Source organism: Mucilaginibacter flavidus, assembly GCF_024055575.1.
Classification (GTDB): Bacteria; Bacteroidota; Bacteroidia; order Sphingobacteriales; family Sphingobacteriaceae; genus Mucilaginibacter; species Mucilaginibacter flavidus.
The window spans coordinates 57,672-98,970 of sequence record NZ_JAMXOE010000024.1 but is presented as its reverse complement, the minus strand read 5'-3'; the positions used below and the strand labels follow the sequence as shown (position 1 = coordinate 98,970).

General features: G+C 43.2%; 28 protein-coding genes (1 of these 28 running past the window's edge). 8 read left to right on the top strand and 20 right to left on the bottom strand.

What is annotated here, in order from left to right:
- Positions 1-558: 558 nt before the first annotated feature.
- From rbp to NAF19_RS25195, 3 genes are all read right to left on the bottom strand, one after another.
- Positions 559-963 (bottom strand): RNA-binding regulator, encoded by a 405-nt coding sequence (gene rbp, locus NAF19_RS25205; protein ID WP_252793134.1) that lies wholly within the window; start codon positions 961-963, stop codon positions 559-561.
- 129 nt (positions 964-1,092) lie between these two features.
- Complete coding sequence (locus NAF19_RS25200; protein ID WP_252793133.1) at positions 1,093-1,488, bottom strand: 3-oxoacyl-ACP synthase; 396 nt, start codon at positions 1,486-1,488, stop codon at positions 1,093-1,095.
- 512 nt (positions 1,489-2,000) lie between these two features.
- Positions 2,001-2,840, bottom strand: a complete 840-nt coding sequence (locus NAF19_RS25195; RefSeq protein WP_252793132.1) for an alpha/beta hydrolase — start codon at positions 2,838-2,840, stop codon at positions 2,001-2,003.
- A 343-nt stretch (positions 2,841-3,183) separates the two neighbouring features.
- Between NAF19_RS25195 and NAF19_RS25190 the strand changes: the two genes are divergently transcribed.
- Positions 3,184-4,755, top strand: a complete 1,572-nt coding sequence (locus NAF19_RS25190) for an alpha-amylase family glycosyl hydrolase (protein WP_252793131.1) — start codon at positions 3,184-3,186, stop codon at positions 4,753-4,755.
- A gap of 1,071 nt (positions 4,756-5,826) precedes the next feature.
- Here the strand turns inward: NAF19_RS25190 and NAF19_RS25185 are convergent.
- Positions 5,827-6,723, bottom strand: a complete 897-nt coding sequence (locus NAF19_RS25185) for an AraC family transcriptional regulator (RefSeq protein WP_252793130.1) — start codon at positions 6,721-6,723, stop codon at positions 5,827-5,829.
- Positions 6,724-6,848: 125 nt separating this feature from the next.
- Here NAF19_RS25185 and NAF19_RS25180 point away from each other — a divergent pair, with 125 nt between their 5' ends.
- The gene (locus NAF19_RS25180) at positions 6,849-7,664 is read left to right on the top strand and encodes a phytanoyl-CoA dioxygenase family protein (protein ID WP_252793129.1); all 816 of its coding nucleotides are present in this window, start codon (positions 6,849-6,851) and stop codon (positions 7,662-7,664) included.
- Positions 7,665-7,788: 124 nt separating this feature from the next.
- Here NAF19_RS25180 and NAF19_RS25175 read toward each other — a convergent pair whose 3' ends face one another.
- The 3 genes from NAF19_RS25175 to NAF19_RS25165 all read right to left on the bottom strand — a co-directional run bounded on the left by NAF19_RS25175 (position 7,789) and on the right by NAF19_RS25165 (position 12,670).
- Positions 7,789-9,357, bottom strand: coding sequence for a DUF3943 domain-containing protein (locus tag NAF19_RS25175; RefSeq protein ID WP_252793128.1), 1,569 nt, complete (start codon positions 9,355-9,357; stop codon positions 7,789-7,791).
- A gap of 111 nt (positions 9,358-9,468) precedes the next feature.
- Positions 9,469-10,245 (bottom strand): SDR family oxidoreductase, encoded by a 777-nt coding sequence (locus tag NAF19_RS25170; RefSeq protein WP_252793127.1) that lies wholly within the window; start codon positions 10,243-10,245, stop codon positions 9,469-9,471.
- 100 nt (positions 10,246-10,345) lie between these two features.
- Entirely contained in the window at positions 10,346-12,670 is a 2,325-nt protein-coding gene (locus NAF19_RS25165; protein ID WP_252793126.1) for an efflux RND transporter permease subunit, read from the bottom strand.
- 126 nt (positions 12,671-12,796) lie between these two features.
- On the opposite strand from NAF19_RS25165, the gene NAF19_RS25160 reads away from it, so the two are divergent.
- A complete protein-coding gene (locus tag NAF19_RS25160; RefSeq protein WP_252793125.1) occupies positions 12,797-13,165 on the top strand; it encodes a diacylglycerol kinase family protein in 369 nt (122 codons plus the stop codon).
- A complete protein-coding gene (gene recO, locus NAF19_RS25155; RefSeq protein WP_252793124.1) occupies positions 13,155-13,880 on the top strand; it encodes a DNA repair protein RecO in 726 nt (241 codons plus the stop codon). The genes NAF19_RS25160 and recO overlap by 11 nt, the downstream gene beginning before the upstream one ends.
- Before the next feature lie 86 nt (positions 13,881-13,966).
- On the opposite strand, the gene NAF19_RS25150 is transcribed toward recO, so the two are convergent.
- The 3 genes from NAF19_RS25150 to NAF19_RS25140 are packed head-to-tail and all read right to left on the bottom strand — an operon-like array spanning position 13,967 to position 19,745.
- The gene (locus NAF19_RS25150; protein ID WP_252793123.1) at positions 13,967-15,091 is read right to left on the bottom strand and encodes an efflux RND transporter periplasmic adaptor subunit; all 1,125 of its coding nucleotides are present in this window, start codon (positions 15,089-15,091) and stop codon (positions 13,967-13,969) included.
- Entirely contained in the window at positions 15,072-18,329 is a 3,258-nt protein-coding gene (locus NAF19_RS25145) for an efflux RND transporter permease subunit (RefSeq protein WP_252793122.1), read from the bottom strand. The genes NAF19_RS25150 and NAF19_RS25145 overlap by 20 nt, the downstream gene beginning before the upstream one ends.
- Positions 18,330-18,344: 15 nt before the next feature.
- Positions 18,345-19,745 (bottom strand): TolC family protein, encoded by a 1,401-nt coding sequence (locus tag NAF19_RS25140; protein ID WP_252793121.1) that lies wholly within the window; start codon positions 19,743-19,745, stop codon positions 18,345-18,347.
- 88 nt (positions 19,746-19,833) lie between these two features.
- On the opposite strand from NAF19_RS25140, the gene NAF19_RS25135 reads away from it, so the two are divergent.
- The 4 genes from NAF19_RS25135 to NAF19_RS25120 all read left to right on the top strand — a co-directional run bounded on the left by NAF19_RS25135 (position 19,834) and on the right by NAF19_RS25120 (position 23,086).
- On the top strand, positions 19,834-20,853 hold the full coding sequence (locus NAF19_RS25135; RefSeq protein ID WP_252793120.1) for a LysR family transcriptional regulator: 1,020 nt from the start codon (positions 19,834-19,836) through the stop codon (positions 20,851-20,853).
- Positions 20,854-21,085: 232 nt separating this feature from the next.
- On the top strand, positions 21,086-22,288 hold the full coding sequence (locus NAF19_RS25130) for a family 8 glycosyl hydrolase (RefSeq protein WP_252793119.1): 1,203 nt from the start codon (positions 21,086-21,088) through the stop codon (positions 22,286-22,288).
- A 104-nt stretch (positions 22,289-22,392) separates the two neighbouring features.
- Entirely contained in the window at positions 22,393-22,713 is a 321-nt protein-coding gene (locus NAF19_RS25125) for a type II toxin-antitoxin system HigB family toxin (protein WP_252793118.1), read from the top strand.
- 16 nt (positions 22,714-22,729) lie between these two features.
- Positions 22,730-23,086, top strand: coding sequence for a helix-turn-helix domain-containing protein (locus tag NAF19_RS25120; RefSeq protein ID WP_252793117.1), 357 nt, complete (start codon positions 22,730-22,732; stop codon positions 23,084-23,086).
- 6 nt (positions 23,087-23,092) lie between these two features.
- Here the strand turns inward: NAF19_RS25120 and NAF19_RS25115 are convergent, their stop codons facing one another.
- From NAF19_RS25115 to NAF19_RS25070, 10 genes are all read right to left on the bottom strand, one after another.
- Positions 23,093-24,397, bottom strand: a complete 1,305-nt coding sequence (locus tag NAF19_RS25115) for a flavin monoamine oxidase family protein (protein WP_252793116.1) — start codon at positions 24,395-24,397, stop codon at positions 23,093-23,095.
- A gap of 49 nt (positions 24,398-24,446) precedes the next feature.
- The gene (locus tag NAF19_RS25110) at positions 24,447-25,580 is read right to left on the bottom strand and encodes a helix-turn-helix domain-containing protein (protein ID WP_252793115.1); all 1,134 of its coding nucleotides are present in this window, start codon (positions 25,578-25,580) and stop codon (positions 24,447-24,449) included.
- Between the two features lie 153 nt (positions 25,581-25,733).
- Positions 25,734-27,566: a hypothetical protein gene (locus tag NAF19_RS25105; RefSeq protein ID WP_252793114.1), complete on the bottom strand. Its 1,833-nt coding sequence runs from the start codon at positions 27,564-27,566 to the stop codon at positions 25,734-25,736.
- Positions 27,567-27,587: 21 nt separating this feature from the next.
- Complete coding sequence (locus tag NAF19_RS25100; protein WP_252793113.1) at positions 27,588-28,286, bottom strand: hypothetical protein; 699 nt, start codon at positions 28,284-28,286, stop codon at positions 27,588-27,590.
- A gap of 141 nt (positions 28,287-28,427) precedes the next feature.
- Complete coding sequence (locus NAF19_RS25095; RefSeq protein ID WP_252793112.1) at positions 28,428-31,217, bottom strand: glycoside hydrolase family 2 protein; 2,790 nt, start codon at positions 31,215-31,217, stop codon at positions 28,428-28,430.
- Between the two features lie 147 nt (positions 31,218-31,364).
- Positions 31,365-32,945, bottom strand: coding sequence for an FG-GAP repeat domain-containing protein (locus tag NAF19_RS25090; RefSeq protein ID WP_252793111.1), 1,581 nt, complete (start codon positions 32,943-32,945; stop codon positions 31,365-31,367).
- A gap of 357 nt (positions 32,946-33,302) precedes the next feature.
- Positions 33,303-34,853: an FG-GAP repeat domain-containing protein gene (locus NAF19_RS25085; RefSeq protein WP_252793110.1), complete on the bottom strand. Its 1,551-nt coding sequence runs from the start codon at positions 34,851-34,853 to the stop codon at positions 33,303-33,305.
- A 21-nt stretch (positions 34,854-34,874) separates the two neighbouring features.
- Positions 34,875-36,194, bottom strand: coding sequence for a vanadium-dependent haloperoxidase (locus NAF19_RS25080; RefSeq protein WP_252793109.1), 1,320 nt, complete (start codon positions 36,192-36,194; stop codon positions 34,875-34,877).
- Between the two features lie 8 nt (positions 36,195-36,202).
- Positions 36,203-39,784, bottom strand: a complete 3,582-nt coding sequence (locus NAF19_RS25075) for a VCBS repeat-containing protein (RefSeq protein WP_252793108.1) — start codon at positions 39,782-39,784, stop codon at positions 36,203-36,205.
- A gap of 80 nt (positions 39,785-39,864) precedes the next feature.
- Positions 39,865-41,299 carry the 3' portion of a RagB/SusD family nutrient uptake outer membrane protein gene (locus tag NAF19_RS25070; protein ID WP_252793107.1) on the bottom strand. 428 nt of this gene lie beyond the right edge of the window, so only the last 1,435 of its 1,863 coding nucleotides appear in the window; the start codon falls outside the window, past its right edge — the gene reads right to left on this strand; it ends in the stop codon at positions 39,865-39,867.

The following is a 41,299-nucleotide window of genomic DNA, read 5'->3' as shown; positions in this document are numbered from 1 at the left end:
ATAATTACCGGGGTAACAAATCGATATTCGACATATTAATTAATAAATGTGCCTTACCAATTATTGCCCCTGTCTAATGATAGGCTATTACTCTTTGGAGAGGGCAGGGTGAGGCGAAGACCAGCTCTTGTGGTTTTACCCGCAGCTTAAAGGATCGTGTTCTTATATCGAACTCACATTAATTTACACACGGGCGCCTTAATTCGCAAGATTAAAACTACGAAAGCTTGATGGATTGGATACAAAACAGGCAAAGCAAGTGCGAATCCTCAATAATGAATATTGAATGATAAAAATTTCAAGAAAATAACCTCAACCCCGATCAATTTAAGATTGACCGGACCAGGTGTTTACCATCCGCACCAAAAAAGCGTAGGAAACACATCCCGGTAATTTAAACAATTACCAGCTTAACAAGGTTTAGTATACAAAAACCAAAGGCAAGCCACTGAAAGACCTAAAGGACTAAAAGCACTGCAAATTGTGAGTTTGCTTACACAGGTAGATAGAGAGTAAAAGGCGCACCCTGGCGGGCAGGCCCTTTACTTGTATTTTATATTACCAACGGCTACCACCGCCGCCACCGCCACGGTTGTTGTCCCTTGAGTAGCCGCCACCGCCGCCACTACCACCACGGTTGCCACCGCCGCCGCCATAGCCACCACCGCCACCGCGGTTGCCACCATAACCGCCGCCGCCGCCGCCTCTGCGATCGTCGCGTTTCTTTTCTTCAGCCTGGCTAACTGCAATTGACCTGCCTTTAACATCAGCGCCGTTTAAGCCGGTGATGGCTTTCTGAGCAGCCTCATCGTCTGGCATTTCAACAAAGCCGAAACCCTTGCTTCTGCCGGTTTCCCTGTCACTAATTAATTTAACGGTGCTAACTTCACCATAGGCTTCGAAAAGCTCTTTTAAATCGGCTTCCTCTAATGAGAAAGGAAGACTTCCTACGAATATGTTCATCAAAATTTAATTTATTACGGGCAAGTCTACTTTTTGCTCACCACCTTTTATTAACATCAAATATAGTAATAGATATTTTATACTTACTGCAACTATTTACAAATACACGCAACTTATTTTAAAAATACATTAAATAACCTGTTTTATTTGATAGGTTTTGTCGTTCAACTTAAACATTGCCCCTGCTTTTTGCCCTAAAAGCTTTGCTCCAATTGGTGATGCCGGCGAAACAGCAAAATATTTTCCGTCATCAACCATTAATATCCCTGCACTAACGGCAATGTAAAAATTGCCATTATCAGTCATCACAACGCTCCCGGTGTCGGCTTTATCTGCAACAGTGTTTGGGTTTATTTTGTTTAGGGCAACCTTTAATTTGTTTGCTTCATTTAGCTGCTTCATGTTGCGGTCGGTTTCCTGCTGCATCATTTCGCGCCCGGTTTCGTATTTATCGCCGGCACTGCTCTTTGTATCGTCGGTTGATGCCTTTTGGGCTTCATTAATTGCCAGCTGGGCAGCTTCCATGCTTTTTTGTACATAACTTAAGCATTGGTTGTATAGTTGTTGTTTGATTGTTTTTGAATTGTTGGAATGTTGCAAGGTTGTAAAGTTGGAATGTTTGATTGATTGTTCTATTGTTGACCTGGTAAATGTTGGCAAGGTATAAATTTTGTCGACGGTTTGCCGAACGCAGGGCAGAAACCTTTCAACATTGCAACCTTTCAACTTTTCAACAATAAATCACAAAATACGAAAACCCCCTTGCACTCGCTGCTTGGGGGCTTTCAACCTAAACCTTATCACAATTATAAATGCGAGAATGCATTTATATGATGTACTAACGTAATAACAGAGCATTCTGTTTTATCAAATTAAAAAAACTTACGTATTTATGATAATTCACCAAAAACGTGCCTGAACTGCTGTTAAGTCAAGAGTCTTTAGTTGGAAGTCATTAGTCGAATTCTTACCTTTTCTGACTTAGAACTCAAGACTTTCGATTTGAGACTAACCGTTAATTTATGATTGACACTAAACTACAGGTAACAGGCAAAAAACTTTAAGGTATGGATGATGTGGGTTGCCCAATAACTCCACTCGTGCCCGCCTGCATTTTCAACATATTGATGCAGCATCCCTTCATTATCCATTTTTTTGTGAAGGGCACGGTTATAATTAATCAGCAAATCGTTAACGCCGCAATCAAACCTAACCGGCGGCAACTGCTTGCGATATTTTAAAAAGGTTTCAAAAACATCTTCGTCGGTAATATTATCCTGCGCGTAATGCTTTAGCGATTCTTCAACAAAAAACTTTATTTGCGGCAGGCTGGTCATTGATGAGTGCCCGGCAATGGCCCTGAACTTATGGCCATACTTTGCGCCAATACGCAATGCACCGAAACCACCCATTGATAATCCTGCAATAAACAATGGCGATTGGCTGTTGGCACCCCTTATTGTTTCAATTATTGCGTCAGGTACATCTTCGGCTATCCATTTTTCAAAATTGTAACCGTCGAGCGGTAAAAATGCCGATCCATCGCCCCACATTCCGTCGGATGGCATGGCAATTATCATTGGCGGCAATTGGCCTTTTTCGATAAGTTCATGTGCATTTATATGAACGCCTGAACTTAAAGGCCAGCTCCAGGCACTACCATAAACACCATGTAAAAGTATAACGATGGGTAAAGTATCATTAGGCCCGGTACCGGGAGGAACATAAACACATATGTCGCCGCGCCCTTTTAGGTTTGGGGTTTTTACTGTTATAAACCGGAGATTATTACTTTCGTATGCCGGATTCGATATCTCTAAAGTTTTAAATCGTGGCGTTGGCGTAATATTTTCTGGCCTGGTACGGAATATTACCATTGTATTTTGAGCTGTAAAATGTTTTTAATGCAGATGTATTCTCCGCTTCCTGGCTGTAACGTATAGTTTAGGTAATTTGCTACAAATGTCAGTAAAACAATTAAGCGGTATCCAAATAAAGCAACAACATAAAACGAACGCGCAAAAGAAAGGTTAATTTTTAGTTTAAAAAATGACGATATAACCTATTTGCTGGGGGATATTATTCATTATCGTACCATTTAAGCTGTCTGTCAACAACTATCCTAATCTTTAATGATAAAATTTACCATTTTTATAATAAGTTCGGCATTGTTTAACAGGGGCCTGATATTTACATTCACCTTGCCAATAAACATCCTAAATGAAAGCTAATGCATTAATAAGCGCGCTGTTGCTGAGTATTTTAACTATCGGCACTGCCAGCGCATTTCAAAAAAAAACGCCAGTTAATCAGGAAGAAATAATATACCACATTTTTCAACGCAGTTTTTACGACAGTAATGGCGATTTACACGGCGACCTTAACGGGATACGCCAAAAACTGGATTACCTGCAAAAGCTGGGCGTTACAGCCGTATTGCTTACGCCGCTATACGAGTCAGTGTTTTATCACAATTATTTCTCGAGCGATTTTAAGAAGATAGATCCCCGGTACGGGACATTAGCCGATTACCTGGCGCTGGTAAAAGACCTTCACCGCCGTGGCATGAAGTTCTATATGGATATGGAAACCCAGTATGTAACCGAAGACCATATTTGGTGGACGGATGGGATAAACAATCCCGCATCGAAATACAGTGACTATATTATTTACGACGATAAAGAGCATACCAAACCCACCAGCATTGTATTTGGTGTAAATGGTCTGCTTGGCTACGACAGCGTTTACCGCAAAATAACCACCGTAAACCTGAACAGCCCTAAGGTGCTGGATTACAACTACGGGCTTTTTAAATACTGGATAGACCCCAACGGGGATGGCAAATTTGACGACGGAGTGGATGGCTTCAGGCTTGACCATATGATGGACGATCTTGACGGCAAACACCTGATGCCCCATTTGTTTGATACCTTTTGGAACCCGCTGATCAACAAGTTACGGGTGGTAAACCCCACAATAAAAATTATCGCCGAACAGGCCCAGTGGCTGAGTTTAGGCCTTGATTATTTGGACCACGGCGGTGTCGACAGGGTATTTGCATTCAGGCTGGCCTATTCAATTCGGGCTTTCAGCAAAAAAATGCTGACAGATAATGCTGATTCAACCTTTTTGGCAACGCCTGCAAATAAGCAGCAAATAGTGTTTATTGAGAACCACGATACGCCCCGTTTCAGTTTTGGTGTAAATGGCGATGTGGACAAACTAAAAATTGGCGCCGCGCTAAACCTGCTGCTGGGTGGCGTCCCATCCATTTATTACGGGCAGGAACTGGGGATGACAGGTAATAGCGCAACATTCGGCCCTACCGATGCCAATGAACTGCCCGACCGAGAAGCTTTTGAATGGTATAAAACCGACCAGGGCAAGGGCATGGCTTACTGGTATAAACAAAAAGGGCCGCATAAAGACACGTTTAACAGTGACAGGCCCAATGATGGTGTGTCGTTAGAAGAGGAGCAAAACGACCAAAATTCGCTCTGGAACTTTTACCGGCATATGATAGCCATTCGCAAAGCCAACCCGGTAATTTCAACCGGAACTTATAAAACATTGGCTAATGATAATGAGCACGTATTCAGCTTTATGCGATATGATGGTAATAAGCAATTTATAGTAGCGGTTAACCTTTCAGATAAACCAGTAACTGCAAACATCATTCGCGGGCTGGGCAATAAGCTTAAAATTGTTTATGGCAACGTAATGCCAGTTACCAATGGCAGTTCGCTGGCGGTAAGTTTGCCGGCATGGAGTGTTGCGGTTTGGGCAGATTGATTTTACTGTATCGTTTGTATCGTAGTAATGGACGCCACAGTGATACAGTAGTACAAACTAACGGATTTATCAGGAAAATACTTTCAAAGCAGGGGACTCCGCTTGAGTCCAACAACTACCAAATTCTGTCTATAAACAGGTCGCTCCTCTGGAGCTATGACAACAAACCTTTGACTTCAACTCCAGAGGAGTTGCCTGTTTATAGAAGTAATCATACAGAATTTTTGACTCCAGGGGAGTCTTCTAAAGTCAACCGAGTTAAACGCGATTTCCCTGGGACTTTATCAATAGAAAGAGTTATCAATATATAATTATTATAAACCTTTTATACTTAATACAATAATAGCTGTATCGCTTGTATCGCTATAGTGGACACCACAGTGATACAGCAATACAAACAAGGGATATATCAATATAAAGAGTTATCAATATATAATTATTATAAATCCTTTTATACTTAATACAATAGCTGTCTATCTTTTACCGATAATAGAAGTTGCCCATTTGACTGTTCTGTATCACCATATTGCTCAATACACCGATATAAGCGATACAACCTGCTTATTAAAACAATACCCAGCTTATCTGCATAGGCCGATATAACATACACATGATACCCAAACCTTCTATTATTTATATCCAACCCGTTTGATTGTTCTGTATCACCATATTGCTCAATGCACCGATACAAGCGATACAACCTGCTTATTAAAACAATGCCCAGCTTATCTGCATCGGCCGATATAACATACACACATATACGAAACCCTCCTATTAACCGCAGGGTTGTTCTGTATCACCATATTGCTCAATACACTGATACAAGCGATACAATCTGCCTATTAAAACAATGCCCCAGGCTATCTATTGAAGGTGCGATGGCATGTCACTCTGAGACACTCGAAGGGTGAGCGTAAAGGCCCTTGCCCGCGTGCTAAGCATGTCGTATAGGCCATTGCGCTCATGCTTCGAGAACCTCAGCATGACACCTCTTTTGTCATTTTCACCTTAAGAGGCTACAGGGTTTTACAATTCAGCATGACGGTTTTTATCTTAATCCCCGACTTTCATCTATCCTACGCCCTTATCATCAGTTTCGTGGAAGCTCCGCATAAACTTTTTGCGGTAATTGAGCGGGCTGAGGTGCATTTTCACCTTAAACATTTTATAAAAGTGCGATACGTCACCAAAGCCGCTTTCAAAGGCAATTTCGGATATAGGTTTATCGGTTTGCACTAATTGTTGTGTAGCATAATTAAGGCGGTACTCAATTATGGTTTCCATAAAGGTTTTGCGGGTAATTTTTTTAAAGTATTTGCAGAATGCGTTGGTAGTCATATTGGCAATGCCGGCTGCGGCGTCTAATGATACCTGCTGCCTGAAGTTTTCAACCAAATAGGCAAATACGGGGTTAATACGTTCCTGCTCCGCGAGTGTACGCTCACCTATCACATGGTTTTGGTCAAGCTGGACATATTCAGACGATTGCGCTAATCGTTGCAAAGCTTCCAGCAGGCCTATCAGCAATTTGAAGGCATTTTGTTCATCACTTAATGCCAACAGGCTTTGGCTGACAATTTTTTGGGTATCACCATGAAAACTGATGCCGCTACCACTTTTTTGAAAGAGGCGTTTGATGTGCTGCAATTCATTCTTATCGAAAAAATCATCACCTAAAAAAGCAACGTCAAATTGAATTACAATAGCGCTTCCCTTGTTTTCTGTGTGGTTGCCGTGCTCCAGTTTCCAGCAATGGGGCAGATTGGGGCCTAAGAGCACTAAATCGCCGGCGGTAAAGTTTTGCATGTGGCTGCCAACATAACGTTTGCCGCTGCCCTCGAGAATGTAAGTGAGTTCGTACTCGGGATGAAAGTGATACGGCGCATCAAAACCAACGCTATCGAACTTCCGGAAGAGGAACGACTGGCCGTTTGCCGGCTGCAGTATCTCGTACGAAGCCTTTATCATAGTATATTTTAATAATTTATTATGATAGATTAAATGTACGGATAAAATAATCCATTATTATTCCATTTAAACCATTTTTTTCAGAAAAAAGTATAATTTACTTTGAGAATAACCAAATTACCACAATGAGTATCACAACATTGCCATCGCTCGACGATATTAAGACAGTACCCCAAGACAATATTGATGAATTCCGGGAAAAGGGACACACACTTGTCACGGGTGTACTTTCCGAAGAAGAAATTGCCGTGTACCGACCGGTTATAGTAGGCGCAGCCGACCGTTACAACACCGAAAAACGCAAACTGGAAGACCGCGATACCTACGGCAAAGCGTTTTTGCAGATCATGAACCTGTGGCAAAATGATGAAGATACGCGCAGGTTTGTATTAGCCAAAAGGATGGCGAAAATTGCTGCCGACCTGATGGGGGTGAAAAATGTACGGATTTACCACGACCAGGCCCTTTTTAAAGAACCGGGTGGCGGCCCAACCCCATGGCACCAGGACCAATACTATTGGCCAATAGATACTTTTAACACCATAACCATGTGGATGCCGCTGGTTGATATTGATGTGGATATGGGCATGCTTACTTTTGCATCAGGCTCGTATACCGAAGGCTCTATTTTTAATTATGAGATATCGGATGAGTCGGAGAGTGCTTTTGCCGATTATGTGAAGGAACACAAGTTCCCAATAAGCCGCGCCAATACCATGAAGGCCGGTGATGCTACCTGGCACCGTGGATTCACCATGCACCATGCCAACAGTAATAACTCAAACAAAATGCGCGAGGTTATGACTATTATTTACGTAGCTGATGGCGCCCGCATTACCCCTTACAAAAACGACTGGCAAAAAAACGACCACGAAAAGTGGCTGATGGGTGTACCAATTGGTACTGAGATCGATTCGGAACTGAACCCGAAATTACTATAGAAGAAGATCCAAGAATCAAGAGCCAGGAATCAAGATAAATGCCCGCACTATTTTAGGCTTGCCTCTTGATTCCTGGCTCTTAATTCTTGGCTCTTGGCTCTTGATTCTTGGCTCTTGACTCTTTTTAATTATATCTTCCTTTACGCTGTGGATCTTCTAAAAACCAGGAAAGGAATACTTTTTGTTCTGTACGTGCAGAATGTATTGGGGCCAGTGCCTTTAAATACCTGTCGTCGTAATAAATAAAGTGTTCAAAGCCAAGGCTGAGGTTCTCAGCTATCCTGAAAGTAACCCGCGGTTTTAAAATACTTACATAATTATTGCCCGGCGCGCCGTAATAGGTATGCATTAAAAAGTAGTAATATACCATCGATACACTTGCATATTTACCAAAGTTAATGGTGCTCTCAACTTTCGCTTCAAGCCCGTCGTTGTAAGTATAGTCGCGCACCTGTGAGGTATCCGGCCCAAAACGGGTGCTGTTGCCGGCTAAAGGTACTAAGGCAAAATGGGCATTGGTGTAAAGCATTACATCTTTGCTGATAGGGTATTTTGTGAACACACCACCGCCAAAACCAAGGGCGCCCAACTCAAAGGTTTTATTATCCCAATAATCATCATACTGGAAAGCACCGTACATTACCGATAGCTTGCCGATGTTTGTATTATTACCAGCTAAAATGCCATAACCGGTTAAGTTATCCAAAAATTTCCGGCCCGAGCCAAAGCTAAATTCGGTACGCAGGCGGAAAAAGTCGAATGGCTTGCGGTGGATATCTTCAAAGGGGTTACCGTAATCAAGTTGAACATTCAACAGTATTTCAGTAGGGCCTGTGCCAAATACCGTACTATTCTGGTCGTTTATTTTGTGCACACCTGAAAATATGGTGATGTTTAGTGGTTCCTTTTGGTAAACTTCGGTATTTGTATGCCTGAAGGACTTTCCCTGCAGCAGCCTGTTAAGACCACGAACAGGGTCGACAAGCCCGGCGGCAATTTCGCGGAAAACCCTGTTACCGCCGCGGGTGCGGTCGTCCAAAATATTGGAACTGAGCCTGTAAAAGATCTCACCTAAAAACGCACCGTTCAACGTTGTGTTGATAAGGTCGTTGTATGAAGGGCGCGTTGTTTCGCCAAAATATTCCCACATCAAACTGCCACCAACACCATAAGGTATTGACTGGAAATAGCCATATCCCTGCGACCGTGCAGCGTTAAAATACATCGACCCGGTGTAAGGGTGGCCAATAAAGTTAATACCAAAGCGGTCCGCATCCCATTCCCATCCTTTATTAAAATTATAGTTCCAGGTTGAGGGGCCAACATGCGAGAAATTTTCGCCCAGGGCCCGGTCGAGTCCGTTTGTAAATACGTTGATGCCCAAAACTTCAATCGCCGGTTTCCAAAAAGGATATTTGGGGTTAAATTTAATATCATCATTTAATAAATCGCCGTACTTGTTACGCATGGTGGTATCAATTAAGGGACTTTTCTTTGGCTGGGTGGCTGCAGAGTCAGAAAGCTGGCTTACTTTGGCAGCTTTAATCTGTTTTAATTGCTCTTTGGGGTCGCCTTTGCCGGGCTTAATGGTGTCAATTGGCGTTACCTGGGCCAACGCACCAGTGCAAAAGGAAAGCAACAGGACTAAAATAAAAACCGGTGCTTTAGGGGGTAGAATGTAAAGTGTCTTCATAGATATGACGATATATTGTCATACCTATAACTATTATAATATCAAAGTGTTTCAGTTGTTAACAAATCGTTACCCGTACGATATTTTTCATACAAGTTAACAAATAATATTCTAAAATATTCCACGGCTTGCTCCGCCGTCAACTTGAATGGTAGTACCGCTAATGTAAGCAGCATGTTCAGAGGCAAGGAAGGTAACCAGTGCTGCAAGTTCTTCGGGTTTGCCAATGCGGCCAAGCGGAATATTCTTGGCTTTTTCGGCAAGCGCCTGTTCTGGGTCGATGCCTTGCGGAATGGTGTGTTTTAGCCGGTCTGTCAATATCATACCCGGAGCAACGTTGTTTACAGTGATGTTGTAAGGCCCAAATTCATCGGCCATTAACTTAGCCATACCCACAACACCCATGCGCATAGCCGTTGAAAGTACTGAGCTTGCCAGCACCGCCTTTACAGAACCGCTGATGATATTAATAATGCGCCCGCTGCCTGTTTTTTGCATATGCGGCAATACCAGCCTGCTGGTACGTGCAAAGCTAAGCAGGTTAAGCTCAAAAGCTTTCTGCCAGGCATCGTCGTCAAAATTCTCGAATTTATTAAACGACGGGCCACCTGCATTATTCAATAAAATATCTATCCGGCCAAATTTGGCTGCAGCCTGTTCAATAAACTCTTTAACAGCTTCTCCATTCGAAACATCAACAGGTATGGCTATAACTTCGTTACCAGTTATTCCGTGTATTTCGGCGGCCGTTTTAGCCAGTTCATTTTCATCGCGCGAGCCAATGATAACCTTTGCGCCCTCGGCAGATAGCGAAGTGGCGATAGCTTTGCCCAGGCCTTTGCTGGCTGCCAGCACAATGGCTACTTTGTTGGTGAGATTGAGATTCATTTTTGTTGTTGTAAGGTTTGAACGTTGTAAAGTTGAAACGTTGTAAAGTTGAAACGTTATAAATTCAAAACTACTTGCAGGAGGCTCTTTCTTTCGGGCTTTACTGACTTTTCCGACTTTCGGACTTAGCCGTCCTCTTCTCCATACTGAGCAAAAATGCAGGAAGCAGGGTAAGGTTACTGATCATCGATACGAATAAAGTTATCGAAATCAGGATACCGATAGCCTGGGTTCCGCCAAAGGTAGATGCCGCAAATACGCCAAAGCCAAAGAATAAAATAATAGCAATATAAATCATGCTGATGCCGGTTTCGCGGATGGTATCAGATACAATGGCCGATATGCTTTTGTTGGTGCTTCTCAACTCCTGTCTGTAGCGGGTGATAAAATAAATCGTCTGATCAGAAGATATACCCATGGCAATGCTAAAAATCAGGATGCTTGATGGCTTTAAAGGGATACCGAAAAAACCCATTAAACCTGCGGTAATAACCAGCGGTATTAAGTTTGGCAATAACGATATAGCTATCATTTTTATCCCCCTGAACAACACCCACATCACTCCTGCAATTAAAAGAATAGCCAGGGCAAGGCTCTCGTACAGGTTTTTAACCATATAGTTGGCGCCCTTTATAAATATAATGCTCGAACCAGTAAGTTCGACGTGGTATTTTTTAGGATTGAAGATGGAATCGATGCCTGGCTGAAGATCCTTTAACACAATATTCATCTTCTTTGAGCCGATGTCAACCATTTCGAAAGTTACGCGGGTATATTGACGGTTGCTGTCCAAATAGGTTTTCAGCATATCATTGCTTTTGCCCGAATTGCCGGCGTAGCTTAATATAAAACCCTGCTCGAGGCCGCTGGGTAAGCGGTAATAGTTGGGGTTGCCGCCATAAAACGACTGGGTTAAAAACTTCAAACCCTGTGTTAATGATAACGAACGGCTAAACTCGGGCTTTGATGATATCAACTTTTCCAGCCTTTCAACCTTGCGGATCACAGCATTGTTCATTACCCCATTTTTGCGTTTGGTATCAATACTCACCTCAAGCGGTAAAACACCTTTAAAATTGGCCTCAAAAAAGCGCAGATCTTTTACCGTGTTGTTGCTTTTAGGCAAATCGTCAACCACGTAGCTATTAACGTTTATTAGGGTTATCCCAAAAATACAAACAAGTATCAACACTACAGTTACACCGTAAATTGCTTTGCGGTGGTTATGAACTACATAATCCAGCTTGTTTAAAAGGCCCTGAATTACCGGGCGATCCTTTATTTTACTTTGGCGCTCTTTAGGGTTTGGCAGGTAGCTGAAAATAATAGGCACCAGTATAATGCTTAATATAAATGTTACCATTACGCTTGCCGACGCCACCATGCCAAATTGCACCAGCAATTCGCTATTGGTAAAGCAAAGCACGCCAAAACCTATCGCCGTGGTAATATTTGCCACAAACGTAGTAACACCAGCCTTTGCAATAGTGGTGTGCAGGGCTTGCATTTTATTACCGGTGTGGTTGTATTCGTAGTAATATTTATTAAGGATAAAGATACTGTTAGGTATACCGATAATTACCACCAGCGAGGGCATTATGCCGGTCAGGATGGTAATTTCATAATGCATAAGCACCAGCGTACCTAAACTACAGGTTACACCCAACAAAACCACTACCACCGGAAAAAACACCGCATAAAACGAGCGGAATATCAGCACAAGGATACTTATCGTAATCAGCAGTGATAGGCCCAGGAACAACACAAATTCGTTCTTTATTAAATCGCCGGCGACAGTACGTATCAACGGCAAGCCTGAATAATGTACCTGTATATTATGCTTTTGTTCAAATTGCTGCCCCGCTTTTAAAATCGCTTTCAAAATAGGGACACGCTTAGGAGTGTTGATTATTTTGCCATCGAAACTTATGGCCATTAAAGTCGACCTGCCATCCTCGCTCAATACAAGCCCTTTATAAAACGGCAGCGAAAGAAATTTCTGTTTAACGCTATCTGCTCCTTTGTCGGTAGTAATTAACGCCGGAGATAAAGGCTTCAGAACATATTTATGCTGAATTGTATCCTTTACCACATCGAACACATTACCCACCGAAATAACGCCGTTAATACCCTTTGTTGCTTTTATATCATTGGCTATTTTGTGCCAGTCGTTATAAACATCTTTATCAAATATCTTTGGCGACTGAAAGCCCATCACCATTGTAGTTGCATCCTGCCCAAAAAGCTTTTTAAACTGGTTGTAGCGGATATAGGCTGAGTCGGTTACCGGCAACACTTTCCCGCCATTAAAAGTTATGCGTACCTTACTTGCATGGTAGCCCATAAAAAGGCAGCCCAAAATAACGACGACCAATACGGCCAATCGATTTTTCAGAATGAAGTCAGCAAGTTTTTTCCAGGTCATTATTCACTGATGATTTTCAGGTGGGCAAAACTACGAGATTATGTGCAGATTTGTAGTTTGAATTTGAAGATGTGAAACTTTGATGATTTGGGGAATCGGAAATTTGAGAATAGATAAGAACGTGACATGAAAAAACTAATACGTAGCTTTGGTTATGCATTTAAAGGAGTGGCTTATGCAACCACAAGCCAGCTAAATTTCCGCATCCATTTGGTGGCGACGGTGTTAGCAACAATTGCAGGCTTCATCCTTCATATCAGTTCGGGCGAATGGCAATGGGTAATGCTTTGCGTCACCATAGTACTGGTTACCGAGATATTTAACACCATGATTGAAACGCTGGTTGACCTGGTTTCGCCAGGTTTTAACGAAAAGGCCGGCCGTGTAAAAGATATGGCCGCCGGGGCTGTAGTAATTGCGGCAGCCTTTGCACTGGCAACCGGGTTAATCATCTTCCTCCCTAAAATATTACTGCTTTTTAACCATGCTGCATAAAACCCGCGGCATAGTGTTTAAAACTACCGACTATGGCGAAAGCAGCGTAGTGGTACAGGTATTTACCGAAAAATTCGGGCTACAGTCGTACATTGTAAATGGGGCTAAAAAGCCAAAAGCAAAAATAGCACGAAATATGCTGCAGCCGCTGCACCTGCTTGATATGGTAGTTTATCATAAAGAAACCGGCAATGTACAGCGTATAAAAGAGGTTAAAAACTCGCCGCAGCTGCAGTCTATACCTTACGATGTGATAAAAAGCAGCCTGGCCATGTTTCTAAACGAGATATTGTATAAGGCGGTTAAACAACAATCGGCAGATGAAAATATGTTTGATTTTGTTTTTAGTGCAATTGAATGGCTGGACCACCAAACTGATGGAATAGCAAACTTTCACCTGCTATTTTTAATACGCCTTACCCGTTACCTCGGCTTTTACCCGGACCGTTACCTGGCGGGCGAAGCCGATTATTTCGACCTAAAAAACGGCACCTTCAGCCGCTTTAAGCCTGATAGCGTTTTATACCTTTCACCACCCCATACGCAAAACTTTACCATGCTGCTGCAAGGCACCTTTGAAAATATTGCCGGTATAAAACTAAATAACGACGAACGGCGATACCTCATCAATAAATTGCTGGATTATTATGCGCTGCATATAGAAGGGTTTGGGAATATAAAATCGCACGAGGTGCTGGAAGAGGTGCTGGGATAGGGTTGAATTACGATTTACGATTTTAGATTTGTTCCATTGCTAGTCTTCTAAACATCGTAATTCGTAAATCTAAAATCGTAACTCTATTAATACTTCACCGTCGAACCATCCCGTATCTCGTCGGATGCATGCAACACCACCTGGTCGCCGGGTTTTATGTTGCCGTAAACTTCAACTTTGCCATCGGCTTCAAGGCCTTTCTTCACATCCACCCATTCGGCTTTGTGGTTGGTTACCCGTACTACAAATACTCTTTCTGTTGAAGTAGCTACCGCTGTTTTTGGCAGGATGATAGTACTGTCTCTTGACGGCAATGGGACATTTACTTCGGCAAACATATGCGGCAACAGCTTTTTGTCTTTGTTGTAAACATCCATTTCTAAACGTTCGGAGCGTAACTTTTCATCAAGTGCACCAGCCAGGCGTTGTATTTTGGCTGTGAATTTTTGGTTATGTAATGCTTGTATAGTAAACGTAACTTCGTTTTTATTGGTTAAACCACCGGTATATCTTTCAGGTACCGATACCACCAGGCGTAACCTTGTCTGATCCTGCAAAACAAAAAGCGGGTCGGTGCCTTTGCCGCCAGGGCCTACATAGGCGCCTAAATTTACGTTGCGGGCGGTGATGATGCCGTCAAACGGCGCCCTTATCTCCAAATAGGCAACGCTGGCACCAACTTCTTTATAAGCCGATTTAGCGGCTTCAACATTCGCCAGGTCGGAGTTTTTCTTGGCCTCAGCTTGTTCCAAATCGTTTTGCGATACGGTACCGGGTGTTTTGCTGGTATTCAGCAAACGGTCGTAAGTGGCTTTACTGGCATAATAAATAGCCTCCTGCTGTTTGATGCGCGATTGTGCGCCGGCAAGTTGCGAGTTTATTTCGGGGGCTTCTAATGTGGCTAACAATTGCCCGGTATGCACTTGCGAGCCTATATCAACCTGTAGTTTTTTAACGTAACTGTTTACTTTTGCATAAAGATCGACCTGCTGATAAGGCAGCAACTCGCCCGGAACGGCAATGGTTGAGCTTAACTTACCTTTTTCAACAGCTATAAGTTTAACAGTCGGTGTTTCAACAGCGTCTTCCTGCTGCATGGCTTCGGCCTGTTCCGCCTGCTGCTTTTTATCGGGGCCGCATGATGACAGTAAACCTGCGCATATAAAAAGAGCCAGCAAGGTAAGTTTTGATTTATTTTGTTGAATGTTCATGATGGTGCAAAGGGACATAAAATTTACTTTCTTTATCTTCAGGATCTAACGAAACAGAATCGGTTGAGGCATTCCCCTGTACCCAGGCAAATACAAGCGGCAGTATCAATAACGCAGCAAAGGTTGACGCCAGCAACCCACCTATTACGGCACGACCCAGCGGCGACGTTTGATCACCACCCTCCCCGAGGCCCGAAGCCATCGGTATCATACCTACAATCATGGCCAAACTGGTCATTAATATCGGCCTTATACGCAGCGCAGCAGCCTCACGGGCCGATTTGAGCGCGTCGCCATTGTGTTTCCGCAATTCCTCGGCATTAGTTATTAGCAACACAGCGTTTGATATGGATACGCCTACCGACATAATCATCCCCATATACGATTGCAGGTTTAACGTTGCCCCGGTTAATTTTACCAGCAGCAACGAGCCGAACAATACCGCAGGCACAGTTGACAAAACTACCAGCGACATTTTAAACGACTGGAAATTAGCCGCCAGCATCAGGAATATTACGATAATGGCCACCAATAAGCCCGTTTGCAGGCTGTCTAACGTTTCGGTTAATGTTTGTGTAAGACCGCGTAGTTCTATACTTAGTCCGCGCGGTGGTTTGCCTAATTCTTTAATAGCCTTATTTACATCGTTGGTGGCAGTACCTAAATCTTTTTTGTGGATATTGGCAGTTACCGACAATGTTGGCACAGAACCAATGTTGTCGTTTTCACCGTAGGTGGTGTCAACCTTAAAATCGGCAACATCACCCAACACCGGGCGCGACTGGCCGCTCAGAATTGGAATTTCGCGAATATCGTCGATACTGGCCATTTGAAATTCGGGGATCTGTACCTGCACCAAATAGCTTAGACCAGCCTTTTCATCAATCCAGTTGTTCTTTTCGGTAAAGCGCGACGATGAGGTTGAAGCTGTTAATGTGCGTGATATTTCATTCAAGCTTACACCCAATTCGGCAGCACGTACACGGTCGATGTTTACCGAAATGGAGGGGTATTTATAGGATTGAGCTATTTGTATATCGCGCAGATAATCAATTTCGCCAAGTTTTGTTATTACCTTTTTGGCATATTCAACGTTTTGTTTTTTGTTTTTGCCGGTCAACGCAATCTCGATTGGCGTAGGCGATCCCTGGCTTAAAATCTTATCGGTAAGCTCAATAGGCTCAAACGATATTTTAATTTCCGGCAGTTCCTTTTTCATAGCCTTGCGGAAGCGTTCCTTCAAATCGTCAAGGTTTTCTTTATAATCCTCCACAAGGCTAACCTGCATTACCGCCTCCTGCGGGCCAGCCATAAACAAGTAAATGGGGTTTGTTGAGAAAGATGAAGGGTGCGAACCCACCATCGTGGATGTTATCTCGATATTTTGCTTTCCCACCAGGTTTTGTAAAACTTTCAAGGCTTTAATTGTGCTTGCCTCTGTACGTTCCAGCCGGGTACCGTCGGCGCCTCGCAATCTTACCTGGAAAGTGCCCGAGTTAACCTTGGGCAACACATCGTGCCCAATTAAACTAAATAATAAAAACGCCAGCCCAAACGCAACAACAACATAACCGAGAACAATAATTTTGCGGTTAGGCATCATCCTGTCCATAAAACGCAGGTAACGCAACCTGAATTTGTCGAAACGAGTTAGTTTGTGGCCATTGCCCGCAGTTGCATTTTTTATCGCCAGTTCCTTTTGCTCCCATGGTTCACCCTCGTCTTCCAGCGCAAAGCCATCGGCGTGGCTTTTATCCTCGTGGGTATTTTTCATTACCCAATTGGCCATTATCGGCACAAATGTTTGCGCCAACAGGTATGATACAATCATTGAAAAACCGATAGCCAGCGACAGCGGCAGGAATAAGGCCCCGGGTATACCGCTCATTGTAAACGCAGGCGCAAAAACGGCCAGGATACAAAACAGGATCAGCAATTTTGGGAAGGCAATCTCCTTACACGCATCCCAAATGGCCAAGGCCTTTGGCTTGCCCATGTCAAAATGCTGGTGAATATTCTCTATGGTAACCGTCGACTCATCCACCAAAATACCGATGGCAAGCGAAAGCCCGCTCAGTGTCATGATATTTATGGTTTGATGGAACAGGTAAAGAAAGAATATACTGGAGATAACACAGGTTGGGATGGTTAGTATCACAATCAGTGCGCCTCTTCTATCGCCCAAAAACAACAGCACCATTAAACCGGTTAGCACCGCACCAATTGCACCCTCTTCGGCCAAACTTTTCACAGCGTTTATAACATATACCGATTGGTCGAATACAAAGGTAAGCTTCACATCAGGCGGCAGCAGGGATTGAAAACGCGGAATTGCCTTTTTCAGGTTTTGTACCACGTCCCAGGTTGAGGCGGATGCAGCTTTGGTGATAGGCAGATAAACCGAGCGCTTGCCGTTTATTAATGCATAACCTGTTGTAATATCAGCGCCATCTTCAACCGTTGCCACGTCGTGCATAAAAACTGTTTGCACGCCATTTTTAAATAGCGGAATATTCCCGAAATCTTCAACTTTTTTAATTGTGGTGTTGGCTGGTGTAAGGTAGTTTAAATCGCCCATACGTACGTTACCAGCTGGGGTATTCTGGTTATTGTCACGCAAAGCCTGTACAATCTGGTCGGGCGTTAAATTGTGTGAGCGCAGTAATTGAGGATCAATTTTTATAACTATGGTACGCTGGTTACCGCCGAACGGGGCCGGCGCAACCAGTCCGGGAACGGTGGTAAACTGCGAGCGCACATAAACTCCCGCAAAATCAAGCAGTTCGTTGTTAGTTCGGGTAGGGCTGCTTAATACCAGTTGACCTACCGGGAGTGTAGACGCATCAAACCTTAAAATAAACGGCGGTTGCGAGCCTTGCGGAAAGCCAGTTTGCGCACGATTGGTATAACTGGTCACCTCGGCGGCGGCCTGAGCCATGTTTGTGCCTTCGTAAAAAGTTACTTTTATAAGGGTAAGTCCTTGTATATTTTTTGTTTCGATGCTTTTCACACCCGACACAAACAGCAACAGGTTAACATACTGCTTACCGAAGTACGACTCCATTTGGTTGGGTGTAAAGCCACCGTAAGGGTGCGATACATAAATTACCGGCAGGTTTAAGTCCGGAAAAATATCGATCTTAATATTGCGAACAGCGTTTATACCAAAGAAAAACAACCCGGCCACTATCACCAGTATAGTTATTGGTTTTTGCAGCGCGCCTTTTATCATTCCCATTATTACTCTTTTATATTAAAAGTTATTTATAAAGATCCCGAAATCGCCGGTTGCGGCGGCTTTGTATAATACAGCCTGCCATACGTTGTTGCGGGCTATGTAGTTATCAACCTCGGCCCGGTTTAGCACATACAATGCCTGTGTAAAGTCGACTATATTAGATAGCCCGTTTTTATACAGCGTTAATTTCTGGTGATAGGCGTCAGTTGCTGCCCGCACTTCTTCAGGCACCTCATGATAATTTTTCAGGGCATTACTAATACGGGTTTCGGCCAGTACCAATTGTGCACTTAGCTGTTTACTCACCAAATCGTACTCATCTTTATATTGCGCCGATGTATATTGCTGCGATTTGACCTGGTATTGCACCCGGAAAGGGTTGGTTATATTCCAGATCATACCTACCCCAACCAAGTAGTTTGAGCGTGTAGGCTCCACCCCTGCGCCATAGCTGCCGGTGTAGTCGCTTTGATTGGTTCCATAATCCCACTTAAAACCCGAACCACGTCCCTGGTAAGTTCCGAAAAAGCTAAACGTTGGGTAGCTAAAGGTGTTATAATATTTAGCCAGTTCATTGCTTACATTAACGCGGTTTTGATAAAACTGTAACAGCGGGTGGTTTTCATTAGTCACTTGCGATTGTGGGTCGGCATTGGCGGGGGCTTTGGTAACGAAGGCGCTGTCGAGCACAAAATCTTGTGGTGGTACGCCAAGGTATTGTGCCAGCAGGTTACTTTGCTCCTGCTCGGTTTGCTGCGTATTGGTAAGCGCAATTCGTGCGTTTGATACCTCCGCGTTAGCCTGCGACGAATCCACACCCGCATTTAGCCCATTTTTTACCCGGGCAACAACTACTTTCTGTAATTCAATAGCCCGGTTAAGGTTATCCTGCTGCGCCTTGCTTAGCTGTTGTGCAGCAAGCAGGTTTAAATAAGTGCCAGCCACACGTATTTCGTGTTGAAATTGCTCCTGTACCAAATCGCTTTCATCGCGCGATACTACAGAACGTTGTACTTTAACTTTCTCTTTTGCTTTCCCGAAAGAAAAGAAATCCCAGCTCACATTGGCTAGGTAAAGTGCGCCAAAGGCCGAGTTCCAGTTTTGGTGTTGCAAAGCCGGTCCCGATGATGCAACGCTGAAACCACGGTAACCATATAAGGGGCCGTTTTGACCATTAACTGTACCGTAATCCTGCTGGGCAGACAAATTCAAGTCGGGTAGTTGCTCGGCCCTGGTTTCAGTTAAATACGCTTTCGATGCATTAAGCTGGTTTGCTTTTGCCTTTATAGTACCATAGTTTGCCAGCGCCAGTTGTTCGGCATCTTTAATGGTTAGTACTTTTTGGGCTTGCGCTTCCGAAAAAATGAAAACACTCAAAAAACCAAGGGTGAAATATTTTGACAAGGTGTTTAACATCTGTGTAAAATTGACACGACAAAAGTATAACTCGAATCTATATGAAAAAAATGAATTAATTTTGTGACAATCATTAATAATATTAATAATGAATATAGCCCTTCACCATTTTCGATTGATAGATACTATTTCAAAAGACGGAACCTTAACCAAAGCGGCAAACACTTTACATTTAACACAGTCCGCGTTAAGCCACCAGTTAAAAGAGTTGGAAAAAGAGCTTGAAGTTGAGATATTTAGCCGCCAGGGTAAAAGGTTACAGCTAACAGACCAGGGCTACCGCTTTTTACGCAGCTCTGAAAAAATACTGGCTGAAATTAAATCGCTTGAAGAAGATATTAATAATTACAAAAACGGAAAGACAGGCAACTTGAGCATCAGCATGCAATGCTATACGGCGTACCACTGGCTGCCCGGCATTATAAAGTATTACAAGAAACAATGGCCGGACATAAACATCCAGATATTGAGTGATGCCACCCGCCGGCCGCTGGAATACCTGATGAACGGCGACCTCGACATCGGTATTATTCGTACCCAGATGGTGAATACCAAAATACGTTATGAGCCTATTTTTGAAGACAGGCTGGTGGCCGTTATTTGTGGCGACCACCATTTAGCGAAAAAGGATGTTATAGAGATTGCAGATTTTCATGGTGAGGAACTAATATTGCCGCTATACGATCCGTCGTACCAGGACACACCGATAATAGAATCGCTGATACAGAGCCAGCATGTAAAACCCAAAACGCTGCACCGCATCCATTATACCGATGCCACCATCGAAATGGTTAATGCAGGCCTTGGCATCACCGTTATGGCCGATTGGATTGTTGAACCATACCTTGCGGGCCGCAATATAGTTGTGAAGCCTTTGCACCACAGCGTGGCCCGCCGCGCCTGGTTTGCGGCTACCTGCAAGCAAACTCCGGCCATTCAGAATTTTCTGGAATGCCTTAAGCTGTATTTCTCAGGCGCAGATATGGACGTAGAAGAAACCGAAAAGAAGCAAATTGTAAACGAGCATGCCATTAAAAAACATGCCGGAGTTTTGATTGACGCGATGACGGTTAACAGGATACAGGATATCAGGAATTATCAGTATTAGGGATTGGAGATTAGTTGAGTGTAGATCAGAGGTTAGTTGCAAAAATATCAAGGTCGTCATTTCGAGGAACGATCCGCCAGCTGGCGGACTACATAGGACATTCAAAGTACACAATGTTTGTGGGAACCTAAACGCAGCTAAAAGGTCTCCACAATTTTTTTGCTCCGCTGATTTGCATGTGCAGAGGTTGCTTCGTTCCAATGACAATGTTGGATATTTAAGAATCAAATTGATGAAAAAACTTGCGATAATATTTCTTCTTTATTCCACTTCCCTCTTCGCCCAATCAACCGGAAAACCATTCCCCCTACATCAAAAATATTTCCGTGGCACAATCAAGCCAAACCATATCACCCAAAGCCAATTGGATAATACGGTAAAAACATTTTACACTCAATGGAAAGCCCGCTTCATCAAACACACACCGGGTAAAGCTGAAGATTTTGTCTGGTTCGAGAATAAAGACAAAAAGCAATGTGTTTCCGAAGGGCAAGGTTACGGGATGATTATCGTGGCGTTGATGGCTGGTTACGATGCCGGTGCTAAGATCACTTACGATAATTTGTTTTACTATGTTAAAGCACATCCAACCGGTAAAAGCAAACATTTAATGGCCTGGGCGCAATATAGTAGTGGCAAAAGTACGGATAACACGTCTGCAAGCGACGGCGATATTGATATTGCCTATTCACTTTTATTGGCAAATAAACAATGGGGCAGCAAAGGCAAAATAAATTATCTGGCCGAGGCAAAAGCTATGATTAACGCAATTATGCAGTACGAAATCAATCATCAAACCTGGTCGGTTTTGTTGAGCGATGGTATAGAAGCAGAGAGCAAGGATTATTTTGCAACCCGCTCGTCTGATTTTATGCCTGCGCACTTTAAGGCTTTTAAAGATGCAACCGGTGATGCGCGCTGGGACAAAGTTGTGAATGCTGGTTATAAACTTTTTACAGCGTTGGAGGATAGATACAGCCCGGATGCCGGGTTGATACCCGATTTCATCGTCAACCTAAATAAAAAACCAAAACCCGCCCTGCCAAACTTTTTAGAATCACCCTATGATGGCCTTTACAACTACAACGCCTGCCGCGACCCATGGCGCATAGGTACCGACTACCTCCTAACCGGCGACAAACGCGCCAAACACATCGCCGATAAAATAAACCGATGGATCAGGAGTACAACTAATAATGACACCTACAATCTGTCCGCCGGTTATACGTTAGCAGGTAACGATATCAAACACCGGTATTTTGAGGCACTAAGCTTCGTGGCGCCATTTGCTGTTTCGGCTATGGTGGATAGTAAAAACCAGCTTTGGCTAAACAAGGTATGGGATTATTTGGTAGCTTTTAAACTTAAGGATTACGATTATTACGACAACAGCATAAAGCTGATGGATATGATAATTGTATCTGGGAATTATTAGGCGGCCTCAAGCTAATTATTCATAGCCCTACTGATAGGTTTTTGAGAAAATAAAAGTAACCAAATTGGTTACTTTGTGTATATTTGTTTAAACGATATTATGAGATGAACATTTACAATCGTAGTTCATTGGTTTCATTTTACGAAAAACACACTGATTGCAAAGAGACATTGGAAAACTGGTACCATGATGTTAAAACAAAATCATGGAGGAAACCCGGGGACATTACTAAAGATTTCAATACGTCAAGGACAATAAAAAATGACCGGGTGATATTTGGAATCAATTATAATGATTACCGATTGATTGCTGAAGTAAATTATCAAAAGGGATGGATTTTTATCAAATTTATTGGAACACACGCAGAATACGACAAAATAGACCCAACTACTATTGATTTATTTAAACTTAAAAAGAAGAATTAGGAGTAATTAACGGATTATGCAACTCAAAATAGTTAAAACAAAAAAAGACTACGAGAAGTCGTTAGAAAGATTTGAAGAAATCTTTCAGGCTAAAAATGGGTCTGCGGAAAGCGATGAGGCAGATGTACTTGCACTCTTAATTAAAGAGTATGAAGATAAACACTTTGTTATAGATGTACCGAACCCAATTGAAGCCATTAAATACAGGATGGAACAGCAAGGTTTGACAAATAAAGACCTTGCCCAAATATTAGGTTTCAAAAGCCGCGTAAGCGACATATTTAAAAAGAATAGAAAATTAAACCTGGGGATGGTGAGGAAACTTTATCATGAATTAAACATTCCGTTAGAAACTTTGGTGAGAGAATATTAAATAGGTTTAATGCTCCATCGTTCCATCCGCAACATATAACCCACTTTTCAGAGCAGCCTCAACGGTTCCCATCGCCGGGCCTTCGTACAAATATTCTCCGGCAAAAAAAATGGTGTTTTCAACGGGTTCATTCAATACTTTCCTGGCATCCGGGGTTCCAACTGTATCGTAGGCATAGCTACCGCGGGTAAATGGGTCAGCAGTCCAGTTGGCGATATTGAAGGCTACGAGTTTATCATTCAGTTCATTAATATCCCGTTTAAAAATATTGGCGATAGATTTGAGGGAAAGTTGCAATATTTCTTCGTCCGACGCATCTTTCTTTGCGGCAGCAGGCAAACCACCCAGCCAGCCGGTTAAAACGGGGCTAAGTTGGGGCGCTTGTGTCCACCAAGTCGGTATTGACTCGTTTGATAATACAAAACCCATATCCTTTAAGCTTGCTCCAGCCAGGTCTTCCGTTGTTTTATCGTCCCAAAATGGTGTATCAAACTCCAGCAGCACTTTTATTATCGAACCAAAGCCCATTGCGTTTAGAGCTTCTTGTTGTTTGGTAATAGGGGGGATAAATGTAACTGCCCCCTGTTCATTTCCAACAGCCTGTAAAATGCCTAAAGGCAGGGCTAATAATACTTGTGTTGCTTCGTATTCAGTCTCATCGCTTGTGATAGCCTTAACTTTCCCCGGCTGCCAGTGGATTTCTTTTACAATAGTGTTTAGATAGATTTCAGCGCCGTGCTTTTTACTTTCATCCTCCAGGTATTTTATCATTACACCATAGCCACCTTTAACGCGGTGCTGCGCTTCAAAATCTTCGTTTCCCCATTCTTCACGCAGGGCGAAAGAGCTGGCTTTTGCCGGGTCGGCGGTATCATAGCCAGATACAAAACCCGTTACCGCTGTTCTCAATTCTTCATTTGCATCGCCCGGAAATTCTTTTTCCAGGAAATCTTTTATGCTGATATCACTCTTTAGCCCGCCCAGTTTTTCAACTACTTTATCCCAGCCCCTAAATTCACCTTCCTGGCTGAATTTGCCGTTACTGTAATGCCACATTTCAGCATTTGCTGAATGATACGGGATATCAGCCTCATTTAATAGGTCGAGCGTAACAGGCAAATCGCCGTGCACAAACTCTGCGCCCAGCTCAGTATTTTTAAAAAACAGTTCGTGGTTAAGGGTATGGATGCGGCCACCACAACGGCTGCGGGCCTCAAGTACAGTTACTTTTTTGCCGGCTTTTGCTAAAATGCGGGCAGCCATTAAGCCTGTTGCACCTGCGCCAACGATGAGGATATGAGTGTTTTGCATTGTTATTATTAAGTGTGGTAAAGGATATTTTGTTTTAGCAAAAAATATCTCACCATCTCGCCCACTGCCCCAACTTCACATATTGTGATGGCGTTATCCCATTCAATTTTTTAAACGTTTCGTTAAAGGCCGATTTACTGGTAAAACCCACATCCATAGCGATACCAAAAATAGAATGATGGTCGAATTTGGGGTCGTCCAACCGTTTTTTTACTTCCTCAATCCTATAGTAATTAACCGCCTCGCTAAAGGATTTGCCCAGGCGTTTATTGATAATTTTTGAAACAACGTTGGACTTCGCATCAGTTTTTTTGGCCAGCATATCTATCCGCAAATCGGGGTTCATAAATATCTTTTCTTGCTCAAAAAAATACAATATCCTGTTCAGCAGCTCTTCCTCGGTTTGCTGTTTTATATTGATGGATTTATATTTCTTATCGAAACCTGGCTTTAAAGTGTGCCAATCTGGCAATGCCTGGAAAGCTATGGTATAAATCAATCCACCTAAAGCCATGGCATAAATAAAATTGCCGTATACTGTGTAAAGACCGGTTATGCTGATATAAAAGATTATGCCCAGGAAAACAAGCGCAACTAAACTATAGGTAATGGTTAGCTTTTTAAGCCAGCGCAACCTTTGCTCAATCGGGAATTGAAACTGTTCTGCCGGACTTTTGACTGACTGCAGCATAAAGCGCCTTATCAGCAGAAAGTAAACCGTGAGGTGCACGAAATAAGTAACAAACCACATGGAGGTTTTCCAGTCCATGTGGCTTTTGCCTTCCATTACAGCATCGATAGTTAGTACCAAAATACGATCATCTACCGGGTTTTCCTGTCGCCAAATTACTGCCAGCGCCAAAAAGTAGGGCAAAAAATGCAACAAGTGCGTGTACCTGAATTTAAAATCTGCCGATATAACCGATAAAGTGTACAAGTAAAGCACCGGGCCCTGCAGCAGCAGCATGCCCCGGCCAAGGTTGGTTATGCCATGCCATTTTCGATAGAGATACGTTGCCTCGCAAAAGTTGCCGAATAGCACACAAAAGATAACCACCAATAACAGCATCAGCAATTGCCTTGCATTTTTATTGGCTGAGGGTCTTATAATTAATGATACCAAAAGAAATACACACTGCGACAGGAAGGCAATCAATAATATCGACCACAGGTTAAAATACATAGCTAAATAAGGGGTACGGTATTACAAATGTATACCTTTTTGCCGCACCTGCGCTTTAATTTGCCTGCAATTCAACCGCACGATATGAGAAAATATTATTTTGTATTGACGTAGTTCTTCAATTATTAATTCTGTCTAAAATCTCTGGCTTACTCAATAAACTTTACGAACAGACTTGGCATTAAAATCAGGCGCGCTCCTTATGGCATTAGCGGGTTTATAATTAAATACTTTTTCGTCAAAGCCCTGGTATTGAACAAGCCCGAAACTAATCAGCTTCTGATCGGCCAAACGCAAACCCGTTACACCTAGGAACTTGTTGAACGATGGCAATTTCACCTTGGTATAGTTACCTGCCGACGGCGAATAAAGCTCCACCTTTAAATCGGTACCAGTTGTATTTTCAAATGAAGCATGGTAATAGTCGAATGTTCCGGAAAATGAAGGAACAAAATTACTTAAGCTTGTCCCCGAAACATTGAACGTGGCATCAAAGGTCGGCACCGCATCAGGAATAGAAGGCCCTGTTGATACCTCTTCATATTCAAATCCCGACTTTAAATAGTAGGAATATAGTTCATATTCCTTAAAAGGCTCTTTAGGATACCTAAGTGTTAAACTACCTGTGTGTGTTTGCTGAACATCAAGCAAATAAGAATCGAAATGGACGATGTCGTTTTTGGCATACAATTGTAGGGCAATATCGCTCACAGGCCCTGCCAGCGTTTTTTCGGCCGGTATCTTGGTAACTTTACTGACATCAACATTAATGCCGAAGGTTCCCAAAGGGACGTCAAAAAAATTGTAAGTGTACTTGTTGTTTTTTAAAAGCTGAACGTATAATTTTTCGCCATTATCTACAAAAACATCCGGTTGAAAATTAACTGAATCAGCAATCGAAGAGGCTATCACTCCATACGCATTAGTGCTTATTAGAAGCTGGTCGAAACCGGATGTGTTTTTTATATACGGCTTTATCGGCACTTTTGTCTGCTGGGGCAAAACGGAATAAAAGCTATTGTAGGTACTCCCCTTTTTTACCTGCAAATAACCTGTAATATTGGGTTTTGTGTTATCGAGAGGATTGATTATAACAAACACATTTAAACGGCTGCCCAGGTAAGGCGTTGCCGATACCAGCTTAAATTTAGTTGTACCCTGCACATATTTAGCTTGTCCAAGTATACTGCCGTTTTCATCGGTCGCTACAAAATAAGCGCTACCGCTATGGTTAAAATAATAGTCGTCAGGGTTAACATTTACATTTAACAACGTAGTTGTCTCGGCCGAAACATTCACATAGTTAAACGGTGCAAAAGTAACCTGCAGTGAGCCTGATTGTGTCGTAACCGCCACATTGTATTGGCTTAACGCCGCAATAGTAAGATTTTTAACAACCGACTGACCTGTGGTGGCCTCCTTAAAAATAATGTCGCCCTTCGCGCCGTATTTCACATACAGGTAGTAAAAACCGTTTTTTATGCCCATTTTATACTCTTTCCCATCGGGCTGCGCCTTAAATACCGGGGTTAAATTGGGCTGGATGAAACCCTGGCTTATGGTTATCAAACCGTCAGTAGTAGTAGCAATAAATGAAACCGCCTGTTTATTCTCCACACTGTAGCCCGTCAGCTTTGCATTAAAGCGGATAAATGTATCAGCAACCGCAGTCTGGTTTTTTGATGTGAGGGTAATGTTGTAGGTGCCTTTTTTAACAACTTTGCTATAGCTCACAATACTGGCTACATCGGTGCTGTCTTTAATCGTTGACAATACGGTGCCACCGGCATCGGTATTATCAATCTGAATAATAACTGACCCGCCCACCACATTTGTCCAGGTGCTGTTTGTAAAAGTAGGGTAGGTAATATTTTGAATAGTTATTTCGGGCGTTACGGGAACAACCGGGTCCGGCTTTTTGTCAGATGGGCTGCATCCTGCCAATATCAATAGCAAAACAGGTATAAATGATAAATATCTTTTCATTATGAGATAGGTTTAGCAGTGTTATTGAACAGTGGTTTTTGGATGGAAGGGATACGATTGAATAACTACTTGTCCTTTCGAATTCGTTTTAAGGGAAGCGTCGAACTGGCTTTTTGCAACTACCGTTATATCCGCTTTGTAAACGTCTCCTTCAGTGCTGGTAAAAACCAACTGGCCGCTGGTGCTTCCCTTTACATACAAATAGGCATAACCATTGGCGTTAATTAAGTTAGCAACGGCTGCACCGGTTGGCTTAAATGTAGGGCTAACTGTTGTATCCAGCAAAGTCCTTTTAATCGTTATTACACCATCGCTGGCGTCTACGTCCATCCCAATAACACCGTCAGTGTTGATGTCAACTCCTGCTTTGCTGGCGCTAAACCTAACATAGGGCGAAACCACGGCGTCATCAGCTGTGGCAAGGGTTATATCATATTTGCCTGCAAACAATTTCCATTGGTAGGCTGACAGTTTACCTAAATCAACCGTATGGGTTATTGACGATACGGTCATCGTATCGCTTGGGTATTTCGCATCGAAAGTAATTGTCGCGTTGCCGCCTAACACCTGTTCCCACGACGAGGAGGAATCTGTAGCAGCATCATTGCCGACGGCTTTGATGGAAATATTATAAGATGATTTTTGGATCGATATGTGCTCTTTGGAGCAACTAAAATATGCAAAGGCAATTACACAAAACGTTAAAATCTGTTTTTTCACTTGTGATGGTTTAGCGCTGGTCTGACTAATATTATAATTGAACTGCTAAAGTAGATTATTTTTTAACTAAAAGAATAGTTTTTTTTAAAATATTAAGGCCACGATAAATCGCAGCCTTATATTTCTATTTATCTCAATTAATTATTTGGTTCCCAGTCCCACCCACTGTTTCTCTAAATTCCAGCCCTCAACCAAAACTTTTGGCTGTACGCCACCTAATTTGGCGACCGGGGCGCTTACAGAAACTGTAATACTTTCGTGCGGGGCAAGGGTAAAGTAATTTGCAGACCAGTAGCTTGGCATAACTTCTTCGCCATTGGCCATTAGCTGCGGGCGCACAAAAAATGCCAGTCTGCCGGTGTTATTGGTGAGCTGTATTGTCCACTTGTTTTCTGCGGCGCCTTTTTCGGCACCCAACACTTTTACATCAACTTTGGTTGGTGCAAGGTTGTTTAATTCGGTAAGGTTGTTGCCGGGCGCAAGCCAGTACACGTTATGTGACACTGTTTTACCTGCCGCGTTGGTTAAATTAAGCACTACAAAGCTTACGCCCTTTGCGGCAATAAGCGCTTCTTTTAGTTTGATGACCTCCTGTGTGCCTTCATCGGCAAAACCGATATGGCTTATGCTGAATGAGTTTAATCTTTTGCTATCGATATCGAAAATTTCGGCTTTGGCACTTAGTACGCCGGTCGCATGGTGCATCCGGTTTATTACGGCCGCAGTGGAGTCGTTTTGATTGAATTGGATATGTAATGGCTCCACTGCGTTTTGCATGGCGTAATAGCCTGCATTTGGCTCCAGGTACCAATCATATATCTGCCACACCACGCTTGGCAAGGCTGCATTCAGTTTCCAAAGCATTACGCCCCCAGTTTCAGTTAACTTATGGCCGGCAGCTTCGAATATACCCTGGTAACCAACAGCATTCATCAATTGCATCTTGTCCGAAAAGTTTACCATAGTTGCCGGCTGTCCATACCGTGTCACCATTTCGCTGATGTAATTGTCAAATTGTGCGGCTCCTGTCGCTGCATCGTGGTAACCCCAGGTGTTGTTAAGCGGGAAAGGCAATTTTGTGTCCCACACCAGGTTAGGGATAGTTTTAGCCAATGTAGTATAAGGCGGCTGCGAGGGCAGGCCGGTTTCATCTTTAAATACCCAATCGCCACCAACATCCGCTTTCTTGTAATACACTTTAGGGTCCTGCCAGTTGTACGGGCCGCCGCTGTAAACACCTGAAGCCTGGTCGTCTGGCCAGGAGCCTTTCCAGCCGGCCGGCAGTTTGGCAAAGCCTGAAGAGCTTGGGATGTAAGGGCGGGTGCCGTCAAGGTTAATGATAGCATCGCGCATGGCATCATATAATTCCTTGCGGGCGTGGCCTTCATTACCACCTGTCCACACCAACAGGCTCGGGTGGTTGCGGATGCGGTAAATAGTGCTGGTAACGTTTTTTACAAATATATTCCCTTCCAGCGGCCAATCCGGCGAACCTTTAAATTCGCCCTGGGTATCGCCGGTAACCCAAAAGTCCGACCATACCATTTCGCCATATTTATCGGCGGCATTCCAAAATGCATCAGGCGGAGTAACTCCCCCACCCCAAATCCTTACCAAATTCACATTTGCGTTGCGGCAAAGGTGCATTTCATAATCATAACGGGCCGAGTCGCGGTTTACCATCATATCAGGCACCCAAGCGCCGCCATTAAGGTGTACCCGTTTACCATTTACAAAAAATTCGCGGCGCAAAAAATCCACAACCATGGTGCCCTTTGAGCTTACGGTACGTATGCCGAAAACAAACGACGTGTCGTCTGCAATGCCATTGGCCGTAGTATATTGCAGGCGTATGCGGTAAAGGTTTGCCCTGCCATAGCCATTTGGCCACCACAAATGCGGCTTTTGTATAGCTAACTGGCTTACTTTAGCGGCGTCAAGGCTAACATCAGTTGCACCATTAGCAACGACCGTTAAGTTTTGCGAAAACTGCATGGGCAGCCCGGCAAAGTTCTCGGGTTTAATTGTTACGGTAAGTTTGCCGTTTTGCCCCGCGTCGCTGTGGTTTGATAGTGTTAAGTTTAATGATAGTTTGGCAACGCTTGTATCGGGCAGGTTTGGCAGGTCGGTTACCAATTTAGGCCGGCCAATAGTTACCGCGCCGGTTGTGCGTAGGTAAACCGGTTGCCATATACCCATATTGCGGTCGCGCACCGGTGGAATCCAGTCCCAGCCTACGGAGCAAAGCATGGTTACGTTTTTTCCGACATCACCCGTAGGGCCACCATTTTCATAAAATGGCCCTAATGCTTTTAGTTGTTCTTTTGCGGGATAGCCCGGGTAGTCAAGCGGATATATCTTAACTGCCAGCGCATTGTCGCCACCTGCATTTACTGCATTCGTTACATCCAGGTTATAATCAGCAAACATGCCTGCCATTTGGGTACTGTCGGCAATTTGTTTACCATTAACCCAAACCGCCGCGCGATAATTTATTCCCTTAAATATCAACTGGAAATGACGGCCCTTGTCGCCGGCAGGCACTTTAAATGTGGTTCGGTACCAATATGGTTTTTTCCATGGATTGGGGTCATTTGGTAAATGGCTGTATTGTTCAAGGTTGTATTCTTTATTAAACTGGTCGGATGCATCGGGAATCAGCATGTTATTCAGCCCCTGGTATGGATCGGGGTAAATATGATTAGCCACCAGCCCGGTAAGCACTGTCGATGGTACCTTAACCGGCATCCAATAAACCGGCGACTGGTAATGCGTTGTCGACAATTCAGGCCCATCGGCTTTCACCTGCGATGACGACTGCAAATCGAAGTTTACAAGTTTAACCTGTTTAACACTTTGCGCCGACAACGAGCACGGGAAAACACCCGAAATAAAGACAAACGCCACCAGGCGAACAATTTTTTTCATCATAATTATTTTATGCCGGGGCAATTTATCCCCACAGGTTAAAAAAGGTAAATCAACGGCAGGTAAGTGTTTAAGCCGGTAAAATTTACAGGGGTAAATCTAACTAACTTAACCATGCGGTAAATTGTACTAATTTACCCTTTTATTATATTATTTTGAAATGGGGGCGCTTTTATCGCGCAATTTGGCGGTGTTGTTTTTTAATACGATTAATGGCGTAAACCTGTCCCATTTTTTTGTAACGCCGGTTTGGTTCATCAAATCGCGGCCGGGGACTGAAAAGTTACCTAAAATTACGTCCTGGTAACCGTCATTGTCCAAATCGGCTACTTCCATCGTTAACCATCTACCTTCGTCACTTACCGGGATTTCATGGGCCTTAAATTGGTTTGGCCTGGTTTGCTCAAGGTAAACAAAGCCCTGTTTTGGGTCGTCCTTAAAATCAGGAAAATATGCAATGGTGGCAATATCGAGGTCGCCGTCGCGGTCAAAGTCTGCGGCCATAGCTTTGGTCGAACCGTCAATGTGATAAAAGTAAGTTTGCTTAAACTGCCAGTTGCCCTGGTTGGTAAAAATGTAAACTCCATGGTAAGGTTTTAATACAGGCGATAAATCGCTATTGTCTCCGCAGGTGTATAATATGTCGGGTTTACCATCGTGGTTAAAATCAACCAGCTGAAAACTGCTGGAGCCGTATATCGGCGGAAAATGCAATATGTTTTTTGTGATAAATCCGCCCTTTTTATCATTTAAAAATAGCCATATCCCCTCGTCGGCCTGGGCAAAAAGGCACATTAAATCGGGGTAACCATCATTATTAAAATCGCCGGTCACCATTTGTTCGCTGCCTGGCGCCGTCCTTATAACCGTTTTTTTATAACGATGATCTTTTTGTTGGGTAAACAAGTATAAACCGCCTGTGTTGCGGCCAAAACCACAGGTTACGTAATCAAGCAGTCCATCTTTGTTAAAATCAGCTGATATGGTTTGCACCGGCCTTGGTAAACTATCGGCAATAACAACAGGATCGGCGGTCCTTTTATCCAGATTGATCGCCGTGACTGCTCCTTTTAATAAATCGTTAGGATTAAGTATACCTATACATGTAATGAATGCAAGATTTCCATCAGTGCCAGTTGAATAGAAATTAGCGCCAACTGCCGGTGTTGGCATTTTTGCAACCAGCGACGGTTCAAGCTTCTCGTTCCAGCTGTAAAGGTTATTCCGCATGTCGCCGCTGTACAACTTTTTATCGTGAGGGTTATAGGCAAGCAGGGTAGTATTGGCATCATTTCCTTCTGCACGGCTTACATTTTGCGGTTTTTCAAGGCTAAAAATCGCCCAATCGCTAACTGAAAGCGATTTTGGACTTAACAGTTTTTCGGGGGCCTCTTTTTTATAAAACGCTATGATATCTTCAAAATCAGCTGGTGCAATGGTCGAAAGCCGCGTAACGCCGTATTTTCCAAAAAACGATTCCAGCTTAAATTGTCTCGCCATTTCTGGCAACACCCCGCTTACCCAAGTGTGCTTATCTATTAGTGATGGTTCGGGATATTCATGGCAGCTTTTGCAATAGATCTGCGAAAGTTCCCTGCCATTGTCTACCTGCTTTTGTTCAACACTTCTTAAATCAATTACGCGTAAGCTCAGCGAAAAAATCATAATAACCGCGACAGCAGCAACTGATAATAGCAAATACTTCACTTTCGGAATAAACGATTTACGCATGTTGCCTGCAAACAATACCGGATTACACCCGCGACACAAAAGCTTTATGAATAAGGCTATGTCCTATCCCGGGTTTAAGATTGAGTTAAAAACTAATTATTTTGGATACTTGCGAATCCACAGATAATAAACCGCAGCTAAATATAGTAGCTACTGTTATATAACGAAGTAAGGTTTCGGTCAGTTTTTGTAGAGTAGCGAAATCTTTACAAAGTATTACAAATGTTAGTATTGTTTGAATCAATTCATGCCCATGGTAACCGCCTTCCCCTGGAGTTTTTTGCGCCATCTTCACAAGAAAGCGGGACGAGGTTTTCAACCCTAATCCCGCCTTTTTTTACCTGCAATTCAGGTAAGCTATTTTTTAAAGTTATTCTGCAATATTATAAAGGGAAGTTTTTTGTCCCAGGTTTGCTTTAAGCCGGGCTGGAGATTATACCCGGTAGAAAAATTCCCGAGTACAACATCAGGTTTTCCATCATTATTGATATCGCCAACATCCATGCTTTTCCAGCGGCCGTATTTACTTACCGGCAAGGTATACGGTTTAAAACTGAAAGACTTATCCTGTTCAAAATAAATACAACTCTCTGCCGGATTATCTCTAAGATCGGCAAAAAAAGCAGTGGTAACTATATCAAGTTTGCCGTCTGCATTAAAGTCGGCAGTAACAAATTTTGTACAACCGTTAATGGGATAAAACCATTGCTGTTTGAAATTAAAGTCGCCGGTGTTTTTATACAGGTATAAACCATGATAAGGCTTCAATATCCGCGAATCGTTATAATTATAACCACAACTATAAATAAGGTCGGGATTACCATCGTGGTCAATGTCAGCCAGCTCAAAATCGGTCGACCCATATACCGGCGGAAAACTCAATAAACGCTTTTGGGTAAAGCCGCCATGCTGGTCGTTCAAAAACATCACTAACCCTTCGTCGCCGCGGCCAAATAAAACCATAAGGTCGGGCCAGCCATCTTTATTAAAATCGCCGCTAACAGCCTTAACAGCACCGGCCTTATCCGAGATATTTACTTGGGTTACGCTATGATCGGGGTTTTGTTTGAATAAATAAACTCCGCCTTTTGAGCCACCCTGCCCGCAAACCACCCAGTCTATCAGCCCGTCTTTATTAAAATCGCCTTGAAGGGTTTGCACCGGGCGGGCCAATTCTGAGGCAAAAACAGCAGGTTTTAGCTTATCATCATCCAGATTAACACTCATTACTTTTCCGTTCGGGAAATCCACAGGATCCAACTGACCAATAGCTGCGAATTGACCGCTGGTACCCCCTTCCTCATTTTTAACAAAGCTGGCATGTACCGCCGGCGATGGCAATACAACCGATTTGCTGAGTTTTAATTTGCTATCCCATTCCTGCAAGAGGTTCGAAACGCCGTCTGACGTATAAATTTTGTGGTTATAGGGGTTTATGGCCGCCATAATAGTATAGGCCACATTAGGTTGCGCTTTAGGCTCAATAACGTTAAAGCCTGCCATGCTGTTCACAGCCCCAACAGGAGGCTTGGCAGCAGGCAACGAACCGGGCGCCATTTTTTGATAGTACGCCACTATGTTTTGCCATTCAAGTAATGTTAAACCCGACGTATCCCTTTTAAAATAGCCACCCAGGTAAGCGGTCATGCCCAGGTACTTACCCATTGCAGGTAAGGTGTGGTATTTCCAAACATCTTTAGTAAGCGCATTCACCGGTACCAGGGCATGGCACTTGGTGCAGTTAATTTGCACCAGGTTTTTACCGTCAACAACGGTGTCGCCGGTAAGTGCATACTTGTTATTACCTCCACCCCGGTTTTTACAGCCAGTAAGCAAAACACTACCTGTTAGAGCAATAATTAGTAAATATAAAGATGAAGTGAGCGTGTGAAATATATTACGCTTCATGTTGATCAAGAGTATCCTGTTTTAATTAGTTAATTTTAATTTATTCCAAACAAATTCGGCCATCTGCTTTCCTTGTTGCGCACCTATAAGGGAACTGTTAAGATAATGTATACCACCGTAATAACGACTAAGCGCTGTTTCTTCGGCCGCAAGCGAAAATGATTTGAAATGACGCTGCATACCTATGTATTTGATATCGCTGGTATCCTGAAATTCGAAGTTGTCGCCAAAAAGATGCGTAAGCATTACTGCCGAAGCTGCGCTTATGGTTGAGTGACCCGCGGTATACTCAGGGAACGGCGGGGTTTGCAGTAAAGGCAGCCAGTTGTGATCTATTTTCTCGTTGATATTGGTAACCGGACGAGCATAACTGTATTTATATTTCACTTCCCAGCAGCAAATAAATGAATCGTACAGGGCAATTGAGGTAAGCGCATACGCCAGCGCGGTTTTAACCCCGTCGGCATGTGTTTTTTTACAGGCAATTGTGGTTATCCCTATCCAGTGCCCCCCCGGCGTAATCTTTTTGTCGGCAAACATCAGGTGGCCATTGTGCTGTATAACAAACGGGTTATCATCCCAAAATTTTGCTACTTCAATTTGCTCCTTGGTGAGGTTTTTGTTGGTATTATAAACATCAGTGTACTGTTTTACAAAGGCGCTGTTTTTGTCTTCGCTGTAAGGCGGAGGTGGCGGAGGCGAAAACAAGGTTGATGTATCAATTGCAAACGAATGGATAGTTCCCCAACAAAATTCCACACCGTCCATATAATCCGGAGGAGTGGGGCGCCATTTGGCAGGACTATTTTCGCCCAGGTACTTGGGTTTGCCCCGGCTTTGCGGATAGCCGTCAGCCGCCGACCTTTTTAATACCAACTTTCCTATTTTCTCACCAAAATCAACAGACCGTGCGTAAGTTGAATCATCCAGGTTTTCCTTGTACATGGCATACACCTTGTCTTCGTACTTCTTAAGGGTATCAACCGAAAAGGTAATTTTATGCGCTACAGTAAAAAATGCTTTGGTTGCAGCAAGGGCAAAGTTATATTGTTTGCCTTTTTGCGGCTCTGGGGGCTTACCAAAACCTTTAAGCTGCGTAATTATTGAGTTATATTTCGGGCTGGCATAACGCATAGCCTCGTACGATGCAAGAGCAGTGTAGCCGTATATACGGGCAGCTACCGGCGGGGTAAATACGTCGTAAATAATTACCTGGGTAAGCTGATCTTCGTTGTTGTGCAGCACATCGGCGTCACTCAACATAGCGGTTTTTTGTTGCTGCTTACAACTTGCGGCAAACAAAACGCCAATTAAAACGGCTAATATTTTAAAGTGTCTCATAAAAAGCATTAATTAAGGGGGATATTCCGTAAGTGGCCATAACTATCCGTTATGGTAACTGTTTCCATTGTTTTATCAATATTAAAAAACCTGCCCGACTGCGACAGAAAAGATGTACCATTATAAAATTCCTGTTTCCCGGTTTGGCCATTTTTATACTTAATAGTAGCAAACACGTCCAGTGGATTGAGTTGAACGGTTTTAACCGGCCTTTTTAACTCGAATATTTTCATCACGTCGCGGTTTTGCGTGGCCGCGAGTAAATAGTTGCCTTTGGCACCCCTTAATTTTACAAGTGCTTTCCCGTCACCCGGAATGTAAACACCGCCTTGTTGCAGGGTTAAGGGCTTAAAGTGTCCTTTTCCATCACCTTTAAGTATTAAGCCGTTAAAAGCATCGTACCTGCCGGTAGAGACTTCGGTGCCAAAATCGTTACCGCTGATGGCCACATCAAGGTTTCCGTCACCGTCAAAGTCGTCAACAACCATACCGTTAAGCTGCGATATTTGTGCCTCTATCGGCAAAGGCACTATGGTAAATTTACCGTTGCCCTGGTTCTGCAAATAGCACGATTGCAAAATATTGGCTTTTAATCTTACGGCGCCTTTACGCATTTCCGGTGTAATTACCGAGTCAAACGTAGCGGTAGCAAACGACTTATAATTTTGGAATTTTACCCGCATACTAATCATCTGTTTCACTGCATCATCACGCGTTTGGGCTGGGAATTCCTTCATTTCTCCGTCCTGATCCTTCAAAAAAACCGATGGAAATGCATCATAACTGCCATTGTTATCGAAGTCCTTGGCTGTAATATAAACCGGGTAATTATCGGTTGCCTTGTAAAAAGTATTTAGGCCTGTGTTGCCAACTATATAATCTACCTTACCATCGTGATTAAAATCACCGGCTGTAATAGAGTTCCACCAGCCCAACTTATCAGCGATACCTGTATTGTCCGTAACATTTTTGAATGTGCCGTGGTCATTTTTCAGGAACGTAATCGGCATCCATTCGCCCGTAAGTATCAAATCAGGCCAACCATCGTTATCAAAATCACTAAATGTGGCATCGCACACCATACCTATATTTTTAAGATCCTTAGCAACAGAAGCAGTAACATCTGTAAATTTAAGGTGCCCGTCTTTACTGTCATTACGTAATATCATACTCGAAACAGGTTTCGGGTAACTCCATGGTTCCACGCGGCCCGATACAAACAAATCCAGCTTTCCGTCTTTATTGTAATCAATTGCCTTTACGCAAAGCTTACTGGTGAAATTTTGGGGCAGGGCGTCCTGTTGCAGCGTAAAGTTACCTTTCCCATCGTTCAAGTAAATCCGGTCCTGGTAAAATGGCGAATTTGGCGTCTTTTCGTAACCGCCGCTGGCCACGTATAAATCAAGCTTTCCATCGCCATTGGCATCAAACAACAATAATCCCTCGTCCTTAAATTGCTGTTCTGGTGCCTTTTGCCCGGATGGTAGAAGTGGCCGCTGTATAAATTGCCCGCTTGCCTGCTGCAATAATAATTGAGCCGGAAATTTGGATGTTCCGCCAACAACCATATCATCAAAACCATTACCGTCAACATCGCCAACAGCCACCGCTGGCGTATATTGGGACAATTTATGAGGAATAAGTTTTTGTATGTTAAAATCGGCCAAATCTTCTTCCGCGTGTTTATAGTTAACACCAACCGACTTAGTTACTTCGCGGAATAATGAGCCATCGTTCTTTTCCTGATGACTAAACGAATAATTATCGCGGGCGTTGGTAATATCTACTTTCAGTACCTCGTCCGTCTTAACGTTGGAAATTGTTTGCTTTTTATTGTTTTGCCACCTTATTACCACCGAGTCGATAACAGAATCGCGTCCAAGTCCAAAATGTGCAATATTTTGTATAGTAGAAAGATAGCCCCTGTAAGGAGTATTTTCATATACCTGGTGCTTGCCGTGTTCGTAGTAAATATCAGCCCAGGCGCCTATGCCGTTTATGTTTTGGGGGCCGCCTTTAAACTTTATTTGCAAATAATGGCTGTCTGCTTTATCCTTTTCGCGCGAGGTATTCTTGTAGATGAAGGCTTCGTCATCGATATTATTGATTACCATATCCATGTCGCCGTCATTATCCAAATCCGCGTATACCGCTCCGTTTGAAAACGAGGGTTGTGTTAAACCCCAATTCTTTGTAACATCGGTGAACTCGAGCTTGCCGCCATTCTTAAATGCATAGTTTGGAATTTTAACAATCGGAATCTGGTCGAGAATTTGTTTTTTGCTGGCAATCAGATACGCCTCAGCCCTAAACGTGGTAAAATCGTGGTCCGTAACATCACGGGGATAGCCGTTTGTAATGACAATATCCCTGAAACCGTCGTTATCAAAATCTGTAATCAAAGGGCACCAGCTCCAATCGGTTTGGGCGGTACCGCTTAAAAAAGAAGTTTCACTAAAAGCGGGATCGCCTATCGAGTCATTTTGTCCCGGCCGCGGCCCTTGGTTTACCTGCAATGTATTACGGTTATATTGAAACTGGTAACCATAATAATCAAAATTTTGATACAACTGGTAGGTATTTGAACCCATAAACATTTTGCGCCGGTAATTGTCTTCAGGACTCATGTCAAGCTCAAAAACATCGGCTAGTCCATCGTTATTTATATCCTCAATATCCTGACCCATTGCGCTGTTGGCCGTGTGTTTAAAATACTGTTTTGATTTGTCGGTAAACGTACCGTCGTGGTTATTAATATATAAAATATTGTTGCTTAAAAAATCATTGGTAACATAAATATCTTTCCAGCCATCGCGGTTAATATCAACAATACTGGCTGCGTGCCCGTATCCTTCTATTAAAATATTGGCCTGTTTTGAAACATCGTGATAAACAGCGTGTTTTAAAACAGGATCCCAATCATTACGGTACAGCCTGCCGGTACTCCTTCGTGAACCATCCTTCGCTATCGGCCTGAAACTACTTGTATTTTCATTGGGGGCCGCTTCGTTAACGGTCAGGTACATATCAAGATCACCATCATTATCGTAATCAAAAAACGACGCCATGGTTGAGTGTACGTTTATATCAAGTCCGTATTCTTTCCCCATCTCTTTAAAATGAGGTACACCGTTTTTATCAATGCCCTGGTTTACGTAAAGCAGGTTACGCCGCTTTAACGAATCATTTAGCAGGGTATAACAAACATAAATATCCATTAAACCGTCGTTGTTTATATCAACTACAGCTACGCCCCTGCCCCAGCCATTTGAACCTTGAACACCTGCCTGGGCGGTAACATCATCAAACTTCATGTTCCCTTTGTTGAGGTAAAGTTTATTTGATACCGCATTTCCTACAAAATAGATATCCTGCAGCCCGTCGTTATTAAAATCGCCAATGCCAACGCCGCCACCGTTATAAATATTAAGCTTATCTAAAGGGTTAATGGTATCGTTTTCAACAATGGTATTTGCAAAAGTTACTCCCGATACAGACGAAGGTATTTTTTCGAATAAAACATTGTGCTGTTTGCATGAAAAGAATAAAGCGGGTAAACAGCAAAAGAAAAAATAGCGGAAGAATCTCATGTTTAAATTATACGCTAATGTATAAAATAAAAAAGAGGTGAAGATATGATCTCCACCTCTTTTTTATAAAATATTAAAAATCAATTGTAACCAGGGTTTTGTTTAATTGCGCCGTTGGTTAAGTTAATTTGTGAAATTGGAACAGGGAATAATTCACTTCTTCCGGCAACAAAGTGCGCACTGTTTAACAATGCAGAAGGGAAGTTTGGAACGTGAATTTCGTGGTTTAAGTAACCATTCAACACACCTGCCATATAGCCAGATCCCATTGGGCCACCAAAGATACCATCCCAACGCTGTAAGTCGAAGAAACGGTGACCTTCCATACCCAATTCAAGCCTGCGCTCAAACTGAACAGCCTTACGGGCAAAATCCTTACCCTGGGTTGCAAAGCTCATAGCAGCATTGCTGGTTCCGCCGTTTACACCGGCATAAGCACCGTAGTAACCAACTTTGTAGTTAGCAGCAGGAATGTTTGTAAATCCACCTGTTGAATTGTTTGGATCTACATAGGTATGCACCCATCCGGTTGGATCGGCGGCACGGTCCCTAACCTGGTTAACGTATCCCTGAGCTTTATCCAGGCTACCGATCTCAATTTCGGCTTCAGCTGCCCATAACAATACGTCGGCAAAACGGATAGCATTGTAACCGTTGGCAACAGATTGATTTGGAGCCCAGCCTTCGTAAGCTTCGCTGGTTGATGCCTGTGCAGATTTGTAATAAGTGTTTTTGATAGGAACGTACGGACCACCATCTGTTTGGTCACGGGCCCATGAAGCACCTGGCATAATTCCCCAATCAAGATAAGGGATACCACGACGGCCAACTGACCAGTCTAAACGAGGGTCAAGCGTACCTGCATAAGGAGTAAATGGTTTGTCAGAACCAACGTTCTGGTCATTTGCAATGTCGCTGTCATTGTAAGTATCTAACAATGGCAAACCGGTTTGAGCATCAACTTTAAATGCGTTTGCAAAACTGAAAGATGGCTGGAAGAAGCCGCAGCAGGTAGCAGGACCAGCTGAAGGAAAGTTCAGCGTACCGCCAGAAGCGCCGTTATCACCGTTTGCACCGTCATGTACTGATGCTTGGATAACAAATACACCTTCAGAATTATTTTTTGTTGAAGCGTTAAAGTTATCAGCATAATGAACAAGTGCGTATTTAGCGCCGCTTGATGTAACGCCGTTAGCAATCAGGTCGTTTAAAAGCGGAAGGGCTTGCGCATACTTATGGTCATACATATATGCTTTTGCCAGGAAAGCCTGAGCAGCATATTTATTCACACGTCCTTTTTCAGCTTGTGTGGTAGGTAAATCGGCCATTGCAGCAGTTAAATCAGCCTCAATTTTGTCCCATACCGGGCCTGGGTTACCAACATTAAAGTTACCGTTGTCATAAGTGATGGTTTCATCAGCGTATGGAACATTTCTCCACAATTTGGCTAAATCAAATTCGTAAAACGCACGTAAAAACCTTGCTTCTGCAATTACTTTCTTTGCGTAATCAGGC

Bases quoted from the DNA above. Each gene is read 5' to 3' on its own strand.
- rbp (WP_252793134.1), bottom strand. From the start codon at position 963: ATGAACATATTCGTAGGAAGTCTTCCTTTCTCATTAGAGGAAGCCGAT.
- NAF19_RS25200 (WP_252793133.1), bottom strand. From the start codon at position 1,488: ATGGAAGCTGCCCAGCTGGCAATTAATGAAGCCCAAAAGGCATCAACC.
- NAF19_RS25195 (WP_252793132.1), bottom strand. From the start codon at position 2,840: ATGGTAATATTCCGTACCAGGCCAGAAAATATTACGCCAACGCCACGA.
- NAF19_RS25190 (WP_252793131.1), top strand. From the start codon at position 3,184: ATGAAAGCTAATGCATTAATAAGCGCGCTGTTGCTGAGTATTTTAACT.
- NAF19_RS25185 (WP_252793130.1), bottom strand. From the start codon at position 6,723: ATGATAAAGGCTTCGTACGAGATACTGCAGCCGGCAAACGGCCAGTCG.
- NAF19_RS25180 (WP_252793129.1), top strand. From the start codon at position 6,849: ATGAGTATCACAACATTGCCATCGCTCGACGATATTAAGACAGTACCC.
- NAF19_RS25175 (WP_252793128.1), bottom strand. From the start codon at position 9,357: ATGAAGACACTTTACATTCTACCCCCTAAAGCACCGGTTTTTATTTTA.
- NAF19_RS25170 (WP_252793127.1), bottom strand. From the start codon at position 10,245: ATGAATCTCAATCTCACCAACAAAGTAGCCATTGTGCTGGCAGCCAGC.
- NAF19_RS25165 (WP_252793126.1), bottom strand. From the start codon at position 12,670: ATGACCTGGAAAAAACTTGCTGACTTCATTCTGAAAAATCGATTGGCC.
- NAF19_RS25160 (WP_252793125.1), top strand. From the start codon at position 12,797: ATGAAAAAACTAATACGTAGCTTTGGTTATGCATTTAAAGGAGTGGCT.
- recO (WP_252793124.1), top strand. From the start codon at position 13,155: ATGCTGCATAAAACCCGCGGCATAGTGTTTAAAACTACCGACTATGGC.
- NAF19_RS25150 (WP_252793123.1), bottom strand. From the start codon at position 15,091: ATGAACATTCAACAAAATAAATCAAAACTTACCTTGCTGGCTCTTTTT.
- NAF19_RS25145 (WP_252793122.1), bottom strand. From the start codon at position 18,329: ATGGGAATGATAAAAGGCGCGCTGCAAAAACCAATAACTATACTGGTG.
- NAF19_RS25140 (WP_252793121.1), bottom strand. From the start codon at position 19,745: ATGTTAAACACCTTGTCAAAATATTTCACCCTTGGTTTTTTGAGTGTT.
- NAF19_RS25135 (WP_252793120.1), top strand. From the start codon at position 19,834: ATGAATATAGCCCTTCACCATTTTCGATTGATAGATACTATTTCAAAA.
- NAF19_RS25130 (WP_252793119.1), top strand. From the start codon at position 21,086: ATGAAAAAACTTGCGATAATATTTCTTCTTTATTCCACTTCCCTCTTC.
- NAF19_RS25125 (WP_252793118.1), top strand. From the start codon at position 22,393: ATGAACATTTACAATCGTAGTTCATTGGTTTCATTTTACGAAAAACAC.
- NAF19_RS25120 (WP_252793117.1), top strand. From the start codon at position 22,730: ATGCAACTCAAAATAGTTAAAACAAAAAAAGACTACGAGAAGTCGTTA.
- NAF19_RS25115 (WP_252793116.1), bottom strand. From the start codon at position 24,397: ATGCAAAACACTCATATCCTCATCGTTGGCGCAGGTGCAACAGGCTTA.
- NAF19_RS25110 (WP_252793115.1), bottom strand. From the start codon at position 25,580: ATGTATTTTAACCTGTGGTCGATATTATTGATTGCCTTCCTGTCGCAG.
- NAF19_RS25105 (WP_252793114.1), bottom strand. From the start codon at position 27,566: ATGAAAAGATATTTATCATTTATACCTGTTTTGCTATTGATATTGGCA.
- NAF19_RS25095 (WP_252793112.1), bottom strand. From the start codon at position 31,217: ATGATGAAAAAAATTGTTCGCCTGGTGGCGTTTGTCTTTATTTCGGGT.
- NAF19_RS25090 (WP_252793111.1), bottom strand. From the start codon at position 32,945: ATGCGTAAATCGTTTATTCCGAAAGTGAAGTATTTGCTATTATCAGTT.
- NAF19_RS25085 (WP_252793110.1), bottom strand. From the start codon at position 34,853: ATGAAGCGTAATATATTTCACACGCTCACTTCATCTTTATATTTACTA.
- NAF19_RS25080 (WP_252793109.1), bottom strand. From the start codon at position 36,194: ATGAGACACTTTAAAATATTAGCCGTTTTAATTGGCGTTTTGTTTGCC.
- NAF19_RS25075 (WP_252793108.1), bottom strand. From the start codon at position 39,784: ATGAGATTCTTCCGCTATTTTTTCTTTTGCTGTTTACCCGCTTTATTC.